Origin of the sequence: Sphingobacterium spiritivorum (genome assembly GCF_016725325.1) — a bacterium.
In the GTDB taxonomy this organism is placed as follows: domain Bacteria; phylum Bacteroidota; class Bacteroidia; order Sphingobacteriales; family Sphingobacteriaceae; genus Sphingobacterium.
Genome location: NZ_CP068083.1, coordinates 4,728,328 through 4,785,998, shown reverse-complemented (window position 1 = coordinate 4,785,998; position 57,671 = coordinate 4,728,328). Strand labels below are relative to the sequence as shown.

At 38.0% G+C, this 57,671-nt stretch carries 53 protein-coding genes (2 of these 53 only partly in view); 25 read left to right on the top strand and 28 right to left on the bottom strand.

The genetic code is table 11. The annotated features are described in order from the left end of the window. Nucleotides 1-2,848: the 3' portion of a SusC/RagA family TonB-linked outer membrane protein gene (locus I6J02_RS20115; RefSeq protein ID WP_201679545.1), read on the top strand. 221 nt of this gene lie to the left of the window's left edge; 2,848 of the gene's 3,069 nt are visible here — the last part of the coding sequence; the start codon falls outside the window, past its left edge; its stop codon occupies nucleotides 2,846-2,848. An 11-nt stretch (nucleotides 2,849-2,859) separates the two neighbouring features. Continuing rightward, on the top strand, nucleotides 2,860-4,476 hold the full coding sequence (locus tag I6J02_RS20110; protein ID WP_201679544.1) for a RagB/SusD family nutrient uptake outer membrane protein: 1,617 nt from the start codon (nucleotides 2,860-2,862) through the stop codon (nucleotides 4,474-4,476). 141 nt (nucleotides 4,477-4,617) lie between these two features. Here the strand turns inward: I6J02_RS20110 and I6J02_RS20105 are convergent, their stop codons facing one another. Both I6J02_RS20105 and I6J02_RS20100 read right to left on the bottom strand, forming a co-directional pair. Then, nucleotides 4,618-4,830: a helix-turn-helix domain-containing protein gene (locus tag I6J02_RS20105; RefSeq protein WP_201679543.1), complete on the bottom strand. Its 213-nt coding sequence runs from the start codon at nucleotides 4,828-4,830 to the stop codon at nucleotides 4,618-4,620. A 2-nt stretch (nucleotides 4,831-4,832) separates the two neighbouring features. Beyond that, nucleotides 4,833-5,369 (bottom strand): DUF2975 domain-containing protein, encoded by a 537-nt coding sequence (locus I6J02_RS20100; RefSeq protein WP_201679542.1) that lies wholly within the window; start codon nucleotides 5,367-5,369, stop codon nucleotides 4,833-4,835. A 157-nt stretch (nucleotides 5,370-5,526) separates the two neighbouring features. On the opposite strand from I6J02_RS20100, the gene ispE reads away from it, so the two are divergent. Beyond that, nucleotides 5,527-6,336, top strand: a complete 810-nt coding sequence (gene ispE, locus I6J02_RS20095) for a 4-(cytidine 5'-diphospho)-2-C-methyl-D-erythritol kinase (protein ID WP_201679541.1) — start codon at nucleotides 5,527-5,529, stop codon at nucleotides 6,334-6,336. 165 nt (nucleotides 6,337-6,501) lie between these two features. On the opposite strand, the gene I6J02_RS20090 is transcribed toward ispE, so the two are convergent. From I6J02_RS20090 to I6J02_RS20050, 9 genes are all read right to left on the bottom strand, one after another. Beyond that, nucleotides 6,502-7,434, bottom strand: a complete 933-nt coding sequence (locus I6J02_RS20090) for a hypothetical protein (RefSeq protein ID WP_201679540.1) — start codon at nucleotides 7,432-7,434, stop codon at nucleotides 6,502-6,504. Nucleotides 7,435-7,519: 85 nt separating this feature from the next. Further along, nucleotides 7,520-7,993, bottom strand: a complete 474-nt coding sequence (locus tag I6J02_RS20085) for a hypothetical protein (protein ID WP_236582190.1) — start codon at nucleotides 7,991-7,993, stop codon at nucleotides 7,520-7,522. A gap of 66 nt (nucleotides 7,994-8,059) precedes the next feature. Further along, the gene (locus tag I6J02_RS20080) at nucleotides 8,060-8,557 is read right to left on the bottom strand and encodes a PTS sugar transporter (RefSeq protein ID WP_201679538.1); all 498 of its coding nucleotides are present in this window, start codon (nucleotides 8,555-8,557) and stop codon (nucleotides 8,060-8,062) included. A gap of 19 nt (nucleotides 8,558-8,576) precedes the next feature. Beyond that, entirely contained in the window at nucleotides 8,577-9,074 is a 498-nt protein-coding gene (locus tag I6J02_RS20075) for a hypothetical protein (RefSeq protein WP_201679537.1), read from the bottom strand. 42 nt (nucleotides 9,075-9,116) lie between these two features. Beyond that, nucleotides 9,117-9,614, bottom strand: a complete 498-nt coding sequence (locus I6J02_RS20070; protein WP_201679536.1) for a PTS sugar transporter — start codon at nucleotides 9,612-9,614, stop codon at nucleotides 9,117-9,119. Nucleotides 9,615-9,805: 191 nt separating this feature from the next. Continuing rightward, nucleotides 9,806-10,738: a hypothetical protein gene (locus I6J02_RS20065; RefSeq protein ID WP_201679535.1), complete on the bottom strand. Its 933-nt coding sequence runs from the start codon at nucleotides 10,736-10,738 to the stop codon at nucleotides 9,806-9,808. Continuing rightward, nucleotides 10,689-11,999 carry a hypothetical protein gene (locus tag I6J02_RS20060; protein ID WP_201679534.1) on the bottom strand — a complete coding sequence of 437 codons (1,311 nt, stop codon included), beginning with the start codon at nucleotides 11,997-11,999 and terminating at the stop codon, nucleotides 10,689-10,691. Before I6J02_RS20060 ends, I6J02_RS20065 begins: the two co-directional genes overlap by 50 nt. Nucleotides 12,000-12,420: 421 nt before the next feature. Then, nucleotides 12,421-13,167 (bottom strand): TIGR00730 family Rossman fold protein, encoded by a 747-nt coding sequence (locus I6J02_RS20055; RefSeq protein ID WP_201679533.1) that lies wholly within the window; start codon nucleotides 13,165-13,167, stop codon nucleotides 12,421-12,423. 8 nt (nucleotides 13,168-13,175) lie between these two features. Continuing rightward, nucleotides 13,176-14,021 carry an ATP cone domain-containing protein gene (locus tag I6J02_RS20050; protein WP_201679532.1) on the bottom strand — a complete coding sequence of 282 codons (846 nt, stop codon included), beginning with the start codon at nucleotides 14,019-14,021 and terminating at the stop codon, nucleotides 13,176-13,178. Between the two features lie 141 nt (nucleotides 14,022-14,162). Here I6J02_RS20050 and I6J02_RS20045 point away from each other — a divergent pair, with 141 nt between their 5' ends. After that, a complete protein-coding gene (locus I6J02_RS20045; protein WP_002994663.1) occupies nucleotides 14,163-14,462 on the top strand; it encodes a DUF2892 domain-containing protein in 300 nt (99 codons plus the stop codon). 109 nt (nucleotides 14,463-14,571) lie between these two features. Here the strand turns inward: I6J02_RS20045 and I6J02_RS20040 are convergent, their stop codons facing one another. The 4 genes from I6J02_RS20040 to I6J02_RS20025 form a co-directional block, all read right to left on the bottom strand. After that, entirely contained in the window at nucleotides 14,572-15,666 is a 1,095-nt protein-coding gene (locus tag I6J02_RS20040) for an EamA family transporter (RefSeq protein WP_201679531.1), read from the bottom strand. A 27-nt stretch (nucleotides 15,667-15,693) separates the two neighbouring features. After that, entirely contained in the window at nucleotides 15,694-16,167 is a 474-nt protein-coding gene (locus I6J02_RS20035; protein WP_002994666.1) for an Lrp/AsnC family transcriptional regulator, read from the bottom strand. Between the two features lie 187 nt (nucleotides 16,168-16,354). Beyond that, a complete protein-coding gene (locus I6J02_RS20030) occupies nucleotides 16,355-18,220 on the bottom strand; it encodes a CocE/NonD family hydrolase (RefSeq protein WP_201679530.1) in 1,866 nt (621 codons plus the stop codon). A gap of 52 nt (nucleotides 18,221-18,272) precedes the next feature. Then, the gene (locus I6J02_RS20025) at nucleotides 18,273-18,803 is read right to left on the bottom strand and encodes an FUSC family protein (RefSeq protein WP_201679529.1); all 531 of its coding nucleotides are present in this window, start codon (nucleotides 18,801-18,803) and stop codon (nucleotides 18,273-18,275) included. A gap of 213 nt (nucleotides 18,804-19,016) precedes the next feature. On the opposite strand from I6J02_RS20025, the gene I6J02_RS20020 reads away from it, so the two are divergent. From I6J02_RS20020 to I6J02_RS20005, 4 genes are all read left to right on the top strand, one after another. Then, nucleotides 19,017-21,935, top strand: a complete 2,919-nt coding sequence (locus I6J02_RS20020) for an FAD-binding and (Fe-S)-binding domain-containing protein (protein WP_201679528.1) — start codon at nucleotides 19,017-19,019, stop codon at nucleotides 21,933-21,935. A 91-nt stretch (nucleotides 21,936-22,026) separates the two neighbouring features. Beyond that, a complete protein-coding gene (locus I6J02_RS20015; protein WP_201679527.1) occupies nucleotides 22,027-22,653 on the top strand; it encodes a hypothetical protein in 627 nt (208 codons plus the stop codon). A gap of 88 nt (nucleotides 22,654-22,741) precedes the next feature. Continuing rightward, complete coding sequence (locus I6J02_RS20010; RefSeq protein ID WP_201679526.1) at nucleotides 22,742-23,635, top strand: hypothetical protein; 894 nt, start codon at nucleotides 22,742-22,744, stop codon at nucleotides 23,633-23,635. Beyond that, nucleotides 23,619-24,446 carry an alpha/beta hydrolase gene (locus I6J02_RS20005; protein ID WP_201679525.1) on the top strand — a complete coding sequence of 276 codons (828 nt, stop codon included), beginning with the start codon at nucleotides 23,619-23,621 and terminating at the stop codon, nucleotides 24,444-24,446. The genes I6J02_RS20010 and I6J02_RS20005 overlap by 17 nt, the downstream gene beginning before the upstream one ends. 459 nt (nucleotides 24,447-24,905) lie before the next feature. On the opposite strand, the gene I6J02_RS20000 is transcribed toward I6J02_RS20005, so the two are convergent. Continuing rightward, the gene (locus I6J02_RS20000; RefSeq protein WP_201679524.1) at nucleotides 24,906-25,586 is read right to left on the bottom strand and encodes a DUF2490 domain-containing protein; all 681 of its coding nucleotides are present in this window, start codon (nucleotides 25,584-25,586) and stop codon (nucleotides 24,906-24,908) included. Nucleotides 25,587-25,968: 382 nt separating this feature from the next. Between I6J02_RS20000 and I6J02_RS19995 the strand changes: the two genes are divergently transcribed. Both I6J02_RS19995 and I6J02_RS19990 read left to right on the top strand, forming a co-directional pair. Further along, the gene (locus tag I6J02_RS19995; protein ID WP_201679523.1) at nucleotides 25,969-28,293 is read left to right on the top strand and encodes a TonB-dependent receptor; all 2,325 of its coding nucleotides are present in this window, start codon (nucleotides 25,969-25,971) and stop codon (nucleotides 28,291-28,293) included. 4 nt (nucleotides 28,294-28,297) lie between these two features. After that, nucleotides 28,298-29,077: a DUF4249 domain-containing protein gene (locus I6J02_RS19990; protein WP_201679522.1), complete on the top strand. Its 780-nt coding sequence runs from the start codon at nucleotides 28,298-28,300 to the stop codon at nucleotides 29,075-29,077. A 2-nt stretch (nucleotides 29,078-29,079) separates the two neighbouring features. On the opposite strand, the gene I6J02_RS19985 is transcribed toward I6J02_RS19990, so the two are convergent. Then, a complete protein-coding gene (locus I6J02_RS19985) occupies nucleotides 29,080-29,688 on the bottom strand; it encodes a polysaccharide deacetylase family protein (RefSeq protein WP_201679521.1) in 609 nt (202 codons plus the stop codon). Nucleotides 29,689-29,746: 58 nt separating this feature from the next. Between I6J02_RS19985 and I6J02_RS19980 the strand changes: the two genes are divergently transcribed. The 4 genes from I6J02_RS19980 (at nucleotide 29,747) to I6J02_RS19965 (ending at nucleotide 34,028) form a co-directional block, all read left to right on the top strand. Then, nucleotides 29,747-31,123 carry a TolC family protein gene (locus I6J02_RS19980; RefSeq protein ID WP_201679520.1) on the top strand — a complete coding sequence of 459 codons (1,377 nt, stop codon included), beginning with the start codon at nucleotides 29,747-29,749 and terminating at the stop codon, nucleotides 31,121-31,123. A gap of 25 nt (nucleotides 31,124-31,148) precedes the next feature. Beyond that, nucleotides 31,149-32,516 carry an efflux RND transporter periplasmic adaptor subunit gene (locus tag I6J02_RS19975; protein WP_201679519.1) on the top strand — a complete coding sequence of 456 codons (1,368 nt, stop codon included), beginning with the start codon at nucleotides 31,149-31,151 and terminating at the stop codon, nucleotides 32,514-32,516. A gap of 61 nt (nucleotides 32,517-32,577) precedes the next feature. After that, entirely contained in the window at nucleotides 32,578-33,489 is a 912-nt protein-coding gene (locus tag I6J02_RS19970; RefSeq protein ID WP_201679518.1) for a helix-hairpin-helix domain-containing protein, read from the top strand. Between the two features lie 8 nt (nucleotides 33,490-33,497). After that, nucleotides 33,498-34,028 (top strand): adenine phosphoribosyltransferase, encoded by a 531-nt coding sequence (locus I6J02_RS19965; RefSeq protein WP_201679517.1) that lies wholly within the window; start codon nucleotides 33,498-33,500, stop codon nucleotides 34,026-34,028. Nucleotides 34,029-34,084: 56 nt separating this feature from the next. Here I6J02_RS19965 and I6J02_RS19960 read toward each other — a convergent pair whose 3' ends face one another. The 4 genes from I6J02_RS19960 to I6J02_RS19945 form a co-directional block, all read right to left on the bottom strand. Beyond that, nucleotides 34,085-34,528, bottom strand: a complete 444-nt coding sequence (locus tag I6J02_RS19960; protein WP_201679516.1) for a VOC family protein — start codon at nucleotides 34,526-34,528, stop codon at nucleotides 34,085-34,087. 96 nt (nucleotides 34,529-34,624) lie between these two features. Continuing rightward, complete coding sequence (locus I6J02_RS19955; RefSeq protein WP_201679515.1) at nucleotides 34,625-35,089, bottom strand: SRPBCC domain-containing protein; 465 nt, start codon at nucleotides 35,087-35,089, stop codon at nucleotides 34,625-34,627. 119 nt (nucleotides 35,090-35,208) lie between these two features. Further along, nucleotides 35,209-37,809: a DUF5686 family protein gene (locus I6J02_RS19950; protein WP_201679514.1), complete on the bottom strand. Its 2,601-nt coding sequence runs from the start codon at nucleotides 37,807-37,809 to the stop codon at nucleotides 35,209-35,211. Between the two features lie 238 nt (nucleotides 37,810-38,047). Beyond that, entirely contained in the window at nucleotides 38,048-39,730 is a 1,683-nt protein-coding gene (locus I6J02_RS19945) for an RluA family pseudouridine synthase (protein ID WP_201679513.1), read from the bottom strand. Nucleotides 39,731-39,887: 157 nt separating this feature from the next. Between I6J02_RS19945 and I6J02_RS19940 the strand changes: the two genes are divergently transcribed. Both I6J02_RS19940 and I6J02_RS19935 read left to right on the top strand, forming a co-directional pair. After that, nucleotides 39,888-40,847, top strand: a complete 960-nt coding sequence (locus tag I6J02_RS19940; protein WP_201679512.1) for an aldo/keto reductase — start codon at nucleotides 39,888-39,890, stop codon at nucleotides 40,845-40,847. Nucleotides 40,848-40,883: 36 nt separating this feature from the next. Continuing rightward, nucleotides 40,884-41,357, top strand: a complete 474-nt coding sequence (locus I6J02_RS19935) for a Dps family protein (protein WP_201679511.1) — start codon at nucleotides 40,884-40,886, stop codon at nucleotides 41,355-41,357. A 142-nt stretch (nucleotides 41,358-41,499) separates the two neighbouring features. Here the strand turns inward: I6J02_RS19935 and I6J02_RS19930 are convergent, their stop codons facing one another. Both I6J02_RS19930 and I6J02_RS19925 read right to left on the bottom strand, forming a co-directional pair. Beyond that, complete coding sequence (locus I6J02_RS19930) at nucleotides 41,500-41,958, bottom strand: GNAT family N-acetyltransferase (protein ID WP_201679510.1); 459 nt, start codon at nucleotides 41,956-41,958, stop codon at nucleotides 41,500-41,502. A 40-nt stretch (nucleotides 41,959-41,998) separates the two neighbouring features. Continuing rightward, nucleotides 41,999-42,922, bottom strand: coding sequence for a multidrug resistance efflux transporter family protein (locus I6J02_RS19925; protein WP_201679509.1), 924 nt, complete (start codon nucleotides 42,920-42,922; stop codon nucleotides 41,999-42,001). A gap of 169 nt (nucleotides 42,923-43,091) precedes the next feature. Between I6J02_RS19925 and fabV the strand changes: the two genes are divergently transcribed. Next, nucleotides 43,092-44,294: an enoyl-ACP reductase FabV gene (gene fabV / locus I6J02_RS19920; RefSeq protein WP_201679508.1), complete on the top strand. Its 1,203-nt coding sequence runs from the start codon at nucleotides 43,092-43,094 to the stop codon at nucleotides 44,292-44,294. A gap of 110 nt (nucleotides 44,295-44,404) precedes the next feature. On the opposite strand, the gene I6J02_RS19915 is transcribed toward fabV, so the two are convergent. Then, on the bottom strand, nucleotides 44,405-44,992 hold the full coding sequence (locus tag I6J02_RS19915) for a YceI family protein (protein WP_201679507.1): 588 nt from the start codon (nucleotides 44,990-44,992) through the stop codon (nucleotides 44,405-44,407). A gap of 58 nt (nucleotides 44,993-45,050) precedes the next feature. Further along, nucleotides 45,051-46,028, bottom strand: coding sequence for a 2-hydroxyacid dehydrogenase (locus I6J02_RS19910; protein WP_201679506.1), 978 nt, complete (start codon nucleotides 46,026-46,028; stop codon nucleotides 45,051-45,053). A 325-nt stretch (nucleotides 46,029-46,353) separates the two neighbouring features. On the opposite strand from I6J02_RS19910, the gene serC reads away from it, so the two are divergent. The 4 genes from serC (at nucleotide 46,354) to lysA (ending at nucleotide 51,074) form a co-directional block, all read left to right on the top strand. Next, nucleotides 46,354-47,421, top strand: a complete 1,068-nt coding sequence (gene serC / locus I6J02_RS19905) for a 3-phosphoserine/phosphohydroxythreonine transaminase (RefSeq protein ID WP_201679505.1) — start codon at nucleotides 46,354-46,356, stop codon at nucleotides 47,419-47,421. Between the two features lie 95 nt (nucleotides 47,422-47,516). Further along, a complete protein-coding gene (locus I6J02_RS19900; protein WP_201679504.1) occupies nucleotides 47,517-48,464 on the top strand; it encodes a D-2-hydroxyacid dehydrogenase in 948 nt (315 codons plus the stop codon). 128 nt (nucleotides 48,465-48,592) lie between these two features. Continuing rightward, on the top strand, nucleotides 48,593-49,906 hold the full coding sequence (locus tag I6J02_RS19895) for an aspartate kinase (protein WP_002994702.1): 1,314 nt from the start codon (nucleotides 48,593-48,595) through the stop codon (nucleotides 49,904-49,906). 7 nt (nucleotides 49,907-49,913) lie between these two features. After that, nucleotides 49,914-51,074, top strand: coding sequence for a diaminopimelate decarboxylase (gene lysA, locus I6J02_RS19890; RefSeq protein ID WP_201679503.1), 1,161 nt, complete (start codon nucleotides 49,914-49,916; stop codon nucleotides 51,072-51,074). A 91-nt stretch (nucleotides 51,075-51,165) separates the two neighbouring features. Here the strand turns inward: lysA and I6J02_RS19885 are convergent, their stop codons facing one another. The 3 genes from I6J02_RS19885 to I6J02_RS19875 all read right to left on the bottom strand — a co-directional run bounded on the left by I6J02_RS19885 (nucleotide 51,166) and on the right by I6J02_RS19875 (nucleotide 53,493). Next, nucleotides 51,166-52,122, bottom strand: coding sequence for a DUF4377 domain-containing protein (locus I6J02_RS19885; RefSeq protein WP_201679502.1), 957 nt, complete (start codon nucleotides 52,120-52,122; stop codon nucleotides 51,166-51,168). Nucleotides 52,123-52,190: 68 nt separating this feature from the next. Next, entirely contained in the window at nucleotides 52,191-52,895 is a 705-nt protein-coding gene (locus I6J02_RS19880; protein WP_201679501.1) for a class I SAM-dependent methyltransferase, read from the bottom strand. A 100-nt stretch (nucleotides 52,896-52,995) separates the two neighbouring features. Beyond that, nucleotides 52,996-53,493 carry a DUF1572 domain-containing protein gene (locus I6J02_RS19875; protein ID WP_201679500.1) on the bottom strand — a complete coding sequence of 166 codons (498 nt, stop codon included), beginning with the start codon at nucleotides 53,491-53,493 and terminating at the stop codon, nucleotides 52,996-52,998. Nucleotides 53,494-53,683: 190 nt separating this feature from the next. Here I6J02_RS19875 and I6J02_RS19870 point away from each other — a divergent pair, with 190 nt between their 5' ends. From I6J02_RS19870 to I6J02_RS19855, 4 genes are all read left to right on the top strand, one after another. Then, nucleotides 53,684-54,190 carry a GNAT family N-acetyltransferase gene (locus I6J02_RS19870; RefSeq protein ID WP_201679499.1) on the top strand — a complete coding sequence of 169 codons (507 nt, stop codon included), beginning with the start codon at nucleotides 53,684-53,686 and terminating at the stop codon, nucleotides 54,188-54,190. Nucleotides 54,191-54,537: 347 nt separating this feature from the next. After that, nucleotides 54,538-55,470 carry an alpha/beta fold hydrolase gene (locus I6J02_RS19865; protein ID WP_201679498.1) on the top strand — a complete coding sequence of 311 codons (933 nt, stop codon included), beginning with the start codon at nucleotides 54,538-54,540 and terminating at the stop codon, nucleotides 55,468-55,470. A gap of 260 nt (nucleotides 55,471-55,730) precedes the next feature. Next, nucleotides 55,731-56,687 (top strand): DUF2157 domain-containing protein, encoded by a 957-nt coding sequence (locus tag I6J02_RS19860; protein ID WP_201679497.1) that lies wholly within the window; start codon nucleotides 55,731-55,733, stop codon nucleotides 56,685-56,687. Further along, nucleotides 56,677-57,671, top strand: partial view of a DUF4401 domain-containing protein gene (locus I6J02_RS19855; RefSeq protein ID WP_201679496.1) — the 5' portion only. The gene runs 85 nt beyond the window's last position; 995 of the gene's 1,080 nt are visible here — the first part of the coding sequence; it begins with the start codon at nucleotides 56,677-56,679; the stop codon falls past the right edge of the window. Before I6J02_RS19860 ends, I6J02_RS19855 begins: the two co-directional genes overlap by 11 nt.

The window sequence follows — 57,671 nt, the reverse complement described above, 5'->3', positions numbered from 1 at the left end:
AACGCAAAATTCTGCCTCAACAAATAATGAGGGTAAATTTGAATTAAAGGTTACATCCGGTAGTGCGATACTGGTCTTTACCTTTATCGGATACGAGAATATAGAATTACCTGCTTCGGCAGTAGCTTCTGTGGTCATGAAATCGGCTAATGAAGCATTGGAAGAAGTAGTGATCGTCGGCTACGGTGCACAGAAAAAATCAGATCTGACAGGTAGTATTGCTACGGTATCTTCTAGATCATTGGAAAATATCAATTCACCGAATATCGTGGACAAACTGCAGGGTAAAGTATCCGGATTGAACATCAATACCGGGAATGCACGTCCCGGTACAACAGCGTCGCTTTCTATCCGTGGTGAAAATTCGATTTCGGCATCAAATGATCCGTTGATTATATTAGACGGAATTCCTTTCAGTGGTTCACTGGGAGATATTGCTTCCAATACCATCGAGAACATATCGGTATTGAAAGATGCTTCTTCCACTGCTATCTACGGATCCCGTGCCGCAAACGGGGTTATCCTTATTACTTCCAAAAAAGGTATGGCCGGTAAACCGCGCATGAGTTACAACGGATATTTTGGTGTGCAGAATGTAGAACGCAGACTTGATCTCATGAACGGGGCTGAATACATTCAGTTTATGCGTGATTATCAGATCTCGAAAGGCAAAACAGGTGAGCAGTTGAATCCTGAAAATTACCTGTTTGCCAATGTATTGCAGCAATACAGAAAAGGAGAAGAAGTCGATTGGCAGAATGTGATCTTTAATGATAATGCTGCGGTTCACGAACATCAGTTGAGTTTTTCAGGAGGAAGTGACAAGTCAGACTATTATGCGTCAGTTGCTTATCTGAATCAGGACGGATTGGTGAAAAACACACCGTATGAGCGTTTTAATTTTAACCTGAACCTGAATCAGCACCTGACATCATGGATGAAACTTGGACTGGCTGTACAGGCTTCTCAAGGTAAACGTAACGGTGTACAGCCCTCTATCGATAATGCCGTAAAAATGAGTCCTTACGGAATCAACAGAGATGAAAATGGCAATATTGTAACCTATCCGATGTATGCACAAACCTTATATCCGCATCCTTTTGCGGACGAAAACGGTATTAATGATGATATCAAAAGAACAGTATACGCCAATACTTTTCTGGATGTCAAATTACCGGTCAAAGGACTGAGTTTCAAAACTACTTTCGGAACGAATTATCAGAATATGGAACAATCTTACTACTACGGTTCTAATACACTGAACGGTATGGGAGTAAGAGGTAAAGGTGAAATATACAATAACAATAGGTATGACTGGACCTGGGAAAATCTCCTGACATACGACCGGTCATTTGGAGATCATAAACTGAATATTGTCGGATTATATTCTGCATCAGAGTCTCAGGAAAAATGGTCCCGTCTGTATGGAGAAGACTTTGTCGCAGATGTAGGATACAACAATCTGGGATCAGCTGCCAAAAACCAGAAGATAACTTCCGGTCTGACCAATACGGCACTTATCTCGTATATGGGAAGAATCAATTATGGGTATAAAGAACGCTATTTATTGACATTGACAGGCCGTTCGGACGGTTATTCTGCATTCTCTAAAAATGATAAATATGCATTTTTCCCATCTGTAGCAGGAGCCTGGGTGATTTCAAAAGAAGATTTTTTTACCTCAGAGTTGATCAATACCCTAAAACTGAGAGTTTCTTACGGTAAAAACGGTAATCAGGCTGTAAGTCCTTACCAAACATACAACCGCTTATCCAAAATAGATTATCTGTTTGGTGATGGCGCTACTGTATCAAATGGTCTTGTTATGAATTACAATGGAAGAGGGAGTACAAACCTGAAGTGGGAGACGACCAACTCTTTAAACATAGGTGTGGATTTTGGTATTTGGAATGATCGTATCAGTGGTAATATAGACTTCTACAACGCTAAGACTTCAGATTTGCTGATGAGTCGTCTGGTACCTGTTATGAATGGATACAATACCATTATGAGTAATATCGGACAGACTGAAAATGTCGGTATAGAGTTAGGTTTGAATACTAAAAACATTATCAAAGATGATTTTACATGGTCATCCAGCATTAATTTCGCCTATAACAAAAATAAGATTGTACAGTTACGGGGCGATGGGAAAGACGATCTGACAAATGCGTGGCTGATCGGTCAGCCTATTCGCGTATTCTACGATTATAAAGTAATAGGGGTATGGCAGAAAGAAGATGATATTGCGAACTCTCATCAGCCGACTGCAAAACCGGGAGATGCGAAGCTGGCGGATATCAACGGAGATGGCAAGATCACAGCAGCAGACCGTACTGTAATGGGTAATAAAGTACCCGTCTATACATTGGGCTTCGGAAATGAATTTACGTATAAAAAATTCTCCCTTTCTGTATTTATGAACGGCGCATTTGATGTAACAAAAGAAGATAACTTCAAAAATATCGAACGTTTCCTGCCTAATAACGGAGCTAACTACCTGGCAGATATGGCGTACTGGACTCCTGAACGTCCGAGTAATGACATTCCGTCTCCGGGATACACACCTGTGAATAACCACAGCTATTATCTGAATGCTTCATACTGGAGAATCCGTGATGTATCATTAGGATATACCTTTAGTGGTGAGCGTCTGGAGAGACTTAATATTGGTTCGATAAGAGCATTTATCAATGGACGCAATCTGTATACGTTCACCAATGTAAAAGGATTCAATCCGGAAGCATTAAATGTGAGCACCGTTACAGGAAACCCGACCAATACCAATATCCTGTCTCCATATCCATCTGCGAGAACTTTCTCACTGGGTGTCAATGTACAATTTTAACGGTTTAGATCATGAAAGCAATTAAGAATATAACATATTTATTAGTAGCTACAGCAACACTTTCAGGCTGTAGTAAAGATTTTTTAGATGAAGATACAAGCGGGTTTCAGGCTCCTGACAATACGTATACCACTACAAATGGTTTTGAAACCGGACTGACAGGTTTATACGCTTTTGCCAGACTGGAGTTCCAGACCTGGACCAATGATTTCTTTACTCAGGGTGCTACACCTCAGGAATCCCTGCAGGTAGGTACAGATATTGTCGCTATTAAGACTACAGGTACAGACGCTACTTTGGCACCGTTCTCCAACTACACCCTCAATCCGGCTTCCAGTTATGTACGTAATTACTGGAAATTCAGCTACGGACTAATTGGAAATTCTAATCTGATCCTGACTGCTCTGGATAATCCGGATATCAAATGGACAGATCCGGTAAATGATCCGAAAAGAGTTCGTGCTACAGCAGATTTCTTCAGGGCTTACGGATATCGTTATCTGGTGAGTCTGTATGGAGATGTGCCATGGGTGGATAAAGTGTCGGAAACACCGAGAACAGATTTTACAAGAACTCCGAAAGCGGAAGTGCTGCAGCATATGATTACGGATCTGCGCTATGCATCCGAAAATCTTCCGGATAATCCGAATACAGTCGCAGACGGTAAACTGACGAAATGGGCAGCCCTTCATTATCTTGCTGAAGCATATTTATGGGCAAATAAGCCGGATTCGGCTATTATCGCAGCTAATGCGGTAATCAATTCAGGTTACTTTAAACTGAATGATCAACGATTCGGAGCAGAAAAAGATAATGCAGGTGATTATTTTCACGATATGTTTATCGAAAAAAATCAAAACCGTAAATCCGGAAATCAGGAAACTATCTGGGCAATACAGTTAGAATACAACAGCCAGGGAGGTGGAGATCTGTATACGGACTGGAGCAAACGTGCATGGGTTCCGTTTTACTCGCAACAAACGGGTTTTGTATTAGCAGATTCGTTAGGTGGCCGTGGTCTGGGACATATCCGTCCGTTTGACTGGTGGTTGAATGGTTATGAAGCTCAGGATGTGCGTAATTCCAAGTATAATATTAAAAGAGACTGGTACCATAACGATCCGAAAAGTCCGCTTTTTGGTACTAAACTTAATATTACACAAGAAATCAAAGAATCCGGTAACGTGTTTGCCACAACGACCAAATTCTTCTATGGCAAAACTGCGGACAATCCGGCATTTGAAGGTAATATGAAAGATCGTGTAAAAGTACGTCTTGCAGAGACATATCTGTTACTGGCTGAAGCTTATCTGCAGAAAAGTAATCCCGGATTAGCTGCCGATGCTATCAATGTGGTAAGAGCAAGAGCAAAAGCTACACCAGCCTCCGCTGCACAGGTCAATGTGGACTACCTTCTTGATGAAAGAGCAAGAGAGCTTTTAGGAGAAGAGATGAGAAGAATGACACTTTCCAGATTTGGAAGAGAAGTGTTTTTGAGAAGGGTAAAAGATCTCAATACACAATCAAAAGCAGCAATTAAAGAAGGAAATGAGCTATGGCCAATTCCTCAGGAAGTAATCGATGCTAATTCTGATGCTGTTTTCCCACAGAATCAAGGTTATAATTAATACAACCATCATATCAGGTATAAGAGTCCGTTAGTTAAGTGCTAACGGACTCTTTTATTAATGGGGGCTGGCTCCGGAAATTGACAGCAGGAATCGGTCTCTTCGTATATTCGGCCCATAATTATTCCTTTCATAACTTGATTACAGGGGATCTTCTACGTATTCAAGAATGTCTGCAGGCTGACAGTTGAGCGCTTTGCAGATGGCGTCTAACGTGCTGAAACGTATAGCTTTGGCTTTCCCTGTTTTGAGAATAGAAAGGTTAGAAAGCGTTAGTTCTACTTTTTCTGACAGCTCGTTGAGCGACATTTTTCGCTTTGCCATCATTACATCTAAATTCACAATGATTGGCATAGTTAAATCGTCAGATCGTTTTCAGTTTGTAAATCAACTCCTTTTTTGAAAATAGTCCCGATAATATAGACTACAGCTCCCATCAGAATAAATGCTTCCCCATCGGTCCAGAATTGCTCTAAGTTACCGGCAATACTATCATGATGCACTAATCTTTTGGTGATTTGTCCGCCAATGTAAACCAGCAGTCCTGTGGAAAGCGTATAATAACTAATCAATAGAATCTGGCGGGAAACTAAACTGTTGAATGGTTTTGTTAAATCTATCTTATGCATGAGTTCCAGGACTATATAAAACAGACTTGTCTTTAAGTAACAAATAGTTAAAATAAAGCCGTAGATTCCATAGAAACCAAATTTATTCTCTTTATACATCATCGTTAAGTCCAGCTTCTGATAAAGCTTAGGGACAAATTCGGGTTTGAAAATGCTGAAAAGAAGATTTACAAATAAGCCAATCATTTCAATGAATAAACCGATAAAAATTATCCATGTGATGATATACAAGGCTTTAAATACGAAGTTATTTGTTTTTGACATAACCTTTAAGTTTATAATAATATGGTAAATGTAATAAATAATTATTGATAAACAATAAATTTTGATTTTAATTCAGTAAAATTTTATTTTTTATAGTTTGTCTATTTAATACAGTAACCACCTTCAAAACATTTAAAATATTTCCTAATTTCGTTCTATGATTACATTTCCTAATGCGAAGATCAATATAGGTTTGCACATTGTAGAAAAACGTGCTGACGGGTATCATAATCTGGAAACCGTATTTTATCCTTTGCCCGTATATGATGTTCTGGAGTTTGTGGAAGCGAAACAAAAAACTGCTTTACATACATCAGGTATACATATTCCGGAAGGAGGGACGAACCTTTGCCTGAAAGCATTCGATCTGTTAAAGGAGAATTTTCAACTTCCTGAGCTGGAAATTTATTTACATAAGCATATTCCTATCGGAGCAGGATTGGGAGGTGGATCTGCGGATGCTGCTTTTTTTCTCAAATCTGTAAATGATAGCTTTGGGCTGAAATTAACAACGGCGCAGTTGTGTGATTATGCAGCCGGATTAGGTGCCGACTGTCCGTTTTTTATCGAAAATAAACCTGTTTACGCTTATGATATCGGCACTTCCTTTGAACCGGTTGAACTGGATCTGAGTTCGTATTATATCGTTATGATAAAGCCTGATATACATATCTCTACAGCAGAGGCTTATGCAAACGTTTCTCCACAGGTATCAGACGTGAATCTCAAAGAAGCTGTACGTCTGCCCGTACAGGAATGGAAATTCTTGATCGGTAATGATTTTGAAGACGGTCTGTTTGAAAGATATCCTTTAATAAAATCCCTGAAAGAAGCGTGTTATGAGTCGGGAGCACTTTATGCATCTATGTCCGGTTCAGGATCAGCTGTATATGCAATTTTCAAAGAGAAGGTTAATGTAGATCATCTGCAGCAATTCGGACACGTGTATTACCCGACCATATTGTAATATCATTGCTTGAAATTAAAATTTCTGCTGGAGGTACATCTGTAAGAACTTCCTCAGGAAAAGAGTTTTATAGTCCAGGAGCTGCAGGCGTAAAGAATAAAGTCGGCAGTTCCTGTAATAATTGATTTTTTTTATTATCTTATTTTTCTGAATTTCAGAGTGTTATTACTTATATTGTTCAGCAAGCATTACTTTTTCTTCTCTAATGTTATTCTTAAAATCTAAGGTTGTCATACTCAGTTTTTGTCGATAATAATAGAAGTAAAAGTCAAAAGAGCCTCCAACGATTCCTTTATCAGGTATATAGATAAACCGGTCAATTCCTTTTTCCCAATTTATATTATCACTGACTTCATTCCAAGGTTGAAAAGTCCAAAACTGGTATGCATCTCTTCCTTTAATATGAGATTTCTTTGATAGATAAAAACGCTCAATATTATTATTAATTAAATGTTTAGGATTTGAACGTGGGCCAATTGGCAGGTCAGTATCATTATAAAAGTTCTTGTATACATTTTGCATATCTTTTACTGTAATTAATGCCTGATTAATGTCAATCACACTTTTGGGAATATTAAACTCATTGGGAAAATCTGTAATATAAAATATCTGTAGAGTTCCAATTGCAGATTTAAAATACTTATCTCCTTTCTTTAGAATAATACCATAGTTTTCAGGTGTTTTTAGTCGATTTTCATAATAAAGAAATCTACCTCCAAGTGTTAAAAGTTTGTCAAAACTTAGCAAATTAAAGTGGTCTGGAAATTTGTCAAATGAAACCCATTGTTCATCCGAATTTAATGTAGGAAAGACGGTGAATAAGAATACGTAGTTAGTTCTGTTTCTTGCAAACTCAGGATTTTCTTTAGAATCTTCTATATACTTCGGTATTACATTAAAAAGATAGACAGAATCATTAATGCCGTAAATATCACGAGTAGATAAAGAAAAACGACTTACCGAGTACTCTTCCGCTACTGAATCAAGGTCTATTAAAAAGTTGGTCTGTTGAGCCAGTGCCGTAATGGAAAATAAACTTATAAAGATACTAATCAGGACATTTTTGACCACTTCTGTTTTGTGTTGCATTTTTTTCATTTTTATAGCTTAAAAGTACTTTGACCTAATCAATAAAAAGATTTTACATAAATAAAAGTCAGAGTATTCTTGTCATATTTACTGATTAATCGTAGTGAACTTGTCCCACATAATTTTTGATATAAACTTCCGGATATATATTAATATTTCCTTCTAATTCTTCTCCGGAAAAATGTAGAAGATTTAACCGGTCGTTTGGGAGAATGACAGATTTGCAGCCGTTAATATATTGTATGTCAATATGTATAGGGATGAGTACAGAGTTGTTACTGGGTTCAATTTTAACGATGTCGTTATACACACTTTTAAAATCTAATTTGTCTTTTATTCTAAATATTTCATTTACAAATTGTGGAAATGCACTATCTGAAAATTTAATATGATCTATATCTCCGTTACTTTTAAACTGGACAAACATCATTGTAAAAATAGGTATGCAACGTTTAGCTAACTGGTTCGGATATTTGAAATTTGTATTAAGACTATTATAAAAACTGTCGAATCCCTCATGTTTCGTAATATTTTGAGCAGAGGTATTATTCGTATATATGAGTATCATTAGTGTTGTAATAATACTCTTTATGTTAAAAAATAAAATGTGTTTCACACAAGTAATTTAAACTGTTTAGAAAGAATTTGCAGGATCAATCAGATATAAGGTCTTGTACAGATAATAATTGCCTGAAATTTGCTGTCCTTGAAAAAGATAAAGTTTTTTAAGTGATTCTTCACCTACAATTGATAAACATCCATTATCACCTTTCTGATCTGCATCAATCTGTATAGGTATCAAAATATTTCTGTTTTCAGTATTGTTGTTGCTTACTGTTTTATATATACTTTTAAAATCCAACTTATCTTTTATTCTAAGCATTTCGTTAACAAATGGGAGAAGAGCACTATCTGAAAATTTTATTGCTGTCACATTGCCATCAGTTGAGAAATGAATAAACATAAGTGTCAATGTTGGTATACAGTTTTTATTCAGTTCTGGCGGATATTTGAAGTTTAGAACAAAGCTTCGTTTAAATTCTGCAAAATTCGAATCTTTATTTGGTTGTTGGGCATAGCTTCCCTTTAAAAATAGTAGGAAAGCAACTAATAATAGAATAATTCCTTTCATAAACTCAACGGTTACTATATTAATAGTTGGGTATCCCAACAAAATTTTTGAAATAAATTCCCGGATACATAAAATAATTACCCGTTAATCTTTCTCCTGAAAACTTAAATAAATCTACTATGTCCTGCGGTATGATAGTAGATTTGCATCCTCCTATCTGTTCAGTATCAATATGTATAGGAATTAATACAACATCATTATTTCTGTTTATATCAACCAGATCATTATAAATGCTTTTAAAGTTCAAATTATTTTTTATTCTAATAACTTCACTTACAAATTGTGGAAATGCACTATCTGAAAATTGTATTGAATCTATATTTCCTGTTTTTCCAAACTTGATCATCATTACAGTATATACTGGAATACACCTCTTGGACAGCTGTTGAGGATATTTAAAATAGGTGTTAAAGCTCTTGTAAAATGCTTCGTAACCTTTGTAATCATTATTTTTTTGAGCTGAAATAGACGTATTTAAAAAATTAAGTGTAAAGAATAGTAGAATTATATTTTTCATAAAGAATCGAGTTGTTGAAATAAATACTTTTGTTTGTATTCCTCAGTTTAATACAACTGCATTGATAATATAAAGACCAGAGTATAAATAATAATTTCCTGATATTGGCTTCCCTGAGAAATTATAGAGATTTTTAAGATCCGAAGCAATGATATTAGATGCACACCCTAAAGGTCCGGTTTTTTCAGATTCTATAAATATGGGAATGACAACTACTTTATTCTCTTGATTTATATTAATAATGTCATTAAATACACTTTTAAAGTCTATTTTATCTTTTACTTTAAAAAACTCATCTTTAAATTGGTCAAGTACACTATCTGAAAACTCAATTAAGTCAACACTTCCATCATTACGAAATGTAACCATCATTAAAGTTACAGTTGAAATACATCTATCTTCTAATTGAAAAGGATATTTAAAATTCTTAGAAAAACTGCGATTAAACTCAGCAAAACCAGGATTAAGATCCTTTTGTTGAGAAACTGCATAATTTATTAGAAGGGTCATAGCAAGTAAGGATATGATTGTTTTTTTCATTATAATTTTACTATTTCTTTAAAACATTTATTGTGCTCTGGATATGGTCTTAAAAAACGTTTTGTGAAAATTGGCTCTACATAATAACATTAAGAAAGTAATAAATGCAATTAGTATTAAATTATAGAATTAGATCAATTTCTTGACAGGATCGGTATATTAATGATGTTAAGATATCTGATGCAACACTATTACTTATATTGTTCAGCAAGCATTACTTTTTCTTCTCTAATGTTATTCTTAAAATCCAGAGTTGTCATACCCAGTTTTTTTCGATGATAGTAGAAGTAAAAGTCAAAAGAACCTCCAACGATTCCTTGGTCAGGTATATAGATAAACCGATCAATTCCCTGCTCCCAACTTTCTCCATGACTTACTTCATATCTGGGCTTGAAGGTCCAAAACTGATATGCATCCATATTCTTAATCCTAAATTTCCCTGACAGGTAGAAACGCTCTAATCCAATATTATCAAATCCTTGAAAAGAAACATTTGGAAATATTGGTAAATCCCTCCCTTTATAATTTGTTTCGTATATTTTCTCCATATCTTTTATCGATATTGGTTGTTGATTAATATTAATCACATTAGCAGGAACATTAAATGCACTTGGATAATTATTCAGATAAAATGTCTGCATATAAGATATGTTTGATTTGTAATATTTCTGACCTTTCTTTATAAGTATTCCATACCGATCAGGCATTTTTGGTTCATTTTTTAATTTAATATTTGATGGTCCATCTGCTAAAAGCTGCTTAAAACTTAGAATATTAATATGATGAGGGAATTTTTCATATGTTGTCCATTGTTCATCCGAATTTAATGTTGGGAAGACAGCAAACAAGAAGAGATATTTTATTCTGTTTCTTGCAAACTCCGGATTCTCTCTGGGATTTTCTATATATTTTGGCATTATATTAAAAAGATAGACAGAATCATTAGTGCCGTAAATATCACGAGTAGATAGAGAAAAACGGCTTACGGAGTACTCTTCTGCTACTGAATCAAGGTCTATTAAAAAGTTGGTCTGTTGAGCCAGTGCCGTAATGGAAAATAAACTTATAAAGATACTAATCAGCACATTTTTGACCACTTCTGTTTTGTGTTGCATTTTTCTCATTTTGATTAATTTGTAATTCTGTATTATTTATTTCCACTATTCCTAATTTTGCCAAAGCTTCAGCTTTTTCAGGTGGAAAGTTCGGATTAAAGCTCAAAATTGCCTGTTTAATTGTATACATGATATTAATCATATCAGAATGATTTTGAACAGCTTTATATTTTGTAACTCCCGCTACATCATAAGGATGAATAGTGGGATAACGAAGACCAAAATTCTGTGGATCAGCAATTGCTTCACCAAAAAAGAAAGCGTGAATCATTTCATGATACATAGTGGCTAGAATATATTCCTGTGTTGCATTTCTTAATAATGTAGAATCCAAACTTACTGTGTATTGTTGTTCTTCAGCATCAGGATTTCCCCTGTATGCTTTCCCATCTATGTTTGGATTTTTAAAATCGTATGCATTGAAATTAACATTAAATTCACTGCCTCCAAATAGTTGATTCATTCTTGCTGCAATATCGGTTTTCAAATTTGGCAGAAGCTTTAATATATTTTTTGCACATGGATAATCATCTAAGTCGTCTGTGACTTTATCTTCTTCATTTTGTTCGCCTGTATCACCACCACCTATTGGTGGGTTAGTCGGGTAATAATCACCTGGATTGGGTGGTGGATCATCGTAAATTCCACCATCACCGTCATCAATTTCATCCGTATCTGTACAGGAGATCTGATTGAGCTGTCCGTTCACATAAGCATATACACATTTCTTTCCTGCTGCCATTTTGACTAAAGAGCCCATACTTTTATTATACTTCTCGATAGCAGTTACATTCGTCTGATCCAGATTTTTAATATTTTCTCCTTTACTAAAGGTAGCTATTTTTGTGCTGTTTGACAGAATAGATGAAGAGATAATCGTTCCTGAAAACGCTTTCTTTGTTTCTACAGGGATAAAAGTCAGCAGCAAATATCTCCATTCTTTCCGACTGTTTTTGAATGCTTTGATCCATACCTGATCCTGTAGTGAAATCACGGTGTCCCCGAGTGGATATGAAAGCTCATCCAATACATTTACCTTGATGTAAGCCGTATCCGTACTTCTCCATACAATCTTGCTCCATTTAATAGAAGTTCTAAAGTTTGGATTCAGAAAGTAGATATCCTTTTCATTGTATCCGGTTTTTTGTTCAAAATCCAGTTTAAGAGATTGTGAGTTTTCTATTTGAGGACTTAATTCCAGTAGCTGATCTTGTCTACACCCATACATACAGGCCAGGAAACTAAAAATGAGTATTAATTTAGCTTTCATAATTAAATAGGTTTTTAATAGTTGTCATCAAATGTATCTTTATTGAATTGAAATAAAAAAAATATCGACAACTATCGTATAACCTCAGGTTATAATTATGAAAATTTATGTGAAAATGATGGTAATACGATGAAAGAGTTCTTATTAGCTTTTAAATGGAATACGAGTAGCTGATAATGACTATTTACGAGTAAAAATATTTGTAAACTACGAAATTCAAGAGAAGATGATATTATCAACTTATACAATGGCATATTCTTGCCAACTAAGAAAACGTGTGATATTGTATTATCCGAAAGCCGTTTTTCTCTCTTTGTTAAGGATAGATCCCGATTTTATCAGGAGAAAGATTGAAAAATGAAATATAGAATATTCATATAAGGTACGGGCATTATACTCGTACCTTATAGCATGCTTTTGATTAAGCCTGTTTTTTCAGATTCTTTTCGCCAAGTACCCAGCTTGCTTTTTTAGGAGGTTGTAATTTCAGTATACGGCTTTCTTCTGCATGTCTTCTGATATGACTTATAGCCTCATCGATATCGTCCGTAAATAAGATTAATTCCTGATCATCAGGGCTGATTGTGCCTGCCAATGCCATCGTCGCAATGTGCTCCTGAACATGCCGGTGATATTCCAGTCCCATAATTACGATGGGGAACTTTTTTATTTTACCTGTTTGGATCAGGGTTATAGTTTCAAAAAGTTCATCCAGTGTGCCAAATCCTCCCGGTAGTGTGATAATACCAAATGAATATTTGCGAAGAAGCTCTTTCCGAACAAAAAAATACTCAATATTGATATACTTATCCAGGTAAGGATTAGGATGTTGCTCGTGCGGAAGTACAATATTACAACCTACAGAAGGGCCGCCCGCATCTCTTGCTCCCCGGTTAGCAGCTTCCATTATTCCCGGTCCTCCACCTGTCATGATCGTAAATCCCAATCTGGAAACTTCTGCTGATACCTTTCTGGCTAATGCATAATAGGGATGATCTTCCTTAAACCTGGCAGATCCGAATACTGTAATGCAGGGCCCGATAAAATGAAGGGCACGGAATCCTTTAATAAACTGATATACAACTCCGCCTACATATTTGAGTTCCCGCCATCTGCTGCGGGCTCCTTCCATAAACTTCTGTTCCTCTTTTAAAAATATATTCTTCATATACGGCATTAATGCTCCGTTTCCACCGGACTGTTCACAAGTTCGTTTGCTTCTTTCAGGATTTTTTTAGCTTTTTCAGGATTTACATGTATACTTTGCAGAATACTGGGATTATCAAGTAATTCTTTGACCAGTATACATTGATTTTTGAGTAACATCCCTTTTTCACTGTCGCTCAGACAGGTTAGACAGGTCACCGGATACAGTCCGTTGTCATCTACACGTACTTTGATACTGCTGTTCTTAGGATAATTCCAGGAAAGCAGATTCATCTTGTAATATTCTCCGAAATCCGTAGAATCTGATGTGAAATATGCATTTGTGACAAGCCATCCTTCAGTAAAAGTATATTCACCGCCAAAGAAACTAAAAGGAAGATTACTGATATCTTTGACTCTTGACATAAAATACATAGGTGTAGTGACCGAAATTTTGGCTTCAATATCATTTCTGAATTTGCATTCTACAGCCAGCATTTTATCTCCTTTGAGCGCTACTACATCTATTTCATGTGTCACAGCATGTCCCTGTACTGTCTGACCGTTAATACTTTTGTATCCTTCATCTGCAAAGAGACGGGCGATCCATTTTTCAAAATAAAAACCTTCAGGACCTAATTCACGCAATGCCTTTTTGAGACTATATCGTGCAGCATAAGAATCTCTTTGATTTTTGAGTAGATCAAAAGCAAGTTTATATAATTCTTTAGTGGATATGCCATCATAAAGATTTTGCTGAATAAATTGAAATACGTTTTCTACATCCTGGTCACTTGCACCTGATCTGGAGAGAGATTGTTTTAGACTATTTGGTTCGAAGGGAACTAACTCTCCCGAATGTTTTTTTACCTGCATAAAGTGTTCTGTTGTATACTGATCGTCAGGACCCTTAAAGTCCTAAGCGGTATGGCTTGAAAAATTTAACTAAATTTTAGGATTTTCCTCAAAACATAAAATAAGACTATTTGTTATAAAGTTATAATAAAGGAGCAAATTATGAGCAATATATTGAATTTAGCTTTAGAAAAAGTCAAGGATAAACTGGACACAGGTTGTGTTGATGGAAATGTCGGCAATTCAGAGCGTGTTCTGTCTGTAGTAGCAGGAGGGTTTATTCTTGGTATCGGTATTCGTAATATTTTCAAAAGCCCGTTGACCGGATTTTCTACATTGACCTTGGGCGGAGCTCTGGTTTGGAGAGGAGTAACCGGTAAATGTGTAGTGAAAGATACGATAGCAAAAGCTACAGGTGAACAGGATGTCACTGTAATAGAGCATCGCTATTTTGTGAAATAATACCGTCAGGATCCGGAGAGAGATCCGCAAGCGCTATAAACAACAAAGCCATTGCAAATCTGCAATGGCTTTGTTGTTATACTATAAAATAACATCACTTATTTTATATCTAAAGAATTGCTTCTGAAGTTCTTTTGTCAGATTCTACATCCTGTATACGAATGCTCTCTTTAGGAGCAATGACAGATTTTCTTCTAAAACCTTTGTTACGTATTGCTACTACTGTAGTATTATCTTTATACAGATTCCAGTTCATCAATAATACACTGATCAGTACGACAACTAATCCAGAAATCTGCAGACTGGTCACCACATGATCAGAGAAAAAGTAGGTAAGGATTACAGCTACGATAGGATTGACATAAGCATACGTACTCACTTCAGTAGCCGGTCTGACCTGCAGTAACCAGATGTATGAGCTGAATGCCAGAATAGATCCGAATACAATCAGATACGCTAATGCCCACCAGTTGGCGGTAGTTACAGTAGTGTAATCAAAGCCCGCATATTCGCCATTGCTCAATCCTACGATCGTAAACATTACCCCGGCAATCACCATTTGCCATGCTGTCTTGACCATGACATGAAGATCTTCTTTCTGATCTGATGGCTGATCGGCAGATTTGTTTTCCTTTTTTACACTGTACTTAGAGTATAATGAACCTACGGTCCAGGATATCGATCCTACTACCATCGCAATCATAGCCAGTACGCGGACTGTTTTTTGAGAAGAACCATCGGAAATCATCAATTGTTCACCAAATAACATGACCACACCCAGAAATCCCAGAAAAAGACCTACAATAGTAGGAACACTGGTAAAATTTTCTTTCCATTTGGATTTGTCCAATAGTACAAACCATATAGCTGCAGCAGCAGACATAATGGCTACTATTCCACTGGATATATGCTGTTCTGCCCAGATAACAGCAGCCATATCAATAAATAAGAGTAAAAATCCGACAACCAATGCGTCACGTACAGCTTTCTTTTGAAAGAGTTTGTACCCCTTGATTTTGCAGTAGCTCATTAAAATAACACTGGCTGTTATAAAACGTAATGATCCTAATACAAACGGAGGGAAGCTATGAAGCGCCTTTTCAATGAAGAAAAACGTAGATCCCCATACAATATACACGACTGCATAAGCTGCGATGACCATCGCGCCATGGTTTGATTTTTTTAATGTTGCATTTGCCTGCATGATAAATACCTCCTTTATTTACTCCTGTTATTCAGGAATAACCACTTTTTGTTCTTCTTTGACCGTTTGTAAAACGATCGTAGTGCGGGTAGAAATAATTCCGTCGATCTTCGAAAAAGTATTACGCATTAAATCGACAAGACCAGAAGAGTCATTTGTTCTTACCTTAATCAGGTATCCGTCATCTCCGGCGATATCATGTACTTCCTGTACTTCAGGTATTTCAGCAAGTAATATGCCTACACCTTGTTCACCGATAATGTCATTTGCCTTGATAAAGATAAAAGACAACAATTTTTGATCTACAGCAGCGGGATTGATCTTAGCATTGTATTGTAAGATAATATTCTTTTGTTCCAGCTTCTTTACACGTTCCAGAATCGCGGAAGGAGCCATGCCCAGTTCTCGCGCAATATCTGCATTGTTTGTACGTGCATTGTCCTGCATAATACGCAGGATCTGAAGGTCAATCTGATCTAAATTATATTCTACTTTTGCCATTCTGGTGCAAAGGTAAGTATTATTGAATAATATTCAAAATATTGTATGTAATTATGAATAAAATTCTGACATTAAAATTATGTTAAGAATATTATGCGGAGTTGGTTTGGTTTTAATACTGATTTAAATAGCTCTTAAATAGCTAATAGGTTCATTTTTAATTCTGTATATGCAGATGCCGGTGCCGTCAATTATTCAGCACCGGTAATGTGATATACGAACTGTTATGTACATCATGAAAAATACGTTGTGTAGCCTTCTGAAAATCCTGAGGTTCGGCCTCATAGATATTCATAAATTTCTGTGGGTTTCTATCTGCTAAAGGGAACCATGAATTTTGGATCTGTATCATGATACGGTGTCCTTTTTTGAATGTATGGCCAACATCCGGCAACGTATAATTGACTTTTGTGATCTGTTCCGGAACGAAAGCTTCCGGTTTAGAGAAGTCATTGCGGTATTTACCTCTCAGTATCTCTCCTCTGACCAGCATCTGATAACCGGCCATCATCGTATTTTTATTATTCGGACTATCCTCCGGATAGACGTCAATCAGTTTTACCACATAATCGGCATCAGTTCCGGTAGTGGATACAACCAGATTAGCGATTACCGGTCCGGTCAACGTCATATCTTCAGAAAGGGCATCCGTCTGATAGGTCATGACATCCGGTCGGGTAGAGGCAAATCGCTGATCATCCACCATATATTCCCGTGAACGGCTATCCCATACACCCGCCTGAAAGGGAACCGGATTATTCGGATCACTTACATATTCGTCCCAGCTATCTGTACGTTGTACTTTATCAAAGGATAATTTTCCATTTGGATGCAGATAGAGATTTCTTTGCTGTGTTTCTTTAGGAGGCCATGAATTAAATTTTTTCCATTCATTACTGCCCGAAAGGAAGATGTTGGCTTCAGCTGCATTGAAATTTCCCTGACCCTTTAAATAGTATTCGAAAAATGGCAGTTCCAGTTCTTCCTGATAATGGATACTGGTCTTTTGATCAAATTGAATATCTCCAAAGGAACTGCCATCACCTCTGACCCAGCCGCCGTGAAACCAGGGGCCCATGACCAGTATATTGTTATTCTTTTTGTTTTGCTGCTCTATAGATTGGTATGTTTTGAATGCTCCGTAAGCATCCTCTGCATCAAAAAAACCGCCTACGACCATTACAGCAGGCTGCACATTAGTAAGGTGAGGGGTAATCAGTCTGCTCTTCCAGAACTGATCATAATCCGGATGTGCAAACAGATCATTCCAGAATTTGATGCTATCGGCAAAATACTTATTTTTCAGATTCTTGACAGTTCCTGCGTTCAGATAAAACCGGTATTGATCTTTGATTGGAAATTCAAATCCCTTAGGCCCTTTGTCCGGAGTAATCGGATGTGGGCGAGGTACGCCAAAAGTAGACATAAAGCGGAAGGCATCCATCAGGAATAAAGCGCCGCCGTGATGAAAGTCATCTCCGATATACCAATCTGTCACAGGCGCCTGAGGCGAAACAGCTTTCAGTGCAGGATGTGCATTCACAAGTGAAGCTGTAGAGTAGAATCCAGGATAGGAAATACCATATACTCCTGCCTTCCCATTATTATTTTTAATGTTTTTGACCAGCCAGTCAATAGTGTCGTAGGTATCTGTACTCTCATCGATGTCTTTCTTGGACGTATATTTACTTTGCTGTGGTCTGACGTCTTCAAAAGTTCCTTCACTCATCCATTTACCCCTGACATCCTGATAGACAAATATATATCCCTTGCGCATCATAGCTGGAAAATTGCCAAGTGTTTTTTTATACTGATCTGCTCCGTATGGAGAAACGGTATACGGTGTTCTGTTTATCAGGAAGGGATATTTGTTATTTGTATCTTTAGGAATATAGATGGCCGTAAACAATTTTACCCCGTCCCGCATCGGTATAAGCTGCTCAATCTTGGTATAATGCTCACGTACATAAGCCGAGTCTGTCAATATATCCTGAGCGATTACATGAATATAAAGGGCAATAAAAGAAAATAAAAAAGTCGCTTTTAATTTCATAAGGAATAGATTATGAGATTAAAAGTAGGAAGAATCGTAAAAATATCAAAAATCAATCGGTATTTATGTCTGTTTCCCGGACAAGATTAAGTTTACGCCGAAGCTTGTTAATAAAGTAAGAAGTCACTAAAGTGACCATTAAACCAATAAAACAGCCCATTCCTACGGATAAAAACCGTTCAAAGGCGCTGAAGTAACTATGTTGTTGCTGTTCATGTACAAGTACGATGATCAGTGCTACCATAGAGGTTCTGGCCACATTAAGAATATTGAAGAGCCTGCAGACAATAATAGACAGAAGAATACCTGTCAGCATCATGAAAACCTGATGTACAGGAATGAAATAACAAAATAAACCGATAACGGATCCGATAAAATTAGATTTAAACCGCTCAATAGCCAGCTTTTTGGCATCCTTCTCCTCAGGAGAAATAACCAGTACAACAGAAATCAACATCCAGTAAAGTTCTTTTTCAGGGAATTTCCAGTAGATATAGTATCCTATTCCAAATCCTATCAAACAGCGGAGAGCATATATGATAAGATCTGAACCTAAGCTGTAACGTAGTAGTTTTTCTTTCATATTCTATTCAAAGGTATCAGTGCGTATCCTACGGCACAAATATAAAATGTATTTAAAGGAGGAATATGAATAATTTTATGTTTATTATGCAAGTTTTTGCGTTTTTTAGTTTTAGTTAGGAAAAATTACGCATAAATTAGCATTATCTTTAAGTCTTACACTTTAGAACTTTTGTTAGTAGCTTTGTGAGCTACCTTTTTTAATTTATTAAACGTGGAAAGTATACAATCACTAGACCATTTGAGTGATCTTCTTAACGGAGACCTTTATTATAATGATACTGCACAGCACCGGACTATTCGTATAGCTTATGCTACAGATGCATCTGTTTATCAGGAGTTGCCGCTGGCTGTAGCGATTCCGAAGAATGTGCATGATCTGCACTTGCTTATGAGTTATGCTACTGCCATGGCCATCACACTTATTCCGAGAACTGCAGGTACTTCTTTGGCAGGACAAGTGGTGGGCAAAGGAATTGTCGTTGATATGTCTAAGCACTTTACACGCATCCTCGAATTGAATACCGAAGAGAAATGGGTGAGGGTGGAGCCGGGCGTGATCCGGGATGACCTGAATGCATACCTGAAACCATTCGGATTAATGTTCGGCCCGGAAACTTCCACGGCCAGCAGAGCGATGGTAGGGGGAATGATAGGAAACAATTCAAGCGGACTTCATTCTATAGTATGGGGAGATACACGACAAAACCTGTTGTCTGCAAAGGTGATTCTGGATGATCAGTCAGAAGTGACATTCGAATCGCTGGATGAAGGGAACTATTTTAAAAAGTTGATTCAAAAAGATCGGGAAGGGGAAATATACAGACGGATAAATGATATTCTTACAGATGAAAAGAACCTGCAGGCCATTGATAAAGGATATCCTAAAAGATCATTGACCAGGCGTAATACAGGTTATGCGCTTGATATGCTTTCGGATAAAAGCCAACCCTTTAATATGTGTAAGCTGCTGGCCGGATCTGAAGGTACACTGGCAGTCGTTACAGAAGCAAAGTTGAATCTTATGCCACTGCCTCCCCCTGAATTGGGATTGTTATGTGTACATTTTGAAGATATGGTGGAATGTATGCATGGTAACGTAGTCGCACTTTCACACCACCCTGAAGCATCCGAGCTGGTAGATAAGTATATCATGGATTTTACAGTCGGCCATCCGACCTATCAGCACAATCGCTTCTTTATCGAAGGAGATCCGCAGGCTTTATTAATTGTAGAGTTCAGGGGAGATACAGCCGAAGAAGTAGCACAAAAAGCTTTGTCGCTTAAAGAAGAACTGATTTCAAAAGGATTGGGATATGCTTATCCATATGTGACAGGACCACAGACAGATCTGGTTTGGGATGTTCGCAAAGCCGGACTGGGACTGATCCGTAACCTGCCTGGAGATAGTCAGCCTGTCAATCTGATCGAAGATTGTGCCGTATCACCGGAAGATTTGCCTGCATATGTGACGGATATTCAGAAGTTATTAGAGGAAGAAGCGGTCCACGCTTCCTACTATGCACATGCCGGAGCAGGAGAATTACACATAGAACCATTTGTCAATCTGAAGACTGCAGAAGGAAAGAAAACATTCAGAAGGATACTGGAACGTACCAGTGATCTGATACTTAAATATAACGGTTCGCTAAGTGGGGAACATGGTGACGGACGGCTGAGAGGAGAATTCATAGGTAAAGTTTTAGGTGAGGAAGTTTATGCTTTATTAGAGCAGGTCAAGCAGATATTTGACCCCAGAGGTATTTTCAATGCAAATAAAATTGTCAATACACCGCCTATGGATACGCATCTTCGCTATGATAATAATGATAACCGTACCGAGATCAAGACATACTTTGATTTTAGTAAAGACGAAAGCATACTGAGACTGGCTGAGAAATGTTCGGGTTCCGGAGACTGTCGTAAAACAGAGATTACCGGAGGTACCATGTGTCCTTCTTTTATGGCGACACGAAGAGAAAAGGATACGACACGTGCACGTGCAAATGTATTGCGGCAATTTCTTACGAATTCTACGCAAACCAACCGGTTTGACCACGAAGAGCTCAAGGAAGTTATGGATCTTTGTCTGAGCTGTAAAGGATGTAAGACAGAATGCCCTTCTAGCGTAGATGTTGCAAAAATGAAAGCAGAGTTTCTGCAGCATTATTATGATGCAAACGGTTCCTCTTTCCGTACAAAGCTGATTGCGAATTTCACCAAATCCCAGCAACTGGGGGTAGCGGTGGCACCATTGTATAATCTGGTAGTCAAAAGTGATTTACTTTCAGGGATAGTAAAGCGTGTTGTCGGTTTTGCACCTCAACGATCACTTCCTACAGTAGGAGGTACGACATTGAGTTCCTGGGTGAAAAAGCAATCTTACAGCAGCAGTTCTAAAAGAAAAGTATATCTTTTCAGTGACGAGTTTACAGAATACAATGATGTGGAAATAGGGAAAACAGCCTACAAACTGCTGGTTGCATTAGGTTATGAAGTAATCGTTCCCAAGCATGTAGAGAGCGGCCGTACCTATCTGTCTAAAGGATTTGTAAAAGATGCAAAAGTACTGGCAAACCGGAATGTCTCCCTGCTCAAAGATATTATCTCTGAAGCTACCCCTTTGCTAGGTGTAGAACCATCCGGTATAATCACCTTTAGGGATGAGTATCCTTCCCTGGTGGATGTTGAACTAAGACCTGCAGCTCATGAATTGGGAAAAAATGCCCTTATGATTGATGAATTTCTGGTTCGGGAGATTGAGGCAGGACGTATTCATAAAGAACAGTTTACAGCAGCGTCCAAAAAGATAAAATTGCATGGACATTGTTATCAGAAAGCATTTAAGCTTGTAAAAGCTACTGAAACCTTGCTTTCTTTCCCGCAAAACTATGAGGTAGAAGTGATCCCATCCGGATGCTGTGGAATGGCTGGTTCATTTGGTTACGAAAAGGAGCATTACGAAGTTTCTATGCAGGTCGGGGAATTGGTATTGCTGCCGGAAGTGCGTAAAACAGATGCATCTACTCTCATTGCAGCAGCAGGTACTTCATGCAGGCATCAGATCAAAGATGGTACAGCAAGAAAATCCTATCATCCGGTAGAGATCTTATACGATGCATTAATCAAATAATTTTTTGTTCATATGACAAATGAAAAACAAAATGAATATCTTGGTGTTTTACAGTAAAAAGTAATTAATTGTTAAATCAATATTAATCAATATGAACGTTATAAAAAGTTTATTTGGCATTAGTGTTCTGGCATTAGCTGTTGCATGTGGTGACTCCGCTAATAAATCCAAAGATGGTACTAAATCAGGAGAGATTGCTCTTCATCAGCTGGCGGATTCAACAGATGCAAAGAAACATTTCTATTTTACAATTAAGGAAGACGGTACATCGGATTCATCTGTTTTTTATGTAGCTAAAGGCTTGTATAATACGGATACGGTAGGACTTCGTCTGGAAGTTTTATCTGATATTCAACCGGGAATCAATGCAGATGGTACACCTAATGAGGATAATGGATTCCGAAAAGGTGCTATCAAGATTTTTTCATTGGGAGCTCAATCAGATGCTTTTGTAAAAAGTGCAGCTCATCTGTTCAAAATACCGGAAAGCAAGCCTATGTTGAGTTCTCCGATATTACCTACTGTATTTTCATCTAATAAAGGCAAAGTCGATCTGACTAAAAACGGAACATATAGCTTCAAATTATTCTTTGATATTCCGAATGACAAACAAGCTGAAGTGTTTGCAGTAATAGATACCTACAAAAATTCATTTGAGATTACAGAAAAGGATTCTACATTTCGTACACAATTCTTAAAAGCCTTTACTGGTGAATAAAGGTTTTGGAATGATATAAATCAGGGAAGGGATGCCATAAGGTATCCCTTCTTTTTATAGTTGATTTTTAAATTCTTATATTGGATATATGCATTTTCGTTTCCTGATTCTGATTCTTGTGTTTTTTAAGTGTGGTCTGATAGAGGGGCAACAGTCACCTGTACAGATCAATCGAAGCACTCTTGGAAAACTTACAGATTCCAGAATGCAGGAAGCATCAGGTTTGGTTGCCTCCTCTGTTAACAGACAGCATTTCTGGACACACAATGATAGCGGAGACGAAGGACGTATATTCTTAATCGATAATAAAGCTCAACTTCGTGTAATTTACACATTAGAAGGTGTAGATGCTGTAGATTGTGAAGATATCGCATGGCTGAAAATTGGCGGAGAACCTTATCTGTTGCTGGCAGATATTGGTGATAACTTAGCGCACAGATCTTCTGTCTCTTTATATCTGTTTAAAGAACCTAAGGCTGATACTTCCAGGCTTGTACATGTTATTCCTAAAGAAGAGATCCGTCACATTCAATTGCATTATCCCGATAAGGCCAGAGATGCTGAAGCCATTATTGTGCTTCCGGAAAACAATCAGATTATGATCTTTTCAAAGCGCGATTTCCGAACGGGTATTTATGTTTCCGATGTGTTGGGAGATTCCTTGAAAAATAAAAACCAACTGCGAAAAGTTGGCGAGCTTCCTTTTAATTTTATTACTGCAGCAGACATTTCCCGTGACGGACGTCAATTGATTATGAAAAATCTGATGAATGTCTATTACTGGAGGCTGGATTCTGCTACTGGAGTCGTGGAGAACATGAGTAAACCATTTGTAAAACTTCCATACAGTCCCGAACCTCAGGGTGAAGCTATTGCATTTGACGTGGAAGGCACTTGTTTTTATACGCTTAGTGAACAACCTTTTGGTTTAAGTTCTTATCTTTATCAATATAAATTCTACATCTATGACCAAAATCCTTAAACACATTTTGTGGACGACTTTACTTCTTACTTTTTGTCAGTTGACATATGCCGCTCAGGTAGATACATTAGACATTCAGAGTGTACGTATGAATAAGAAAATTAAAACGGTCGTAATCCTTCCTGATAATTATCAAAAAAGTACATCCCTTCCCGTATTGTATCTGTTGCACGGCTGGTCAGGTAGTTACAGTAACTGGGTAAACAAAGTTCCCCATATCAAACAACTGGTCGATCGTTACAATTATATTGTAGTGTGTCCGGATGGAGGATATGACAGCTGGTATTGGGATACCGAAGGTCAGCCAAACTATCAATATGAAACATTTGTATCCGGTGAACTGGTCAGTGAGATAGACCGTAAGTATCCGACCTGTAAAGACCGTTCCGGCAGAGGTATTACAGGATTAAGTATGGGTGGACATGGTGCTCTTTCTCTGGCATTTAAACATCAGGATGTTTATGGTGCTGCAGGCAGTACTTCAGGTGGAGTAGATATCCTGCCATTTGCAAATAACTGGAGTATAAGAGAGCGTATAGGTATTCAGGCACAAAATCCGGAAGAATGGAGAAAAAGATCAGTTATTGAAATGACGCATCTGCTTACTCCGGGAAGCCTGAAATTGTTTATCGACTGCGGTTACGGAGATTTTTTCTACCCTGTAAATGTCAGGTTGCATGAAAAGTTACAATACCTTAATATCGAACATCATTTCCTTACATTACCAGGAAAACACGATTGGAAGTACTGGTCGCAGTCTATTGATTACCAGATGGCCTTCTTTAATCAGTTCTTCCATCAGGAAATTTAATTATTTTGTCTGATATGAATAAATAATTTGCTGATTTAAATAATAGTATGCATATTTGTGACAGAGAAACCATACTAATTACATTATAAACTTATTCAAAGCCAGGCCTTACTCCGTTAAGGCCTGGTTTTTTTATTATAACCTCTTTTTTAAATGGGAGGTGATATTGGTTTTGTAGAAGCGTTACTATAACTTTTCTCTCCTTTTCAAGGAGAGATGCCCGAAGGGCAGAGAGGTTTCCCTTATAAAAGAGAGGGAAGAGCTTTCCCGATGATAAGTATTCTTGATCGCGTCTGTCGGTGTTCTCACCGGCAGTATGATAATTCTGGTTTTATCATTTGGCGGGGACGCCAAATGACGCTGTTTTGAAGGTTGCTCTAACTTTTCTCTCCTTTTCAAGGAGAGATGCCTGAAAGGCAGAGAGGTTACATGTTTTTCTAAGTAGGATCAAAATAATATTTAATTTGCGAAAATATTGGAAGTAAGCATCCTTATCTGTAATAGATTACGTTTCCTTTCTCCAAAATGCTGATTGAGCAGACCTGCTTCCAGTCTTATTTTCGGACTTACAACATAACCAAGAGCGCCATAGAGCCTGTTTTGATCAAAAGCATCTTTTTTCATGTTGATAAATACTTCATTATAGGCACTGAAATACAACGTTTGGGGTTTCATTTCCGGTGAAGAAAGCGGGACATTGACGCTTAGAAAATAGCGCATCCGCAAATCGGTACGGTTTCGTAAAAAGCGCTGTTCAAAACGGTATCGGTGACTAAGCGCTACTCTTCCAAACTTTTGTTTAGTGAGAAATTGCTGATAAATCCGGTGTTCAGAAATCTGTTCCGGAAGCAGGCCGTCTATATCCTGCAGCACATAAGCGTATCCGAGTAAAAGATTATTGTTGTTTTCCGAGAGATCGTATCCTACCCCTGATCTTAAAAGCAACTGATCGAGATCGCCCATTATATTTTGATTCCGGTACTGAAAGTCATAACTCAATACCCATCGTTTAGCTATCTTTTCATCACCCATAAGGATATACCATGCTCCCAGATCTTCCGAAGACGCAGATTGTGCAGCTGATGGTGTCGCACTAAACATGAGGAGTAAAACTGAAACTGCAGTAAATATAGTTTTCATAGTGTTGTAGCTAAAGAATGGCAATAGTCAACACCAAAAATAAAATAATCCATGAATAACCTATTTACTGCCGAAGAATGATATGGAATTGTTACATCTCTAATATTTTTTTCTGATGGTCTATGAAGATGTCTGATGCTAACATTAATCAGAAAAATCTACACCGAAGCTTTCGATTTAAGACTTGATTATTAGTTTTTGGTTATGGAATATAAATGAAAATAGATGCTTAGCTGTGTTTAGGTTGTAAATATTAATCTTTGAGTAAATTATAGTGCAAATTACAGATTAACAATAAACTTAACAGAAAATAAACATTGACTGTCAGATTGTTTTATCGGTATTTTATGCTATTTTTACCGGCTGAAAGATTTATGACACTATGTTTCCAAGAATATCAGCCCTTCTCATTTTTTTATTTGTAGTAAAAGTGTGCGTGGCACAAAATACGTATACGATCAGTGGATTTATACGGGATAGCAGTACAGGAGAGACCTTGATTGGTGCCATTGTACAGGGTGAAGACCCAAAATTTATAGCACGAACCAACAATTACGGTTATTATGCGTTAAGCCTTCCTGCAGGACAGCATAAACTGACATTTCGTTATGTCGGATATACTATTATTGAAGAAGTTGTCACTATTAATGATAACATGAAGAGAAATGTCGAATTGATTCCTAATCAGAATGAACTGGAAGAAGTCGTCGTTTCTGCCCGTAAGAAAAACAGTAATGTAGAAAGCCCGCAGATGGGAAGTTTCAAATTTAATACTTCCGAAATCCGTAATATTCCTGTCGTTTTTGGTGAAAAGGATATCTTAAAAACATTTCAGTTGTTGCCGGGTGTTGCATCCGGAGGAGAAGGAAGTGCTAATTTCTACGTACGTGGCGGGGGCGGAGACCAGAATCTTATCCTACTGGACGAGGCGACGGTATATAACTCCTCTCACCTTTTGGGCTTTTTCTCTACATTCAATTCTGACGCTATAAAAGACGTAGAACTTTACAAAGGTGGAATTCCTGCTCAATATGGAGGACGTATTTCTTCTGTAATGGATATTACCATGTTAGACGGAAACAGCAAAGAATTCAGTATGGAAGGAGGGATAGGACTTATCGCTTCCCGGTTGAAAGTAGAAGCTCCGATTATAAAAGACAAAAGTTCATTTATGATCAGTGGAAGAAGAACGTATGCAGATATGTTCCTGAAACTATCAAACGATGAGGATGCTAAAAAAAGTAAACTTTATTTTTATGATCTGAATGCCAAAGCTAATTATAAACTGAATGATAAAAATACCATTTACGTTTCCGGATATTTTGGAAAAGACGAACTCGGTTATTCGGATAAATTCAGTTTTGATTGGGGTAATGCGACAGCCACCGTTCGCTGGAATAATGTAATTAATGATAAACTATTCAGTAATACATCCTTGATTTACAGTAATTTTAATTATAATGTTAATGTAAGCAGTGACAATAATGATTTTAAAATTGCCTCAAAGATCAATAACTGGAATTTTAAGGAGGATTTCCAATATTTTACCAATCCTAAGAATACATTCAAATTTGGTGTTCATTTGCTTTATCAAAAAATATCTCCCGCGAGTCTGAATGCTACAGGAGGTTCGGAAGTCAACTCTATCTTTATTGAGCCTCGTAAAGGGCTTGATGCATCTGCTTATTTTTCACATGAGTGGAAACCTACGGACAGACTTTCTATGATTTATGGTCTGCGGTTATCAGACTTTTTCGTGTTAGGTCCAGGTACCTTCTACAACTATGATGAAGAAGGAGAACCAATCGGAAGTAATACCTATGGAGATAACAAAGTCATCAAACAGTACCTTAATCTGGAGCCCAGATTATCGATGTCTTATAAGCTGAATGAAAAACAAAGCCTAAAACTATCATTTAACCGTATTACACAAAATCTGCATCAGCTGACGAATACGACATCAAGCCTGCCTACCGATCAATATGTGTTAAGCAGTGCAAATATCAAACCTCAGTATGCTAATCAGGGCGCATTCGGATATTTCCGAAATTTCAAGGATAACGCCTATGAGTTTTCCGTAGAAGCATATTATAAGCAAATGGGAAATCAGATCGATTTCAGAAATGGGGCAGATCTGCAGGCGAATAAATACCTGGAAGGAGAGTTGTTATATGGAGAGGGAAGAGCGTACGGACTGGAATGGTACCTGAGGAAAAGAGAAGGCCGCTTCAACGGATGGATCAGCTATACCTTGTCCAAAAGTGAGCGTCAGTTTGACGAGATTAATAACGGATCCTGGTTCAATGCCAGACAAGACCGTACACACGATGTATCCGTCGTAGGTATATATCAATTGAGTAAGAAATGGACATTAGGCGCTACATTTGTATATAACACGGGTAATGCCATTACATTCCCAAGTGGTAAATATGAAGTAGATGGCCGCACAATGTTTTACTACACAGAAAGAAACGGATACCGCATGCCGGCTTATCACAGGCTTGATCTTTCTGCTACCTATTCACGTAAACGCCCGGGTAAAAAGTATTATTCCAGCTGGTCATTCGGTGTTTATAATGCTTACAACCGTAAAAATGCTTACATCATAGACTTCAGAGAGAATGAAGATAATTCGAATATCACAGAAGCGTATCGGATTGCATTATTCGGAGCTATTCCATCTATTACCTGGGACTTTAAATTTTAATATCATGCAAAGAATATATTATATCGTATTGTTGTTTAGTGTTTTGCTGGTTTCCTGTGAAGATAAGATTGATATAAATCTTAATGATGCCAGTCCTAAGATTGTAATTGTCGGGGATCTAAGTAATCTTTCCGATCAGCACCAGATAAGAGTGAGTAAGACAATAGCCTTTAATGAGCCGACAAACAGTATTCCGGTGAATAATGCTACTGTGCAGGTGACAGAAGTGGGAGGAAGAACCTATACTTTTCAGTTAAGCGACGAAAATGGGATTTACATAGTCCGAAATCTGCAACTGAGAGTTGGACGATCGTACAAACTTAGCGTAACAGTTGATGGAGAGGTATATGAAAGTGTATCATCAGTGCCACCCTATGTAGAGGTTGAAAAATTCGGACTTAAGCAGGAAGAGATTTTCGGAGATACATATAAATATGTGGTCTTTACATTCACCGATCCTGTGGGAGTAGAAAACTATTACCGCTACCTGATCTCGGTGAATAAGAAAAAAATGGAATTCGCAGCCGTATTAAGTGATAAATTCAATGATGGATTATCCGTTTCTCATGATATTGCCAATGAAGACAATGATCTTGTTACAGGTGATGAGGTCGTCATTCGCAGACAATGTATAGACAAAGGTGTGTACAAATACTGGAATGAATTTCAACTCACCAACCCGGGATCAGCATCACCTGCCAATCCTACATCAAATATTACAAATGGTGCACTTGGATACTTTAGTACCAGCAGTGCTAAAGAATATTCAACCATTATTGAATAAACTTATAAAGTATGAAACGTATACCCTAGCGCAGTAAAATGTTCCAACGTTTTAGGCAGGGCATAAGTAACTCTTGGAATGGCTTTGATATTGTCGTGAAAGACAATGACAGAGCCATTTTTTGTATACTTTAAAACGTTTTTAAGGCAATTTTCAGGTGTCAGTTCCAGATCAAAATCACCGGAAAGAACATCCCACATGACAACCTGGTATTGTTTTAACTGCCGAAGCTGACTTCTTTTGGGACGTCCGTACGGAGGTCTGAAAAGATCTGTATCCATCAGTTGCTGACACTTACTGATGTTTTCGAGATATTCCTTGTCCGGCGTATTCCATCCCTTCAGATGGTTGTAGGTGTGATTGCCTACGCGATGTCCTTCTGCAAGGATACGATCATAGATTTCAGGATATTTTACAATATTTTCTCCCACGCAAAAGAAGGTGCCTCTGACATCAAAAGCCTTTAAGGTATCCAGAATGAAAGGTGTTATCTCCGGGATAGGGCCATCGTCAAATGTTAAATACAGTTTTTTCTCTTCTCTGGATTTGTTCCATAAAATATTGTTCGGATAATACCACTTCAGAAAAAATGGTGCTTTAACTAAATACATGTTGTGAAATTCAAATAATTATACCAAATTTATGAAATCATAACATTTTAATAGAAGAATGGCCAAAAAATTGACCAACTACCTACTTTTGGGGGCATGCTTATCATTGGCAACATTTTGCCAGGCGCAGAGCAATATTACTGTTCAAGAGGCTATTAAGCTGACTTTGGAGCGTAATCTGCAAATAAAGGAGGCAGAATACAGAAGGCAGCTGACAGAACAGGATGTGTCGCAGGCAAAGGGCAACCTTTACCCGAATCTTAGTCTGAGTGGTAGTCAGAGTAATAATTATGGTTTTGGATTTGACCAGGTCAGCGGTAATGTTGTTCGGGGGCAATGGAATCATAATGCGAATGCTCAGATATCTTCATCTTATGCTGTATTTCAGGGATTTCAACTTGTAAATCAGGTGAAAGCTAATAAACTTCAATTGCTATCTGATGCAACGGCTGTAGAAAAAGCAAAGAATGATCTTATTCTGTCTGTACTCACCAATTACCTGCAGGCGATTACAAACAATGAACTGTATGAAGCCAGTAAACAACAGCTGAAACTTTCTAAAGAACAGCTACGTACGGATTCTATCCAGTTTGAAGTTGGCAATAAGACACTGGCGGATCTTTCTCAGGCCAAAAATCAGGTAGCTACAGACGAATTAAATATGCTTAACTCGAATAATGCATACGAATTATCTATGCTGGAGCTGAAGCAGCTTATGGAAATGCCTGGTGATACCATTATCTCACTTGTTAAACCTGATATATCAGCTTTAATATCTGAAGCCACATCTTATGACGCCCGGAATGTATTTTCCCGTGCTCTGGATACGCAGCCGGATATTAAACAGGCACAGATTAATACTCAGGTAGCTGAAAAGAATATAGAGATTGCACAAGGTGGGTATTATCCTACCGTGTCGATCTCGACAGGCTATGGAACAAACTATTCTTCCAATGCTAAAAAAGTCGATCCTAATACATTGGATCCTATGAATCCGCAATTTATACGGATGCCTTTCGGAGAACAATTGGATCAGAATAAATCATTCTCAGCAGGCTTGTCGCTGAATGTTCCGATCTTTAATAACAGAAGAACAAAGACAGCTGTAGCTAAAGCTAAGATTGGCAGATTACAGGCACAAAATCAGGAAGATCTGGTGAAGCGGAATCTGAATAAAACAATTAATCAGGCTGTATTGGATCTGAAAGCTGCACGTCAGCAATTTGTATCTTCAGAAACTGCTTTTGTAACAGCAAAAGAAGCATATGAAGTCATTAAAGAACGCTATGATGTAGGAATGGCGAATGCGATGGAACTGTCTACTGCACAAACGAAAATGAATAAGGCTGAATTTGATATGATTCAGGCTAAATATACATCCGTATTCAAGGAAAAAGTAATAGATTACTATATTGGCAATCCAATAAAATTTTAATTGCAAAACTTATTATTAACGATAAATGGCTAAGAAAAAAAATAGACTTCCTCTCATTCTTGTAATTGCGGCAGTGGTAATTCTCGTCGTATTTGTTGCCGGCAATAAATTGGGATGGTTTGGTGATGGTAATGTAATCAAGGTTGCGGTGGATAAAGTTCAGGAGCGAACTGTTCATGAACTGGTATCTGCCAGCGGTAAAATCCAGCCCGAATTTGAAGTCAAACTGAGTTCGGAAGTATCAGGGGAGATCATTGAACTGAATATAAAGGAAGGAGATGTCGTAAAGAAAGGACAAGTATTGTGTCGTGTAAAACCCGATATCCTTCAGTCTGGTTTTGATCAGGCAGTCGCTTCATTAAATATACAACGTGCAACATTAGCTTCTTCTCAACAACAGTTAAAACAACAGGAGGCTAATTTTGTCAATACGGAAGCCACTTTTAAAAGAAATCAGGAACTTTTTAAAAAGCGTGTAATATCCGCAGCCGAAATGGACAAAGCAGAAGCCGATTATCGCAGTGCACTTGCTTCTATTGAAGCACAGAGACAGAGCGTACGTGCTACCCGATATGGGATAGATCAGTCGCAGGCATCGGTCAAACAGGCGGGTGATAACCTGGCGAGAACAACTATCTACGCTCCTTCGGACGGTGTAATTTCTTTATTGTCCGTAGAATTGGGAGAGCGTGTGGTGGGAACAGCACAAATGGCGGGTACTGAAATTATGCGTATAGCGAATATGTCATCAATGGAAGTGAATGTGGACGTTAATGAAAATGATATCAACAGAGTAAAACTGGGAGACCAGGCAGATATTGAAGTAGATGCTTTTCAAGGCCGCAAATTTGTAGGAGTCGTAACTGAAATAGCGAGCTCATCCAAAAGTGCTGCCACTACTACCGCTGCATCTACAGCAGAGCAGGTCACAAACTTTAATGTGAAAGTAAGAATCTCTCCAGATTCATATGCTGATATCCTGAATAATAATCTGAAGAACCCATCTCCATTCAGACCGGGACTTTCAGCTACAGTTCAGATCAGAACGAAAACAGCTTCCGGATTGGTGGTGCCGATTCAATCGGTTACGATCCGTACCGAGGAGATCAAATCTGACGAACCAAAAGGGGAGGACTCTGCGAATAAAGATGATAAAACTAAAAAGGCTGCTGCCACTGAAAATGCAGGAGCTAAAGAGTACGTATTTGTCGTAAACGGAACTGAGGTCAATATGGTTGAAGTGAAAACAGGTATTCAGGACGATAATAATATTATCATCTTATCCGGACTGAAAAAAGATCAGGAAGTTGTATCCAGACCATTTAATGCGATTTCAAAAACACTAAAAGATAAAAGTAAAGTTGAAAAAGTAGATAAGGATAAGCTTAATTAAGAGACGCTTTACCAGGCTTATTCCTATTTCTTTTTTAATGTGATACTGTTAAAAATGGAATATGAATAAGCTATTTTATTTTTTTAAACTAAGCAGAGCAGAGCAAAACGGTTTTTTTGTATTGCTTATACTGATTGTATTAGTCACAATCAGTCCCCTTGTTTGGAATTTAATTTATAGACCAGCTCCTGTCTATTACCAGCTTCATGTTTTTGATGAAGAGAATGCGGAAATCAATAATGGGGAATCCTTAAATTCCAAAGTAGATTATTCTTCCCGATCCGCAGATCTGAATCCTGTTTCCTATTTTAACTTCGATCCTAATCAACTCTCTGCCACCGAATGGAAAAAATTAGGCTTCAAAGATTATCAGATCCGTATGATACTGAATTATACCGCTAAAGGAGGTAAATTTTATAAAAAGGAAGATTTACGTAAAATATATACTATTAAAGAGTCAGATTATGCACGGGTAGAAGCATACATACATATCGCAGATGGTTCATCAGCACCCCGCACTACTACTTCAAAGACAGCAGTCCAATATCCCGGAATGTTTCAAAATAATGTAAACACAGCCGGTATAGATATCAATACAGCAGATACTACGGCCTGGATATCATTAAAAGGAATAGGACCTTCATATGCCCGGCGGATAGTCAAATTCAGAGATGCTCTTGGAGGATTCTATGCAATTGAGCAGGTGGGGGAAGTATATGGTATGGACAGTGAACGATATAAAATAATCGAAAGTTTATTGAAGATTGGTAATACTGATATCAGACAACTGGAGCTGAATATACTTACGGCAGCGGAGCTTGCCAAACATCCCTACATAAGCTATAAGCAGGCTTCAGCTATTGTGAACTACCGTAAACAGCACGGAAATTATAAAAATATAAATGATTTAAGAGCAGTACTTCTGCTTGATGAAGATTTTTTACGTAAACTTGAACCTTATTTGAAATTTTAGCTTATCAGATGATAGAACAACGATTGAGAGAAGTAATCCGGGATATTGAAGACTTTCCAAAACCCGGTATAGTTTTTAAAGATATCACACCCATACTGAAAGATGCAGAACTTTGTAAGGAAGTTGTAGAAGCTTTTGTACAACGGCTGGAAGGAAAACGAATCGATGCAATAGCGGGAATAGAGAGCAGGGGATTTCTTTTTGGTATGATGCTGGCAACCCGGCTTAACCTTCCTTTTATTCCAATCCGCAAACAAGGTAAATTACCCTATAATACGATTTCCGAATCGTATGCGCTCGAATACGGACAAGCGACGATAGAAGTACATGAGGATGCATTTGAGGCAGGGCAGCATATTTTAATCCATGACGATCTGTTAGCTACAGGTGGTACAGTAGTGGCAGCCAGTAAGCTGATTGAAAAGCTAGGTGGTCAGGTAGCTGGTTTTAGTTTTGTAATCAGTCTGGATTTTCTACATAGTCAGGGCAGATTGACCCGTTTTAATCATGATATTATTTCACTGGTACATTATACCTAACATTCCAATAGCATCGGATTAAAGTCCGGTGCTATTGGATTGTTATCCGGAGTGGGTTACTGTCCCCAGCGATCCAGTTTGCTGCCGTCATAGTTGATCATCCAGCATATTCCGTACTTGTCCTTGAATGAACTGTATAATTGTGACCAATATGTTTCTTCCATAGGCATTTCAACTTCTCCTCCCTCCGATAAGCCTTTGTACAACCGTAATGCTTCTTCAGATGAATCTGCTGCCAGCAGAATAAATGAATTGTTACCTCTGTTGATTGCTGAGCCATAGTCGTCATGCACGTCAGCACCCATCAGCACAAAATGTTTGCTGATCGGAAGTACCACATGCAGTACTCTGTTACTGATTTCATCTGGTATTTCTTCATGAGAAGGCATGTCCTGATACCGCATAAAAGACCTGAATTCTCCTCCAAATACTGATTTGTAAAAATTAAATGCATTTTCGGCCTGACCGTCAAAATTAAGGTAATGATGTACTTTTGCCATAACGACTGTATATTAGTTTATATTAGTTATTGATCACTTTCATAGGGAAAAAGTGTCGGTTTTTTAAAACAATACGTATGCAGAGGTTATTTGCGACTAATGTCCGACAGGAAATTTGTCTGCAATCAACCCGGGATTGATGCCTTGTTCCATATATACTTTCAATCCATCTACAACAGTCGTAAATCCACCGGTAGAGTCTGTCAGAAAGGAGATCAATTGCTCATCTTCTAAGACTTCAAAACCATAATTCCGGATGCGTACATATGTACTTTCCGGGCTGACAGGTTGAAAGAGAAAATCTATATGCGTGCGGGGCTCACCCCATAGAACACTTATTTTGTCATTTGTGAGAATATCCAGTACTTCTACTTCTGCAGATACTCCGTACATTTCCCATGTCCAGACTACAGTCTTGCCTTTTTCAAGAATAGAACTACCGGATGTAAACCAAAAATGACGGGTTATCTCCGGATCAATAAAAGCCATAAATACATCCCCGACAGGTCGGCGGACAAGCATTTGAGCCTCAATAACAATGTCTTTTTTGTTTATATTCAATGGTTTATACAATAGTTATTTAAATTTAGAAATTTTTATTCACTCGGCCAATAAAAAAGGGAAGTTTTTGCAAACTCCCCTTAACTAGAAAACTAAATATAAAAAATATATAGATACGGCTAAAAATCAAATTTAATACGTGCTCTGATTCCCCAACTTGGTGCATCCGGATGATCCAGATAGTTGAGACGTTTTACAGCATCTACACGTAAGATCTTAAATATATTGTACAAACCTACACTGGCCTCCATATAAGGGCGTCCATCTGCGAAGGTGTAAGAAATAGGAACATTATCCTCATTCTTCTGGAATGTAAATACCTTATTGGTGATGTCCGGGTTGTTTTCATTACGTAAACCTCCATACACCGCTTTGAAACTGAATACTTCTCTCCATTTTAATTTTTTGACCAATGGAATTTTATTCAGAATAAAACCATTCATATAATACTGAATATTAGTGGAAGCTGAATGATCACTTACAAACTCCATAAAGTTCATCAGGTTGAATGAATTTAACTGATATGCATAGGTCTGATTCGCTCTGTGTATAGTCAGTAACGGGAATGGAATTTCATTTCCGGCAATATAAGTTCCTTCAAGATTTACATCTGCATACCCCAGTTGTGAAAGATAGAAACGTTTAAATACGCCTCCTGTAAAGTTGTGATAGTTGTATTCTCCATCAAGCAAGCCTTTCACTCCACCCGTATAGTTCAGCGTGAAAATAGGGTACTTGTTAAATATTGGAGTTCTGTACAGCTTACCCTGATAATATTGTTCTTTTGGAGCCCAACGTAAGCCCACAGAGATCTCAGTTGTATTTAACTCGTTAAACAGTTTTGAATTTCCGTTTTCATCCAGCATCTGGTAGGTCAGAATACCGGCTGGCTGTTGTTTCCATTTACTAAAACCAACTGTGTAAGATAAGTTATTGTCGAATTCTCTTTTGTATTCTAAACGATAGATATCATTATACAGGTAACGTTCATTCTCTCCGCGTTTGAAAGACAATAAAAAGTTGTCTTCCTGAATAAATTCCAGATTTTGTCCCGGAATTTTGGTGTCTCTCTGAAAGGATGCGCGGATATAATGCATCGGGAATGAATACACTGATTTATTATTCAGTGAATATGTTCCGCTGATAAAATACTTCCACTTTTCATCTTTAAAACCATATGCAGCATAAGACTCCGCATAGAAACGTTTACTGAAAGCTTCTGTTGTACGTCCCCCAACACGTAGCCTCAAACCTTCTACCGGATTGAAACTGTAGAACGTATTGACCGGACCAATTTCTACCGGGCCAGCCTGCTTGTATCCTGAAAGCACAAGAGCTGCTATATCCATAAACCGTTTGAAAGATGGCATCATTTGTAACGTATCTATATTATGATAGATCACCGATTCATTCTTCTTTAGGGCTACAGGGCGGTGTGTGCTCCAGTATTGTTCATCAAATGCTTGTGTACCTTTTTTGCCTTCATTGACAATCACGACATCAGGACCCTGATATATACTGTCTGGTTGCACAATACCGGTCTTAAAGTCGGTATAGGAAACGGTGCGCTGTCCGCGGATACCGGTGCCTTTTTCTGATAATGCAAAATCCATAGCCAGCGAGCTGCTGGTCAGAAAGAAACGGCCACTCTTATCTTTGCTGAAGTCCAGATCGATAGCCATATCCCTTACAAAATTCAGGTTAATGCCATCAGCAACGGTTAATTCCGCTTTACGTACAGCATAGTTACCATCTAAAGTGATATATAATTTTCCCTTAAATAACATATCCGCTTTATTACGGGGGAAGAAGCTCAATTCAACCAGATATGGAGATTCCGTCTTGATCGTATCCGTAATAAAAAATTTATAAAAAGTAGGGGATGAACCGGCAATCGGACTCAAAAACTGATTGGTCAACAATGAAATGTTATTGTCGTAAATATCAATGTTTTCGTAAAGTCTGTTGAAGTAGTTACTCAGACCGTTATTATCTACAAATTTAGGATCAAACTGAGCCTTTTGCTCTGCAATAACAAATTGTTTAGTCTTTTTGGGACTTCTGCGTTGGTATACCTGAGATAATTTCTCTTCTATATAAGCCGGTAATACATATCTGTTTTCATTTTTTACAGAATCATCTTTTTCAAATAAAAATTGATATTGCTTGAATATTTTTCTGTTTTTAAATTTTTCAGACAGATTGCTGAGTGCCATGGAGATCTTCTCATATTGTTGAAATTCAGCATAATCCTGAGCTTCTAATCTGTTTTTTTCTTTATTATCGATGACCTTGCGAATCAATTCTACAGCTGGATTATCTTTATTCCTGTATTTTGCTTTCTTCGCTTTGACCACTACTTCTTCCAGAACATTTTCTTCCGGAACAAGATTAATGGTGATATTATCCGAATTGGTCGGATTGATCAGGATATCCTGTGATTCGTACCCGACATAGGTAACCCTGAATTTAGTATAACTTCCATCGATTTTTAAGCTGAATTCACCGCGGCTGTCCGTTGATGTGCTGTTTCCCGCTGGAGCTCCTATAACGGCAATGGTCGCGTAATCTATAGGTTTACGAGTCACAATATCCAATACTTTACCTTTCAGCATGACTTGCTGACCAAATACGGAAGTTGTGCTCATAAATGTCAATAGCACAAAGAGTAAACCCTTCCAGATTTGTTTAGTAAATATTTCACTTATAGTAGTTTTCATTAGTCTCTAGTTTGTTCGATTTACTAAAACTAAACTTTTGACTTTTTAATCAAAATGTTTAAATGTTCTAATAAACATTGCAAAATTAAATAATTATTAACAGAAAAGTAAGTGTCTATACGTCTTAAAAATAATAAGAATATACAAAATTGCGTTAACAATAGATCCTGAGGGACTTAGGTTAAAAAATGGTCAAATAATTGACAAAATTCTGACTAATTAAACCTTCTAGTCAGCTTTAAAAAGGTGCTTTTGTTTCAAAAATGACTGTTTTTTTTGTGCGCGGATGTACAAATGATAGGTATGCAGCATGCAAATGAAGTCTGTTTGATTTGGTGCCATAGAGATCGTCTCCGACAATTGGCTTATGCAATCCCAGCAGATGAGCAGCGTGTACACGAAGTTGATGCGTACGTCCTGTGACCGGGAAAAACAGAATCTTTGTTTGTCCATTTACACGGGATAGTACCTGAAACTTTGTTATTGCCTTCTTGCCATATTCATAACATACCATCTGTCTCGGTCTGTCATCCAGATCCAGGCGAAGAGGCAGATCAATAATTCCTTCATCTTCTGCTACTATACCATCCAGAAGTGCAACATAGCGTTTTTCAATACTGTGATTGATAAACTGCTGCTGGATAAACTTATGTGCATCTTTATGTTTAGCAATCAGCAGAATACCTGAGGTAGACATATCCAGCCGATGTACAATAATAGGCCCTGTTGCCTCTGGAAATGCGGTTTGCATACGGGTGTATACAGAGTCCTGTATATGAATACCCGGAACGGATAAGAACTCAGCTGGCTTATTGACTACAGCAATATCTTCATCGTCGTATAAGATCTCTAAATCAGATTGCGCTTTTGGGGCTTCAAGTAATGGATTATCTTCGAGTATCATGCCATCCAGCATATGTGACAGAATAGGTTCACACTTTCCTTTACATGCCGGATAATAGTTCTTATGTTTTCTTATTTCAGATGCCGGAGAATCTCCCCACCAAAATTCGGCCATGGCAACAGGTGTTAGCTGATGCAGAAAAGCATACTGCAACAATTTTGGAGCTGCACACTCACCCGCTCCTGCAGGGGGAACCGATTGATTAAATTGCTCAAATATGGAACGGATATCTTTGGATACTCCTTTTTTATTTAGGAATAAATATTGTTCGAAAAGCCGGGTTTGTAATAACGCTGATTTAGCTTTTCTTTCTTCTTTAAGCAAAGATATACGACCATGATAATTATCCAGTTGCTCCTGTATCTCTGTGATCCTCGACTTCCAGTCTTTCTGCAGGACAGCCAACTCGTGTTTATCCCGAAGAGACTGTTTAATCAGATCGGCCTCTAATAGTTGAAAATCACTTGCTGAGAGAACTTCGGTCTGTATCGTACGGATCTGTTTCCGTTCTTCTTTTAATTTTTTAAGCTGTTGTTTGAAGTGTGAAATAGATTCTTCAGCAGATCGGGTTACAGCTTGCAGGTCTGTTTTTAATTGCGTCAGAAGTTCATCCTGTTCAAGTGTTGCTATCTGTCGGTTTATTTCATTGATCTCTTCTTCTTCCAGCAGAAAGAAACTGTCCTTCTGCAACATGTCGAATACAGGAGGAACAAAATGTTTATGAGCATTGGTACCGGCCAGTTTACCGGAAAAGGCGCACAGATATCCGGGAGTTCCGGACGAATCTGTTACGACCAGTACGCCAAACATCTTGCCGATTACCTGTTGATCGGATGAATTTCCTAGTCCGAAATTATGCTGCCATTCAGACTGATGTTGCAGATAATGCTGTAATTCGCCACTGGCAATTATACTCAGTGCATGCGGTTCATAGCAGAAAGGAAAAGTAAACTTTTCCGGAACTGGAATACCCTGTATATCCTGACTGAAATAATGAAGAAATTCGGGTTTTCCCATAATCCGCTGACTGCTATATCTTTTGAAGTGGCAAAGGTAATAAATCCTAAAAACATTCTTCACGATATTGTAAACAAAGAAAATTTTGACAATCAGATCATATCGAAAAGCAAACAAATCCCGATATTGATTGTACTATAATAAAGCAATCGCATATATGAGAAAAGTAAGATTAGGCCAGTCTGATCTGGAAATCGTTCCTTTGGTTTTCGGAGGCAATGTATTTGGCTGGACATTAGATGAAAAGCAGTCATTTGATATTTTAGATGCTTATCTGGATAAAGGATTTGATGCTGTTGATACATCCAATCAGTATTCGCACTGGGTACCGGGGAATACAGGAGGGGAATCCGAAACCATTATCGGAAACTGGCTGAAGAAGAGCGGCAACAGAGATAAAATTGTACTGATGACAAAAGTAGGAGGGACTTTTCCCGGAAACCCAAAGCCTAATACATCTAAGCAACATATTCTGGAGCAGGTAGATGTTTCCTTAAAAAGATTGCAGACTGATTATATTGATCTTTACCAGACCCATTATGATGATGAAAGTATTCCTGTAGAAGAAACACTGGAAGCATATGAGCAGTTGGTAAAAGCTGGTAAAGTAAGATGGATTGGAACCTCTAATATGTCCGCACAACGTATATTGGAGTCCATACAGGTTAGCGGGCAGCAACACTTACCACGGTATCAGACTCTGCAGCCGGAGTATAATCTCTTTTCTAGAGAAAAGTATGAGACACAATATGAACAACTTGCGCTAGAGCAACAGTTGGGTGTACTGACTTATTACTCTCTGGCTAGTGGCTTTCTAACGGGCAAATACAAGAGTGATGCGGATTTTAATCAATCGGCAAGAAGTGAGGGCGTTAAAAAACAGTATTGGAACGAGCGTGGCAAACGTATTGTTGCAGCTCTGGAAGAGGTCGCTGATGCATATAAAACAACTTCTACGGCTGTGGCTTTGGCCTGGCTGATCGCAAGACCATCTGTAGCGGCTCCGATTGTCAGTGCAACCAGGGAAAATCATCTAGAGCCATTTGTTTCAGCCGTGCAATTACAACTTAGTCCTGAATCTATGGAGAAGCTGGATGATGCAAGTGATTGGAAATAATAGAATTAATTTAATAATTTATCAAATATCATTATCATGAAAACTAATATTGGAATTAAAAGTGAGCACTTAGAAAAAGTAGCTCAGGCATTGAATATTTTATTAGCTGATGAAACCGTATTATATGTCAAAACCAGAAATGCACACTGGAATATTGAGGGAAGTGATTTTCATGCGGTTCATTTGTTTTTTGAGGAACAATACAATCAACTTTCTGAAACAATCGACGATATTGCAGAACGTATACGTTCATTGGGACATTATGCGGTAGGAACAATGAAACAATATCTGGAAATAGCGCATTTATCAGAATCTACGCATGGTAAAAATGACAGCAAGACCTATATGAAAGAATTGTTGGGTGACCATGAATCAATTATTATGTATATCCGCGGACTGGTAGATGAATTTGAAGAAAAATACGGAGATAGCGGAAGTTCAGATTTCGTAACAGCTTTATTGGAGCAGCACGAAAAGATGGCCTGGATGTTACGCTCACATTTAAGCTAACAGCCCATTCTTTGTAAAACAGGCCTGAGCAAAACCTCAGGCCTGTTTTTATTTTAGATATGGGTTTGGAATTCGGTGCAAGCGATCAATTGTATCACTTGGTTCACGTTAAAGCAAGCTGACGGGAGAGTTTTTCCTTTACTTAAATTCCCTTTTCAAAACAAATACTGCTCTTCGTATTTGTATATTGTCCATAGTTCGGAATGACTTTAAAATGGTTTTTCTTATATAAACCAATAGCCTCAATCATTTTGTCACCTGTTTCCAGAATACATTTTCTATAGCCCAATTCTTTAGCCCAAAGCTGTAATTCCTCCAATACTTTCCCTGCAATGCCCTTGCCACGCATCTCAACAGGGACGAACATTCTTTTAACTTCCATAATACCTTTTCCATACTCCTTTATTGCTCCGCACCCCACTGCTTTGTCTGCTTCATAAGCCACTACTACATACTGGATAGAGTCAATTTTATTGTATTGAGCAAAGAAAGTATTTGTTTCTCCATTTTTAATAGCTAAGTCTTTATCAAGTTCAAGTACCAATTTTTGAAAATCCAGGTTGTCTGAGTTTGTTCTTTTCAGGGTATAGGTCTGTTCCATTTCTTTTTTGGTTAACGTTAACTGTATTTTATAATTATGATCAGGTTGTATGCCGGCTATGTAAGATCATACCTGCTATCACTAATACTATTCCGGCCAAAGAATACATATCCGGAAATGCACCATGAAGAATCAGCAGTTCGCCGATCAATGCAAAGATAACTTCCATAGACTGGGTAGCCTCTACAGCAGCAAGTTTATGCGGACTGTTGCGTACGCGGTCTGTTGCGGTAAAAAATAGAACAGTAGCAATGACTCCTGAAGATAATGCGACGATGAAAGTCTGTGTCAGCTGTCCGGAAGAAGGCAGTCCATCTTGTTGATAGGCAAAGAAGCACAGGATAATCCAAAAAGGCATGCTGCAAATGGTCATACCTAATGTTCTTTGATAAGCGTCCAGTTTGCCGTCAGTGACCATCATCATCTTACGGTTTCCGAGTGGATAAGCGATCGCTGCTATCAGGACAGGAATAGTACCCATAGCAATATCAGCCCAGCTGGTAAATTTAGCCTGACTGATCTGCATAATAATAATTCCTAAAATAATAAGAGCCGAAAATGCCAGTGATCCTTTAGAAATCTGGTTTGCTGCACGCGGGCTCAACAAAGGAGCAAGCAGCATCCCGAATATAATAGTGGTCTCAAAAGTGCTGGCGACTAACCAGGAGGGGCCAAACTTTGCTCCGAAAGTCAGTGTACTGTAGAATATCCCGAATCCTACGGTGCTCCACAGTATCCAGGACCAGAAATTGGCCCTGATAGCGATAAAAGTTGATTTTAAGCCTTTTCGGAAACCGACAATGATCATGAGCAGGGGGAGCATCCATACAAAGCGGAATGCGGCCGACCAGATCCAGTGTCCGCCATCCAGAGACATTGCTCTGTTAAGGACAAAAGTAGCGGCAAAAAACAGGGAAGATATTACTCCCAAAAAAATCGGAGATATCCTGATTTTGTTCGGCATAGTATTGATTTAGATAATTATATAAGCATATGAGGTTCCGAAAATAGGAATTTCAGTTGGCGGATAAAAGATCAAACCTGTATTTATTGTAAGAATAAATCTCTTTTTTAAATTGAAAATTGTTTATTTTGTATCATATATCAAAATTAAAACTGTAAAAAGTTAGCGCATGATCATACAACCAAGAACGAGAGGATTTATATGTTTGACTTCGCATCCGGAAGGAGCTGCACAAAACATTAAAAATCAAATTGAATATGTGAAATCGAAAGGTACTATCACAGATGGTCCTAAGAAAGTATTAGTAATAGGTGCTTCTACAGGCTTCGGTATAGCATCCCGTATTACAGCTGCCTTCGGTTCGGGAGCAGCTACTATTGGCGTTTTCTTTGAGAAACCTGCTACAGAAGGTAAGCCGGGTACTGCAGGCTGGTATAATTCAGCAGCTTTTGAAAATGAAGCTAAAGAAGCCGGATTGTATGCGAAAAGTATCAATGGCGATGCATTCTCTGATGAAATCAAAAAAGAGGTAATTGACCTTATTAAAAGAGATTTGGGTCAGGTGGATCTGGTTGTGTATTCTTTAGCGTCTCCGCGTCGTACTAATCCTAAAAATGGTGTTAGTTATGCGTCAGTATTGAAACCTATCAGTCAGCCCTTTACAGATAAAACAGTAGATTTCCATACCGGAGTAGTTTCTGATATTTCCATTCAGCCTATTGAGAATGAAGAAGATATCGCGAATACTGTAGCTGTAATGGGAGGTGAAGACTGGAAATTCTGGATTGAAGATCTGAAAGCTGCCGGCGTATTGGCAGAAGGAGTGAAGACAGTCGCTTATTCTTATATTGGCCCTAAGCTGACGTATCCTATTTATAGAAACGGTACAATCGGAAAAGCTAAAGACGATTTGGAAGCTACCGTACCTGTGATCAACGATTTATTGAAAGATCTGCATGGTATTTCTTATGTTTCGGTTAATAAAGCACTGGTAACACAGTCCAGTTCTGCGATTCCGGTAGTTCCTCTTTATATTTCATTATTGTATAAAGTGATGAAAGAAAAAGGTATTCACGAAGGTACTATCGAGCAGATTCAGCGTTTGTTTGCGGAAAGATTATACTTAGACAGTACTATTCCTACCGATGATAAAGGACGTATTCGTATCGATGATCTGGAAATGCGTGAAGATGTACAGGAAGAAGTTGCTAAGTTATGGGATCAGGTCACTACCGAAAATCTAAGCGACATCAGTGATATCAAAGGATACCGTGATGAATTCTTTAATTTGTTTGGTTTCAATGTGGACGGTATTGACTATGAAGCGGACACAAATGAGGTCGTAAACGTACCTAGTTTAGCAAATAATTAATCGGTTTGTTTGCAGACTGATCTTATACTAAGATTATAAAAGAAAATCCCCGTTTTTTGAACGGGGATTTTTTTGTTCTCTACAGATTCCACCGGGAATTGTCTTGCAAATTATTTTTTGGCTATCAGCTTTACCGATAAGGTGAATTCATCATAAATAAACTTATCACCTATATCTGAGAAGATGGATTTTGATTTATATTGAATACCAAATTTTGTTCTGTCCACCGTGATTTTATCAGCAGTAGCACTGATTGTTTTATCATTATTCCAGGTGATTGTAGCCGGAAAGCTGATGGATTGTGTAACACCTTTTAATGTCAGGTTACCCGTAATATTTACATTATTGCCGCTACCTTCCACTTTTTTGATAATAAAGTTAGCGGTTGGGAATTTTTCTACACCAAAGAAATCATCTGCTTTCAGGTGTTTTTCAAGTCCGGCACTTTTGTCCGCATCCTTAATGCTGGCCATATTGATCACAAAACCACCACCCGTAAGTTTTTTTCCGGTAAAATCGAGTGTGCCGGTAGTCAGGTCGACTGTTCCGGTATGCGAGCCGCTAACTTTATCACCTTTCCATGTAATAGAGGATTTTGATCCATCTACACGATAGGTTTCTGCTTTTTGAGCATAGGTCAGAATAGAAAAACTGTTGATGACAGTTAACAGTAAGATTGAGAAGATTTTTGATTTCATTTGAATGGCTGTTTTTTTATAAAGATATGAAGTGTTTTTTCATTGAACAGGTGATTTTTTATGCTTTGTAAACTTCCCCGTTAACAATCTGAGGCATATGGTTTGATTTAGAGGCTGCTATCAGATTATTTGCAGCCATTTTTATCATATTAGTTCGTGTCTCGATTGTCGCTGATCCGATATGCGGCAGTACGCATACCGATGGAAGTGTAAGTAATGGACTATCCGCATTCATAGGTTCAGGATCTGTCACGTCCAATCCGGCTCCCCATATGTCTCCGTTTACCAGAGCAGTGTACAGATCTTGTTCGTGAACGATTCTGCCACGTCCTGTATTGATCAGAATAGCCGATTTTTTCATTCTGGCAAATGTTTCCTTATTAAAGCGATATTGTGTCTCCGGGCTCAGGTTGGCATGTACAGAAAGCACATCACTTTGCGTCAGGAGCTCATCAAAGTTGACATATTCGGCATTCAGGACACGTTTAGCTGTTTCATTGGGATGACGATTGTGATAGATAATCTTCATTCCGTATGCAGCCTGTGCTTTACGGGCAAGCTCAAGACCAATCCTGCCTAATCCATAGATACCTAATGTCTTTCCGTTAAGTTCTATTCCAAGGTCTTTTGTAAACTCAAAATCATTCCACTTTCCCTCTCTGATTTCATTTGCTCTGTAGAAAGCTTTTCTGGATACAGCCAGCATTAATAAGAATGCAACATCCGCAGTAGCTCCACTAAGTACGTCCGGAGTGTTGCTTACCGGAATTCCGGCTTTGCTGGCAGCATCCATATCTACATGGTCGTAGCCTACGCTAGCCAGTGCTACACCTTTAAGATGAGCACAATTATCAAAAAAATGTTGATCCAGACGTACTCCGCCTACATTTAATAAAAGATCAGCAGATTGACACTCCCTTATCAGTTCTTCTTGTGTCAGTTTTTTATTTTCCGTATTGACAGTGTAGCTCAGACCATGTTCGCTCAGATAATCCAATCCTTCCTGTGGTACATTTCTGGATATATATACTTTCATATTGTCATTCAGTTTAAAGCTGTGAATTTATGAATTATTTAGACTAAATAGTATCTGTAAGCGAAATCATGATAAATATATGATGTTTAGGGATTGTAATCCGGTGATTTTTAGTAAAGTACAAAAATCAATATTGCTTCGTGATAATTTATATTCAATTGGGTTAAAATCGTAGTAATTTCATATCAATAGCGGAAATGTCTTAAATCGTTTTTAATAAAAGTGTAATATGTGTGAAAAATTTGTAAAAATAGTTCTACCTTTGCAATGGATTAGGCAAACGATTGTCTTCCATTACAAAATCATCAATTAAAATTTTATATCCATGAAACACAATTTTGGAGCAGGGCCATGTATTTTGCCGAAGGAGGTTTTTCAAGAAGCTGCACAGGCTGTTATCGATTTCAATAACACAGGATTATCAATTTTAGAAATTTCGCACCGTTCCAAAGATTTTGAAGCTGTAATCTCGGAGACGGAACGCTTAGTTCGTGAATTGTTGAATGTGCCGCAAGGGTATTCCATTTTATTTCTGCAAGGTGGTGCAAGTACACAATTTGCTATGGTGCCGTTAAATCTTCTGCCAGAAGGTGGAAAAGCTGCCTATTTCGATACGGGAGTTTGGGCTACTAAAGCTGCTAAAGAAGCTAAGAAAATAGGGCAGGTAGAAGTGATCGCTTCTTCCAGTGACCGCAATTATACTTACATTCCGAAGAACATCACTGTACCTTCGGATGCTGCTTATTTCCATTATACTACTAATAATACGATCTACGGTACGGAGGTATTTGATATCCCTCAATCGGCTGTACCGGTAGTCGCTGATATGTCTTCAGATATTTTAAGTCGGGAGATCAATGTTGCTGACTATGGTCTGATCTACGCAGGAGCTCAAAAGAATATGGGACCTGCCGGTGTTACGCTTGTTATCGTTAAAGATGACCTTCTGGGTAAAACAGGACGTACACTTCCAAGTATCTTTGATTATGACAGTCATATTAAAGGCGGATCTATGTACAACACGCCTCCTGTATATTCTATCTATGTATCTATGCTCAATCTGCGTTGGTTGAAAGCTAAAGGTGGTATATCTGTTATTGAACAGGAAAATATCGTGAAAGCACGTACATTGTACGATGAGATTGACCGCAATTCACTGTTCAAAGGTACAGCAGAAGTAGAAGACCGTTCCAGAATGAATGTTACTTTCGTGATGAATAATCCGGAACTGGAAGGTGAATTTCTGGAATTAGCTAAAGAACGTGGTCATATCGGACTGAAAGGTCACCGTTCTGTAGGAGGTTTCCGTGCTTCTATCTATAATGCATTGAGTATTTCCTCCGTAAATGCATTGGTAGACACTATGCAGGAGTTTGAAGAAAAGTATAAATAATAAGATTACAGATGAAATCATCCTGATTTTTACAAGCACAAGCTGTAAAGAATATATCAGATGGTTTCCTCACATTATAAAATAAATTAGTACTGATGAAAATATTAGCAAATGACGGAATCGATCCAATCGGAAAGAAATTATTGGAAGATGCCGGATTTGAGGTAGATACAAATCATATTCCGCAAGAGGAATTAGCTGCAAAGCTGAATAATTACGATGCAATTACGGTACGTAGTGCTACTAAAGTAAGACAAGCTCTTATTGATGCCTGCCCGAATATCAAGGTAATTGGTAGAGGCGGGGTCGGAATGGATAATATTGATGTGGATTATGCGCGTAGTAAAGGTATAGCTGTTATCAATACGCCGGCTGCATCTTCTCTTTCTGTTGCTGAATTAGTATTTGCACATCTTCTTAACGGTGTACGTTTCTTATTCGATGCAAACCGTAAAATGCCTGTTGAGGGATCAACTAACTTTGCTGGTCTGAAAAAAGCGTATGCCAAAGGTATTGAATTACGTGGTAAAACAATTGGTATAGTAGGTTTCGGACGTATAGGCCGTGAAACGGCTAAAATTGCTTTAGGACTTGGTATGGATGTTGTTTTTTCTGATCTGTACGATGGCCCAACCTCTCTGGAGCTTTCACTCTCAGGAGGTATCAAGGTAGAAGTACCGGTGAAACAAGTCGGTCTGCAGGAGCTTTTCAGTGTTTCTGATTTTATCTCCTTACATGTGCCGTTTACAGATAAACCTGTAATTGGCAAAGAGGAGTTTCCATTATTAAAAGACGGAGTAGCCTTAGTCAATGCTTCACGTGGCGGTGTGATTGACGAGCTTGCATTAATAGAAGCTCTGGATGCAGGAAAAGTTTCTTTTGCTGCACTGGATGTTTTTGATGATGAACCGGCACCTCGTGCGGGAATCCTTCAGCATGCAAAGATCTCATTGACACCGCATATCGGAGCGGCTACAAATGAGGCTCAGGAACGCATAGGTGAAGAACTTGCCACTTTAATTATTCAGCAACTGAAGAAGTAATTGTTGTAAATCATAATTTACGGCACAAAGCGTAAGTTTACACTTTGTGCCGTTTTTGTTTAATAGCATTACTTTTTTTGTATATTCACCGCGCAAAACATAAAACTGTTTTATACATTTTTTTAAATATGAAAATTCTAAAATTTGGAGGCACATCTGTCGGAAGTGCTGCACGTATCAAAGGGTTGTTAGATATTGTAAACCCTTCTGAACGTCAGATCGTAGTGTTGTCTGCTGTAGCAGGAACAACAAATGCTTTAGTCGAAATCAGTCAGGCTTATCTGGTAGGTAAGAAGGACGAGGCCAAGCAACTGATCAAGCAGCATAAGGATAAGTATGAGTCACTGATTAAAGAACTTTTCACAACAGATCAGGGATACAAAAACGGTAAAGATCTTATTGATTATCATTTTGATTTTATTGGTTCTCTTTCTAACGAGCACTTTACGCCGATAGAGGAAAAAGTGGTTCTGGCTCAGGGAGAGCTGATTTCTACTGCTTTGTTTCACTTTCATCTGAATGAGATCGGTGTCCCTTCTGTGTTGTTGCCGGCATTGGATTTTATGAAAATCGATGAGGATAACGAACCTATGGTCAGTTATATCGGCGAGAAATTGAACGCCTTACTTGCTAAATATCCGGACAATACGCTGTTTATTACGCAGGGATTCATTTGCCGTAACTCTTTTGGGGAGATCGATAACCTGCGCAGAGGAGGATCTGACTATACGGCATCGCTGATTGGTGCTGCTATTCAGGCGGATGAAGTACAGATATGGACGGATATAGACGGTATGCACAACAATGATCCCCGTGTCGTAAAGAATACTACACCTATCGCACATCTGAGTTTCAATGAAGCTGCAGAGCTGGCTTATTTCGGAGCGAAGATCTTGCATCCGCAATCTGTATTTCCTGCACAGAAGTATAATGTACCTGTGCGCGTATTGAATACAATGGATCCGAAAGCTGCCGGAACGCTGATCAGTAAAGATGGAGCGCAGAAAGGAATCATCCGGGCTATCGCAGCAAAAGATAATATCACCGCTATTCATATTCATTCATCCAGAATGTTGCTCGCATATGGTTTCTTGCGTAAAGTGTTTGAGATCTTTGAAAGATACAAGACTCCTATAGATATGATTACCACATCGGAAGTGGCTGTTTCTCTTTCTATTGATGATACTACTCATCTGGCAGATATTATTAAAGAAGTGGAAGATTTCGGAACGGTATCGGCAGATGAAAATCAAACTATCGTATGTGTCGTTGGTGACTTCGGTCAAAATACACATGGATATGCAGCGCGTGTACTGGATGCTGTAAAGCATCTGCCTATTCGTATGATTTCCTATGGTGGTTCGGACTATAATGTTTCGATCCTGATGGATTCTGAATACAAAACTGAGGCATTACGTTCATTACACAACCGTTTATTTTAATATCCATATGTTCAGTACGAAACAACTGGCTTCTTTCGAGCATCAGGAGACGCCATTTTATTACTATGATATGAGTTTGCTGGAACGCACACTGGATGCGTGTGCAGCAGCGGCAAATAAAAGAGGATTTCACGTGCATTATGCCCTGAAAGCTAATTTCAATGACCGTATTCTTCAGCTTATCCAGGCCAAAGGTTTTGGAGCGGATTGTGTAAGCGGTAATGAGGTAAAGAAATCTATTGAAACGGGTTTTAAAGCTGATAAAATTACATTTGCCGGCGTCGGTAAATCGGATAAAGAAATCCGCTATGCATTGGCACATGAGATATTTGCATTCAATGTCGAGTCTATTGAAGAGATGGAGGTCATCAATGCTTTGGCAGGGGAGACCGGACAGATTGCAAATGTATCGCTGCGAATAAATCCGAATGTAGATGCACAGACACATCATTATATCACAACGGGACTGGATGAAAATAAATTCGGCATTCCTAATTCTGAGCTCGAAAAATCTGCTGCTATATTAAGAGAATCCAAGCATCTTAATCTCGTGGGATTACACTTTCATATTGGTTCGCAGATCGTTGATCTGAACGTGTTTAAAAGCCTTTGTGTAAAGGTCAATGAATGGAAGAACTGGTTTGAAGAAAGGGGTACTACGATCAGGGTCTTAAATGTAGGCGGCGGATTAGGTGTCGATTATAAAGACCCTGATGGTAATCCCATTACAGATTTTGAAGCTTACTTTGATATTTTTGACAAATTTTTAGAACGCAATCCTCATCAGGAAGTACATTTTGAACTTGGAAGGGCATTAGTAGCACAATGTGGAAGTCTCCTAAGCCGCGTGTTATATACAAAGAGTGGTATCAAGAAGAATTTTCTTATACTGGATGCCGGTATGACAGAATTAATGCGTCCGGCACTATATCAGGCATATCATAAGATAGAAAGAGTAGGAGAGTCGGATCAGGATGAAATCAACTATGATGTCGTCGGACCAATCTGCGAGAGTTCAGATTGTTTTGGGAAGGAAGTTCCATTACCGGTGAGCAAAAGAGGAGATCTGATTGCGATACGTACAGCCGGAGCTTATGGAGAGGTGATGTCTTCACATTACAATCTTCGGGAAGAAATACGGTATGTATATTCCGACGAAATCGTATAGTCTTACAAGATAAACCTGTTTCTAAAAATCGTTAAGAAAGAAAGCCGTACTGAATCTCAGTACGGCTTTCTTTGTTCATATAAACAATGGCTTAATTCTTTTGGGTCATACCAAATATGGCAATGAGTTTTTGCTCATGATATAGATTGAAAGTCTGTTCAGCTATATCATAGGTCAGGCCGTTAAGCGATAGCAGATCAAAAAACTCTCTTTCTATATTATCATTGAGGCATGCTTTCTGTGTGCTCCCTACATTGGTAAATGCGATCTTATTTCCATTGAAGCGTACAGTTCCGAAATAATTATTACAGCTGGAATTACCACTGACACTATTCTTGTCAATGTCGAAATTCATAAATGCACCACTGTTCTCCTGCAGCTTTCCGCGAAGAGATAAAAGTTTCCATGTATGTTTTTCAAGAAATGCGAGAGCTGTATTTTCTTCTTTGATATTACCTGCTTTTGTTTTACTCAGTATTTTGATTACATCATAGGTATAGGAAGAAGCATCAGCCGGTACATTTTTTAGTTTCGTGCGTTTTACCAGTAATTTATAACGATATCCTTCTTCGTAATTGAAATGCTGAAAGCCAGAATAAAAATATTCCCAGTCTTTGCTGTTGTTATACTTAACCATATAACATTTCATACGTCCTACACCTGTACAGTCTACGCGATTCTCTTTGACCATCATAGTGATCTCTTCACTCTGATCATTAGAATCTCTGATTTTTTTCTTACTGATTACTTTTACTACTTCATATTTGTAAGATGAAGCATCTGCAGGAACATTGCTCAATTTGCTGCGTTTTACTTTTACCTTGTACCGGAATCCTTCCGAATAGTCAAAATTATCAATCGGTGCGTAAAAATATTCCCAGTCTTTACTGTTGTGATACTTGACCAGGTAACATTTCATTCGACCTACACCACTACAGTCTGCTTTATTCTCTTTAATCTCCATGTTAAAGGTCTTGCTTTGAGCCAGTGTACTGATCGCAGATGTGACCATTAAGAAACACATCAGAAGAGGTGCGATTTTTTTCATAAAACTAATATTATTTCTATAATGGACAAATATATCGAAAAATGGTTTAGCGTAATTGTTAAATATAATTATGTTGTTAAGGGCTTTTCTGTTTTAGGGTGTTCATTATCGGGAGATAAAATTGCTATCCAGTATTCTCTCAAAACGGGATCTCCGGTTTTACTGTTTACATACTCAGCTCTTTTCAACGCACTTTTCAGAATGAAGTCGCTTTCTGCGATTGCTGTTTTGAATTTCTCCAGATCAAACAGATTGAACCCGAATTTAGTAAAAGGTAAAGTCTCCATAAAAGCACGGTCTGCGAATGTGATGGCAGCACAGCCTTGCGGTTTTAACACACGTCTGATCTCTGCTAATAGTGCGGGGATATCCTCCCAGAAATAAAGGGTGTTGACAGATAGTATTTTATCAAACAGATTGTCCTGAAAGGGAATGTGCAGGCCATCATACAAAAGGAAAGACGCCTGACCCCGGCTTATTTCTTCCTTATGATCCGTACTGGCCTGCTGATGCATCGTAGAAGATATTTCAAGGCCGCGATAGTGGATAGATTTCGCTTGTTGTAATATTAGTTTCAGGTGTCCGCAGTTGCCATGCCCTAATTCCAGAACCTCATCATTATCGCTCAAATCCATATTCCTGACCGTTTCCAGTGTCATGCCGATATTGTTTTCATTCATGTTATCAGCGATAACAAGTCCAAATTCTCCATTTGGATTTGCCAGTTGATTAGCGATCTCTTTAAGTTCTTCTTCAGTATATATTTTTGACATCTTATTTTATTCTTGGTATGATCAAATTTAACTTTTATTGTTCATATAAAATTCTCCTTATCCAGATAACAGGTAATCAAATAGCAATTTTAATGTCACGTTATTCAGGCTGATCTTTTTCTCTGATCTTTGCTTCTGTAATTATTTTTTTCAAAATATTGATCTGCCCCAGATGATAATGTGTATGTTCTATAACACCAAGCAGATTACGATAATATGTTCCGTATTTGGGATCCGTAAAGTCCTGATCTAAGCAGGAAGGATTCAGATTTTCAATCAGTACTGCTAAACTTTCAGCATCATGAAGCGTTTTCTGAATTAAATTCTGCCATTCATCTTCACTAGTGATCGGTTTCAGATCAAAACTGAATTTATCCTGAGAGGTGAGCGGCTTGCCGGTAAGAACATCTGTAATAGCGACAATATAATAATTAACATGGAAAACCAACATAGCTATTGTATTAAGGCTATAAACAGGAGTAGTTGCCTGTATCCAGTCTATATTTTGCAGTGTATCGTTTAGATTGACGCATGTCCAGTTGCCCCCAAAGTGTACATCTCTGAAATGTTTGGACAGATAAGCTAGTGAGTCTGTCATAGGATTCATAAATGGATTATACAAACAGTATGAATAATTGCTATTAAATATAGCATTAAAATAAACAGAAAAAAAGATGAACTGTCATTCCGCATATCTTGATATAATGGAATGTTAGGCAAATGGGTAACCGTATTGCTTTATGGAGCTTAATCCTTAAATTCGTTGTCTCTAACGAGTTAAACAAGGTATGAATATGAAAACGGAGAGGTTAAATTTACGCAGGTTAGACATGATTCATGCAGCATTTATGTTGAGGCTGGTCAATACGGATCAATGGAAAGAAAATATTGGCGATAGAAATGTCAACAGTATAGAAGAGGCAGAAGCATACATAAGACGGATAATCGAAACGCCGACTATTCAATACTGGGTGGTCTCTTTGATAACTAATGATCTTCCTGTAGGAGTGGTATCGCTTGTTAAGCGCACTTATCTCGAAGATGCTGATATTGGATTTGCATTGTTGCCTGAGTTTGAAAAGCAAGGATATGCCTTTGAGGCTGCCAGCAGATTACTGATCTATATCCGGGAAAATCGTATACAGAACAAAGTGCTGGGAATCACCAAAAACAGCAATCTTAAGTCTATTCGTCTTTTAGAAAAATTGGGCATGAAGAGAGCGTCGGATATAGAGAATGCTGTGCAAGAGCAAAATGAATTGATTTATTACCTGTATTTACATCCGCAATTATAACTTTTCATGGGTATTTCTACTGATCCATTTTCTATTGTTGCTTAATATACCTTTTGAAATCCAAATCCATAGGTTAAGCCAGCTCCGATATAGCCTTCTCTTTAATGTCTCTGCGGCATAGTTAACAGTTTTTCTAACGGTATTTTCTTTGAATCTTCCAATATTCTTTTGTAATTTGCTCTTAAGTTGCTTATTTTAAATAAGGGTAATTTATTGATTATCAATTTAATGGGTGTTTAGTTCTCTATCTCTAAAGACCTGAATCATAATGCACAACAGGTTATGAATAATTAAAACAAAGAATATATATGCTCAAGAAATTTAAAATGTTTAGTCTACTTATAATTATGATATCGCTGATTCATAATGTACATGCACAATCTCCACCTATTTACGATACACTTTCCATTGGTAATATCAAACAGGTTGTTTCCTATAGCGGGAGTAAAGATGCACTTGTTATTCTTTTCTTACACGGCGGTCCGGGAAGCTCAAGGATGAAGCAGGCTGAAGTTTTTTCCAATATACTTCAAAAACATTTTATGGTCGTTCAATGGGATCAGCGAGGCGCGGGGAGAACTGAGGCACTGAATAAATCATTAGTAACGATATCCCTAGACTTAATGGTAAATGACACATTTGAATTAATCAAATTACTTTTAAAAAGATTCAATCAGAGGAAATTGTATCTCGTTGGAGAATCCTGGGGAACTGTTCTAGGCTTCAAGATGGCAGAAAAACATCCTGAACTTTTAAGTGGCTATCTTGCGTTCAGCCCAGTGGTCAACCAAACAAAAAGTGAACAAATCCTGCTGGAAAACTTAAAACTGTATGCCAAAGAGAAAGCTAATATAGAAGCTCAGAAAGAACTGGATAATGTTAAAATACCATTCAACAGTTACGAAGACATGTACTATTCAAGGAAATGGATGTTAAGTTACGATGGACACCCAGTCGCAGAAAAAGACCTGCCGCTGCTGAAGCAATATATGGAAGATTGGTCGAAAGCTTGGATGCCAACGTGGAATGAAGTAATGAAACAGAATCTTTTCGTAGAATTACCAACGATCAAATGTCCTGTATATTTCTTTTTGGGAGAAAAAGATCTACAGACAAACTGTAATGTTGCCAAAGATTACTATAAAATCTTAAAAGCACCTAAAAAGAATATATACACTTTTAAAAACGCGGGGCATTCTGTATTAGTCGATGAGGCAGAGCAAGTTCAAAAAATAATTATTTCTGAAATTTTAAATAATGACAGTAATAAGGAACATTAGCCTGATGTGTCACCTCTTTTATTTCAATAGGAATTTTATCATATATGATTGAGATTCCTCGATCTTTAAGAGGCAATACACCCATTTAAACTGTTAATTACTTAGCTGATAAAAAACAATCCATAGCGAGGAAGGTGTATCACCATTTAAATGAATAAGTGAGAGAGTCGGTTAGTGCTTTTGTCAGTTAATAAAGAATGTGTAATGGAATGAAAAGTAATCAACTAATTAAGATTATATATAGTTTTTAAGTTCATGCAATGAATAAAATAGAACGGGAAGATATTTATATTATAAGCAGACACAGCAATCTGACAGAGGAAGAAATTGCTGAAGTGCTGAAAGAAGATATATTCAGTGACAGAAGTGCGTGGGAAAAGTTTCTGCGTTTGTTTTTTATGGTACTGGGTATTGGTTTTACAGTAGCCGGAATTGTTTTCTTTTTTGCTTACAACTGGGCTGATCTGCACAAGTTTGTAAAGATTGGTCTTGCAGAAGGGTTGATTATTGTGACAACCGTACTGGTTCTGATCCCGGGAATCCCTATTTCAGTACGGAATATAATCCTTACCGGGGCAGCTGTACTGGTCGGTGTATTGTTTGCCGTATTCGGTCAGATTTATCAGACCGGAGCAGATGCATACGACTTTTTTCTGGCCTGGACAGTCTTTATTACTTTGTGGGTTTTAGTTGCCAATTATGCCCCGCTTTGGTTGTTGTATCTCCTTTTGATAAATACTACCGTGCTGATGTATACTGATCAGGTGGCAAAAGACTGGAACGGAGTGCTGGTATGCACGTTGTTATTTATTGTGAATGGTATGGCTTTGCTGATTTCCGTTCTGCAATCCCGTTTTATAAATAATGTAATAGTCCCGCAATGGTTCTCCAATACAGTAGCATTAGCTGCTGCAACATTTGCTACTGCGGGCATTATTTTCTGGATATTTGAAGAGCCGCATCGTCCTTTTCCCTGGCTATTGTTATTGACAGCTGCAGCTTATTTTTTTGGTATCCGGTATGGGTTGAAGGCGAAAAGCGGCTTCTATCTTTCGCTGATACCCTTCAGTCTTATTATCATTGTATCCGGTTTGCTCATCCATATTTCAGATGGAGAGATGATGTATCTGACTGTGAGTGGTTTTATTGTGATCAGCGTAACACTGGTTATTAAAAAGTTGATTGACCTTCAAAAGAAATGGACAAATGAAAAATAAAGAGCAGATCATAGAGGTATTGGATTATCTCCGAAATAAAAGAGAAAATAAAGAATCATTTGTCTGCGATGAAGAAGCGATTATAGCTTCATACCAGAAAAACAGATCTGTTGAATCTCTGCCAATAAAGATTCTTTCCATATTTGGCGGTCTGCTGGCCAGTCTGGCGTTTGTTGGTTTTTTGTTTATCAGCGGACTTTATGACTCCGGTATTGCTCTTATTATACTCGGTCTTATTTGTATTGTGGCAGCTATACTGGTGAATAAGAAAAGTGATAAAATTATTCTGGATACAGTGACTGTATTATTTTATATCATCGGCTTTTTACTTATGACAATGGGTTTTAATGAGTTTAAAATAGGAGATAGTTATATTCTTCTCCTATTTGTTTTCATTGCCTCCTGTTCTCTGATTATTGTTCATAACTACATCCTTTCGTTTATATCCATTCTGATCATAAATGGCTGTATATTTGGCTTGATTCTTACTAATGATGTCTACAATCTGATCCATATTCATATTTCTGTATTAACTGGATTGGTTAGCTATATTATACTGAATGAAGCGAAAATTATTACCAATTCTAAAGCATTATGCAGACTTTATAAACCTTTAAGAGCAGGCTTGATCTTTTCATTTTTAGTGCTGCTGATCTTTTTAGGCAAGAGGGGAATGATTGCATTGTCTCCGGAATATACCTGGCTTTCTTCTGTTATTATCTTTTTGGCCATTATATATTTAATGCTGAAGTTGTCGGACACGTTGCATGTTGTAAATGTAGTTCAAAGAGCTGTAATTTGTATTCTTAGCATACTGGTTTTGTTACCTACTGTATGGTCTCCGGCAATTTCAGGCGCAATATTGATTATTCTGCTGAGCTTTTACGTGAATTATAAGACGGGAATGATTGTCGGAGTGATTGCTTTTATTTATTTTATTTCTCAGTATTACTACGACCTTAATTTTACATTACTGACCAAATC

Excerpts from the sequence above, each read along its gene's own strand:
- I6J02_RS20085 (WP_236582190.1), bottom strand. The coding sequence starts at position 7,993 with ATGATACTCATATATACGAATAATACCTCTGCTCAAAATATTACGAAA.
- ispE (WP_201679541.1), top strand. The coding sequence starts at position 5,527 with ATGATTACATTTCCTAATGCGAAGATCAATATAGGTTTGCACATTGTA.
- I6J02_RS19860 (WP_201679497.1), top strand. The coding sequence starts at position 55,731 with ATGAATAAAATAGAACGGGAAGATATTTATATTATAAGCAGACACAGC.
- I6J02_RS19995 (WP_201679523.1), top strand. The coding sequence starts at position 25,969 with ATGTTTCCAAGAATATCAGCCCTTCTCATTTTTTTATTTGTAGTAAAA.
- I6J02_RS20075 (WP_201679537.1), bottom strand. The coding sequence starts at position 9,074 with ATGAAAAATATAATTCTACTATTCTTTACACTTAATTTTTTAAATACG.
- I6J02_RS19970 (WP_201679518.1), top strand. The coding sequence starts at position 32,578 with ATGAATAAGCTATTTTATTTTTTTAAACTAAGCAGAGCAGAGCAAAAC.
- I6J02_RS19875 (WP_201679500.1), bottom strand. The coding sequence starts at position 53,493 with ATGACAGACTCACTAGCTTATCTGTCCAAACATTTCAGAGATGTACAC.
- I6J02_RS19940 (WP_201679512.1), top strand. The coding sequence starts at position 39,888 with ATGAGAAAAGTAAGATTAGGCCAGTCTGATCTGGAAATCGTTCCTTTG.
- I6J02_RS20110 (WP_201679544.1), top strand. The coding sequence starts at position 2,860 with ATGAAAGCAATTAAGAATATAACATATTTATTAGTAGCTACAGCAACA.
- fabV (WP_201679508.1), top strand. The coding sequence starts at position 43,092 with ATGATCATACAACCAAGAACGAGAGGATTTATATGTTTGACTTCGCAT.
- I6J02_RS20060 (WP_201679534.1), bottom strand. The coding sequence starts at position 11,999 with ATGAAAGCTAAATTAATACTCATTTTTAGTTTCCTGGCCTGTATGTAT.
- I6J02_RS19895 (WP_002994702.1), top strand. The coding sequence starts at position 48,593 with ATGAAAATTCTAAAATTTGGAGGCACATCTGTCGGAAGTGCTGCACGT.
- I6J02_RS20065 (WP_201679535.1), bottom strand. The coding sequence starts at position 10,738 with ATGAGAAAAATGCAACACAAAACAGAAGTGGTCAAAAATGTGCTGATT.
- I6J02_RS20025 (WP_201679529.1), bottom strand. The coding sequence starts at position 18,803 with ATGAAAGAAAAACTACTACGTTACAGCTTAGGTTCAGATCTTATCATA.
- I6J02_RS19865 (WP_201679498.1), top strand. The coding sequence starts at position 54,538 with ATGATATCGCTGATTCATAATGTACATGCACAATCTCCACCTATTTAC.
- I6J02_RS19885 (WP_201679502.1), bottom strand. The coding sequence starts at position 52,122 with ATGAAAAAAATCGCACCTCTTCTGATGTGTTTCTTAATGGTCACATCT.
- I6J02_RS19930 (WP_201679510.1), bottom strand. The coding sequence starts at position 41,958 with ATGGAACAGACCTATACCCTGAAAAGAACAAACTCAGACAACCTGGAT.
- I6J02_RS19975 (WP_201679519.1), top strand. The coding sequence starts at position 31,149 with ATGGCTAAGAAAAAAAATAGACTTCCTCTCATTCTTGTAATTGCGGCA.
- I6J02_RS19950 (WP_201679514.1), bottom strand. The coding sequence starts at position 37,809 with ATGAAAACTACTATAAGTGAAATATTTACTAAACAAATCTGGAAGGGT.
- I6J02_RS20055 (WP_201679533.1), bottom strand. The coding sequence starts at position 13,167 with ATGAAGAATATATTTTTAAAAGAGGAACAGAAGTTTATGGAAGGAGCC.
- I6J02_RS20070 (WP_201679536.1), bottom strand. The coding sequence starts at position 9,614 with ATGAAAAAAACAATCATATCCTTACTTGCTATGACCCTTCTAATAAAT.
- I6J02_RS19870 (WP_201679499.1), top strand. The coding sequence starts at position 53,684 with ATGAATATGAAAACGGAGAGGTTAAATTTACGCAGGTTAGACATGATT.
- I6J02_RS20105 (WP_201679543.1), bottom strand. The coding sequence starts at position 4,830 with ATGCCAATCATTGTGAATTTAGATGTAATGATGGCAAAGCGAAAAATG.
- I6J02_RS19945 (WP_201679513.1), bottom strand. The coding sequence starts at position 39,730 with ATGGGAAAACCCGAATTTCTTCATTATTTCAGTCAGGATATACAGGGT.
- I6J02_RS20090 (WP_201679540.1), bottom strand. The coding sequence starts at position 7,434 with ATGAAAAAAATGCAACACAAAACAGAAGTGGTCAAAAATGTCCTGATT.
- I6J02_RS19960 (WP_201679516.1), bottom strand. The coding sequence starts at position 34,528 with ATGGCAAAAGTACATCATTACCTTAATTTTGACGGTCAGGCCGAAAAT.
- serC (WP_201679505.1), top strand. The coding sequence starts at position 46,354 with ATGAAACACAATTTTGGAGCAGGGCCATGTATTTTGCCGAAGGAGGTT.
- I6J02_RS20030 (WP_201679530.1), bottom strand. The coding sequence starts at position 18,220 with ATGAAATTAAAAGCGACTTTTTTATTTTCTTTTATTGCCCTTTATATT.
- I6J02_RS20010 (WP_201679526.1), top strand. The coding sequence starts at position 22,742 with ATGCATTTTCGTTTCCTGATTCTGATTCTTGTGTTTTTTAAGTGTGGT.
- I6J02_RS20050 (WP_201679532.1), bottom strand. The coding sequence starts at position 14,021 with ATGCAGGTAAAAAAACATTCGGGAGAGTTAGTTCCCTTCGAACCAAAT.
- I6J02_RS20005 (WP_201679525.1), top strand. The coding sequence starts at position 23,619 with ATGACCAAAATCCTTAAACACATTTTGTGGACGACTTTACTTCTTACT.
- I6J02_RS20035 (WP_002994666.1), bottom strand. The coding sequence starts at position 16,167 with ATGGCAAAAGTAGAATATAATTTAGATCAGATTGACCTTCAGATCCTG.
- I6J02_RS19925 (WP_201679509.1), bottom strand. The coding sequence starts at position 42,922 with ATGCCGAACAAAATCAGGATATCTCCGATTTTTTTGGGAGTAATATCT.
- I6J02_RS19880 (WP_201679501.1), bottom strand. The coding sequence starts at position 52,895 with ATGTCAAAAATATATACTGAAGAAGAACTTAAAGAGATCGCTAATCAA.
- I6J02_RS19900 (WP_201679504.1), top strand. The coding sequence starts at position 47,517 with ATGAAAATATTAGCAAATGACGGAATCGATCCAATCGGAAAGAAATTA.
- I6J02_RS19965 (WP_201679517.1), top strand. The coding sequence starts at position 33,498 with ATGATAGAACAACGATTGAGAGAAGTAATCCGGGATATTGAAGACTTT.
- I6J02_RS20100 (WP_201679542.1), bottom strand. The coding sequence starts at position 5,369 with ATGTCAAAAACAAATAACTTCGTATTTAAAGCCTTGTATATCATCACA.
- I6J02_RS20015 (WP_201679527.1), top strand. The coding sequence starts at position 22,027 with ATGAACGTTATAAAAAGTTTATTTGGCATTAGTGTTCTGGCATTAGCT.
- I6J02_RS19935 (WP_201679511.1), top strand. The coding sequence starts at position 40,884 with ATGAAAACTAATATTGGAATTAAAAGTGAGCACTTAGAAAAAGTAGCT.
- I6J02_RS20000 (WP_201679524.1), bottom strand. The coding sequence starts at position 25,586 with ATGAAAACTATATTTACTGCAGTTTCAGTTTTACTCCTCATGTTTAGT.
- I6J02_RS19910 (WP_201679506.1), bottom strand. The coding sequence starts at position 46,028 with ATGAAAGTATATATATCCAGAAATGTACCACAGGAAGGATTGGATTAT.
- I6J02_RS19985 (WP_201679521.1), bottom strand. The coding sequence starts at position 29,688 with ATGTATTTAGTTAAAGCACCATTTTTTCTGAAGTGGTATTATCCGAAC.
- I6J02_RS20080 (WP_201679538.1), bottom strand. The coding sequence starts at position 8,557 with ATGAAAGGAATTATTCTATTATTAGTTGCTTTCCTACTATTTTTAAAG.
- I6J02_RS20045 (WP_002994663.1), top strand. The coding sequence starts at position 14,163 with ATGAGCAATATATTGAATTTAGCTTTAGAAAAAGTCAAGGATAAACTG.
- I6J02_RS20040 (WP_201679531.1), bottom strand. The coding sequence starts at position 15,666 with ATGCAGGCAAATGCAACATTAAAAAAATCAAACCATGGCGCGATGGTC.
- I6J02_RS19980 (WP_201679520.1), top strand. The coding sequence starts at position 29,747 with ATGGCCAAAAAATTGACCAACTACCTACTTTTGGGGGCATGCTTATCA.
- I6J02_RS19915 (WP_201679507.1), bottom strand. The coding sequence starts at position 44,992 with ATGAAATCAAAAATCTTCTCAATCTTACTGTTAACTGTCATCAACAGT.
- lysA (WP_201679503.1), top strand. The coding sequence starts at position 49,914 with ATGTTCAGTACGAAACAACTGGCTTCTTTCGAGCATCAGGAGACGCCA.
- I6J02_RS19990 (WP_201679522.1), top strand. The coding sequence starts at position 28,298 with ATGCAAAGAATATATTATATCGTATTGTTGTTTAGTGTTTTGCTGGTT.